The organism is Pseudomonas extremaustralis (assembly GCF_900102035.1).
GTDB lineage: Bacteria > Pseudomonadota > Gammaproteobacteria > Pseudomonadales > Pseudomonadaceae > Aquipseudomonas > Aquipseudomonas extremaustralis.
In genome coordinates, this window is record NZ_LT629689.1 from 5,892,274 (window position 1) to 5,949,570 (window position 57,297).

The following is a 57,297-nucleotide window of genomic DNA, read 5'->3' on the forward strand; positions in this document are numbered from 1 at the left end:
GGCGGCAAGGTGATTTCCCTGTCCGACTCCGAAGGCACCCTATACGCCGAAAGCGGTTTGACCGAAGCACAATGGTCGGCGCTGCTGGAGCTGAAAAACGTGCAACGCGGGCGCATCAGCGAACTGGCGCAGCGTTTCGGCCTGGAATTCCGCAAAGGTAAAACGCCTTGGGAACTGGCCTGCGACATTGCCCTGCCTTGCGCGACCCAGAACGAACTCGATGCGCAAGCGGCCCGCACCCTGCTGCACAACGGCTGTATCTGTGTGGCCGAAGGCGCGAACATGCCGACCACGTTGGAGGCTGTGGATATCTTTATCGAGGCCGGCATTCTGTTCGCGCCGGGCAAGGCCTCCAATGCCGGTGGCGTGGCCGTGAGCGGTCTGGAAATGTCGCAGAACGCCATGCGCCTGCTGTGGACCGCCGGTGAAGTGGACAGCAAGCTGCACAACATCATGCAGTCGATCCACCACGCCTGCGTGCATTACGGCGAGGAAAACGGTCGGGTCAACTATGTGAAGGGCGCGAATATCGCTGGCTTCGTAAAAGTTGCCGACGCGATGCTGGCCCAGGGCATCGTCTAAACCTCGGGTTCGATGCGCAGCACTTCGATCAATTGATCGCCGGCGGGGCGCTTCCACAGCACCTCGTCACCCACCTGGGCGCCCAGCAAGGCGCGGCCCAGGGGCGACCCCCAGTTGATCAGGTCCGCGCCGGCATCGGCCTGGTCTTCGCCGACCAGTTGTATGCGCTGCTGCTCGTCCTGTGCATTGGCGAAGGTCACCCAGCTGCCGATCTGTACCTTGTCGGTGGACGTGGCCGGTGCGACCACTTGGGCACTCTGCACCCGCTGGTTGAAATAGCGCAAGTCCCGCTCAAGGTCGGCCTGACGTTGTTTGTCGGCCTGTTCGCCCTTGGCGGACTCGAGGCTGTATTCATGCTGCAACTGCGCGACCTTGGCGTGTAACTGCGCCAACCCTTGCGCAGTGAGGCGATTGGGTTGCTCGCTGACTTGACGCTCTACAGGTGTGTCGGCCTGGGCGGCGGCGTTGTCTTCATTCACAAAAGCTCGGCTCATGACATTCTCCCTCTCTGGCGTTTGGGCCATGTTCGCCGCGCGTTAGTTTCACTGGATGCCTGAAAGCGACCTATTGCGAGCGATAGACTCTGCCCGCGTCGCGGTCTTTCTCCTGCTGCCAGGCGCGTTCGCGGTCGTTCCAGTGATTGTTCTTGTAGTCGCGTAACTCTTCGCTCTCGCGCATCGCCTTGCACTGGCGAAAGCCGTCTTCCCAGCCTTCGGCATACTGCCGATCCTGCAGATAGCGCGGCACGTTTTTGCGAAATTCCCCGTTGATCACCCCGGCGGCCTGGCGACCGCTGCTGCAGCCGTCGTCAAAACCATCGGCAAAGGCCGGCGGATAGCCCTTGTCCAGTAACTCCTGATGGGTCGACTGGCAACCCGACAGCCCCACCACCGCCCACAGCATTACCGCATACCGCCACATTGCTTGCTCCCTGGCCGTTTCACGGCTGATACGGACAAGTCTAGAAGGCGATTCGTTGGAGGGATGTGAAAGCGGTGTAAGAACAGTGTAGGCCTTGTGGCGAGCGGGCTTGCCACAAGGGTTTGGTTTTCCAGAGGAGGTTATGTAGTGGGGTTGATAGCCAGCCCGGCATGCTCATCCAATTCCTGGCGGATAAACGCTGCAATCATTGCGCGGTAGACCTGTTCAGTGACGTCTGGATTCGCATCGGCCAACGTTGCCAAATGACGCACCTTGGCGATCACTTGCTCAACCCGTTGTGGCGCCTTGACGTCATCCGTGTCTTTCTTGAAGCGCGCTGCCTGGGAGACATAGCGGCCGCGCTCTGCCAGCAGGGTGACGATTTGCTGGTCGAGGCGGTCGATGTTGTTGCGAACTTCTTCAAGCGATGTGCAGTTAACGGCCATGTTATTGGGACTCCTGGAGGTTGAGGTCAGTAGTGATACCACTTCACCTCAAGCATCACTTCATTGACCGGCGTCGACAAGTGGCTGTACTCGCGCTGGGCACTCAGGCGCAGGCCGAGGTTACGTGACAGTTCCCACTGTTGGTTCAGGCTGAGGCTGCGGCGCACTTCTCCATTGGTGAAGAAATCGCCCTTGGCTTCCAGGCTCAGGTTGCCCAGCGGGTTTTTCCACAGCAGGCCAGTGTTGAAGCCGGCGGCGGGGGAGATGGCTTCGTTGAAGTCGTTGTTGTGTTCCACGCGCACGGTGCCGAGGGCGAAGCCGAGCATGTCGTCGCGCAGTTGCCAGGTGCCGCCGGCGCCGCCGTTGACGTGGGTGACCAGGGTTTCGTCGTCATGTTTGCCCGGTACGCGCTCCAGGCCGCCAGTGACTTGCCATGACCAGGGTTGCAGCAGGGCGTTGCGCGGGGTCAGGGAGCGGATGGTGGCCAGGTCCAGTTGCTGCAATTGCCAGTGGTTGCCTTCGTACTGGCGCAGTTTCATCTGCAGGATTTCGATCTGTGCGCCGAGGGGGAAGCCTTCGGCGTTGTCGTTGAGGTCGTGGTAGGCCATGCGCAGGCCGTACTCGCCGAAGGCCTTGTCGCCACGGGTGCCGATGCCGGCTTGCCAGGTGCGCGATTCATGGCCGTTTTCCGGCAGGCCGGGGGGCGTGATCTTCAGGTCGGGCGCAGGGTTCTGGTTGATCGCGCGCAGCAGTTCATAGCTGCGCTGGGAGCGTGCGGTGTCGCGTTCCAGGCCATTGGCGCGGTAGCGGCCCAAGCGGTAGGCGGCGTCGATGATCAAGGCCTGGCGCTCGCGGGGCAGGGCTTTGAAGGCGGGCTCCTGCAATTGCTTCTGGTCGTCGCTGACCTTCAATACCCATTGCTGTTCGTCGCTGTCCAATGGCTTGGCGCGTTCGAGCAATTCGCGTTCACGGGAAGGGCGATAGTCGATTTTCTCCACCAGGCCGGCCTCTTTCACGGCCTTGACCGTATCGGTGGGGATGGCGGTCAGCGGGAATTGTTCGGTCAGGCGCAGGCCTGGGCGGGCCACTTGCAGCAACTCCAGCAGGCGGTAGGAGCAATTTTCGTCGAAGAAAAAGTAGTCGAACTGGATCTGCTTGAGCTCCCACACGTGCTCGACCATGCGCTCGGTCTCGACCTGGGTGAGGTTGAGGCGGTATTCCCACAGGTCGCGGTTTTCGAGGCTGCGGTACTCCGAGAGTTTTTCCTGATAAGGCACCAGGGCGAACAGGCCGGGGTAGCCGCCCATCAGGCCTTTCCAGGCATAGAGGATGCTGTTGTCCGAGCCTTCGATATAGGCGCCGAAGTTGATCGCATAGCTGAGCAGTGCAGTGTTGTTGCTTTGCACGTCGGCCTGATCGATACGCAGCAAGGTGTGGCCGAACATCGACGACGGGCTGTTGAGGTAGGCCGCCGGGAAGATCATAACCGCACTATGGGGGGCGACGTCCTTGAACCATTGCTTGAATTCGCTGCAGTCCACGGCCGGCAAGTCAGTGAGGTGCAACTGATCCTTGAGCCAGCGGGTACGTGCGGGGTAAACGCATTGGGCGTGTTTTTCACCCAGGCTGGCCGGCGCGTACAACGCGTCTACGGTGGCCTTGAGTTCGGCATCCGGGTGGTGGGCGCCATCGGCTGCGAGGAAGAATTTCTTGTCGCTGACATAACTGCGCCAGCCACTGATCTTGCCGGTTTCGTAATGGCCCAGGGATAACCAGAACGGATCGTTGGCCAATCGCTGCAAACGTTGATCATCAAGATGCGGGGCTGCGAACAGCGGGGCGCAAGCGAAGAGTGCCAGCCAGGCAAAGCGTTTGAGCATAGGGGCAACTTAATTCGGAAAAAGTGAGACCCGAAGGGGAGGGGGTCCAAAAACGAAAACCCGCGCCTCGAAAGGCGCGGGCGGGTCGAGCTTAAGCCTGGGTAGCGTATTTCGCCAGGCGGGCATCACTTTTCAGTACGGCCAGGGTGTTGTTGTGCACATCGTCAGCCGTTACGTCGGCCTTGCTGAAGATTTGCTGGAAGTGTTCGTGAGTCACGGCCGCGAAGTGCTCGCGATCTTCCGGTGCAACGCCCAGTACCACCGCGTAAGTGGTCAGTGCTTCGCCGTTGCCCTTGGCCATGTCTTCGGACAGTTCGTTCATCATGCCGTTCATGGCAATCCAGGACTTGCCGCCGTAAGTCAGTGCGCTGTTGGTGCTGCAGCCGTTGGTGCCCGAGGTCATGCCGAAGGTGGCGTTACCCGAAGTACCGTTGGTGGTGGAGGCCAGGAAGTGAGCCGGAGTACCGCGCTGGCCTTGGAACAGCATGTTGCCCCAGCCGCAGTTCGGGCCACCGGGTGCTTCAGCCATTGCATTGAGGGAGACGACGGTGAAGAGAGTACCGAGAAGGATCCGTTTCATAGCTTTTTTCTCTTTGTGTGCAAACCAATGGACAAGGGGTCAGGCACTTCATAGCGCCCTTGGGATCGGTTATTAGTCCAACCCGCGCAGTTTGGAGTTTAGGCACGTTCAAGGGGTTCCGTGATTTTTTATAAAACAATCAGAGTTTTCGCGATTTTTATGTAGGACGCATTCCACGCCCGTGCTTTCCCAAAAAGCGTGCCTTGCCATAGCGCGCAACGGGGAGCCAGAATGCCGTCATCTGCCCCGCCTGATGTAAGGAAGCCCGATGCCTGATCCTGTTGCTGCCAGCTTGCGTCTAGCGCCCGAAGCGCTGACTCGCCCTTTCTCCGCTGAACAGTTCAGCTTCTCGACCACCAATGATTTGGAGCCCTTTCGCGGTGTGCTTGGCCAGGAACGTGCGGTTGAAGCCTTGCAGTTCGGTGTGGCCATGCCACGCCCCGGTTACAACGTGTTTGTCATGGGCGAGCCGGGTACCGGCCGGTTTTCGTTCGTCAAACGCTACCTCAGAGCCGAAGGCAAACGCCTGCAGACCCCGTCGGACTGGGTCTATGTGAATAATTTCGATGAGCCCCGCGAACCCCGCGCCCTGGAATTGCCAGGCGGCGCGGCGGCGGCGTTCATCGCCGACATCAACGCCCTGGTCGACAACCTGGTCGCGACCTTTCCGGCGGTGTTCGAACACCCGACCTACCAACAGCGCAAAAGCGCCATCGACCGTGCCTTCAACCAGCGCTACGACAAGGCCCTGGACGTGATCGAACGCCTGGCCCTGGAAAAAGACGTCGCGCTGTACCGTGACAGCTCCAACATCGCCTTCACCCCGATGCTCGACGGCAAGGCGCTGGATGAGGCCGAGTTTTCGCAGTTGCCGGAAGTCGACCGCGAACGCTTCCACACCGATATCTCCGAGCTAGAAGAACGCCTCAACGAAGAACTCGCCAGCCTGCCGCAGTGGAAGCGCGAGTCCAACAATCAGTTGCGTCAGTTCAACGAAGAAACCATCACCCTGGCCCTGCAGCCTTTGCTGGCGCCGCTGTCGGAAAAGTACGCAGAGAACGCTGGCGTCTGCGGCTACCTGCAAGCCATGCAGGTCTATCTGCTCAAGACCGTCGTCGAGCAATTGGTGGACGACGCCAAGACCGATGCCCAAGCCCGCAAGCTGCTCGAAGAGCAGTACTGCCCCAGCCTGGTGGTGGGCCATCCGGTCAACGGTGGCGCACCGGTGGTGTTCGAGCCGCACCCGACCTACGACAACCTGTTCGGCCGTATCGAATACAGCACCGACCAGGGCGCGCTCTACACCACCTATCGCCAGTTGCGTCCGGGTGCCCTGCACCGCGCCAACGGCGGGTTCCTGATTCTTGAAGCGGAAAAAATGCTCAGCGAGCCATTCGTGTGGGACGCCCTCAAGCGTTCCCTGCAGTCGCGCAAGCTGAAAATGGAATCGCCCCTGGGTGAGCTGGGCCGCCTGGCCACCGTGACCCTCAACCCGCAGATGATTCCGCTGCAGGTCAAGGTGATCATCATCGGTTCCCGCCAGTTGTACTACGCGTTGCAGGACGCCGATCCGGATTTCCAGGAGATGTTCCGGGTGCTGGTGGATTTCGACGAAGACATCCCGATGGTGGACGAAAGCCTGGAGCAGTTCGCCCAGTTGCTCAAAACCCGTACCTCCGAAGAGGGCATGGCGCCTTTGACCTCGGATGCGGTGGCGCGCCTGGCTACCTACAGCGCACGGCTGGCGGAACACCAGGGGCGCTTGTCGGCACGCATCGGCGATCTGTTCCAGCTGGTGAGCGAGGCTGACTTCATTCGTCACCTGGCCGGCGACGAGATGACCGACGCCGGCCACATCGAGCGGGCGCTCAAGGCCAAGGCCACGCGCACCGGGCGTGTGTCGGCGCGGATTCTCGACGACATGCTCGCCGGGGTGATCCTGATCGACACTGCCGGCGCGGCGGTGGGCAAGTGCAACGGGCTGACGGTGCTGGAAGTCGGTGACTCGGCGTTCGGCGTGCCGGCGCGGATTTCCGCCACGGTGTACCCAGGCGGCAGCGGCATCGTCGACATCGAGCGTGAAGTCAACCTGGGCCAGCCGATTCACTCCAAGGGCGTGATGATCCTCACCGGTTACCTGGGCAGCCGCTATGCCCAGGAATTCCCGCTGGCGATTTCGGCGAGTATCGCGCTGGAACAATCCTACGGTTATGTGGATGGCGACAGTGCGTCCCTGGGCGAAGCGTGCACCCTGATCTCGGCCTTGTCGAAGACGCCGCTCAAGCAATGCTTTGCCATCACCGGCTCGATCAACCAGTTCGGTGAAGTGCAGGCAGTGGGCGGGGTCAACGAGAAAATCGAGGGCTTCTTCCGCCTCTGCGAAGCCCGGGGTTTGACCGGCGAGCAAGGCGCGATCATTCCCCAGGCGAACGTCGCCACGCTGATGCTGGATGAAAAAGTGTTGCAGGCCGTGCGGGCCGGGCAGTTCCACATCTATGCGGTGCGCCAGGCGGACGAAGCGTTGAGCCTGTTGGTGGGCGAGCCTGCCGGTGAGCCGGATGAGCAGGGGCAATTTCCCGAAGGCTCGGTGAATGCGCGGGTGGTCGAGCGTTTGCGTGTGATTGCGGAAATGATCAGCGAGGAGGACTTGAAGGAAGCTGAAAAAGAGTCGGCGCAGCAGGCGTTGGCTGAAACCAAGCCGACTTGATCCTTCAAGGAGACTGTGCGGTCACTTCGTCACAAAATTGACTCCAGGCTGGGGACTGACGCCCGTTGGTCCCTACAGCCTTGGTTTATCGTGTTTTTCTTCTATTCTGAGCCCTAGGGATATCCACCGGAATCGCCGGACAGAGACAGCCTCGCCGTAAATTCGAGGCTGAACACCGATCTACCGAGGGTCGCCGCCATGTCGCGCAACCTCTGCCTCACCCGCCAGTGCCTCGGCCTGGTCACTCGAATCGAATGCTGCGTACGCCCTCTCGCCCGCGAGAATGGCATGTGGACCTTGCTGTTTGCCGCTGGAATGACCGGTGAGCAACCTTCCACCATCAAGTCCCAGGGGCCGTTCCAGGGTGCCGTCGTGGCGGAAACCATGTTGCAGGCCATCGTGGAAAGCCTGACCCAGCAGGGTTACCAGTTGGCGGATGACCCGCAGATCTGGTGCCTGCATATGCAGGCCCATCTGCGACAGCTCAATGGCGCGCAGGAACGCCTGGCGCTTTAATCCTCGCTCATTTGCTTTCGGGCTTGTCCAGCTTGACCTCGAAGCCGTATTGCACGGTGCTCAGGTTGGTGCGCTGGTAGCTTTCCAGGGCTGTCGGGCGGCCATAGAAGTAATGCACGTCAAACAGCGCCGTGCCGTACTCCTCGGCATGGTGGCTCACGCCGAGAATCTCCTTGAGGTAGTTGCCGCTGGCATCCTTGGCATAGAAGCGCCAGCTGTCGGCGGGAAATGCCTTCTGATCGACGATCAGCGCGTTGTCCTTGAGGGACAGCCCTTTGGGGAGCTTGGCCGCGTCGATCTGGCCTTTTTCGACGGTGGCCAGGAACAGTGGAATCGAGCCCACCACATAGGCCGGGGTTTCCGGGAACAGGTTGAGGTCGTAGGTGAGCGTGCCGCGCGCCGGGTTCAGTTCATAGGCTTCGGCCGGCAGCTCGATGGGCTCCCCGCGCTCGCCCTTGTCGTCGGCGGTAAAGAAGGTCACCGGCGATTCACTGCTGTTGCGCTCGCTGCCTGCCAGGTCGTCATTAAATGTGAACGGGTGATCGAACACGATATGCGCGGCGCTGGCGTCTTCGACCGACTGGCTGATGGTGACGCTGTTCTTGAGCTGGTCTTCGGTCAGGTTGGCATCTTTGAGCCAGTCGGCGGCGCCGTCGTCATACACGGTGACAGGCATCGGCAATGGTTGGACGGCTTTTTCCAGGCTGTTCTTGTCGAAGCGCAGGACCGGCAGGTCGAGGTCCTTGCGGGTGACGGTGGCCGTGGAGAAATCCAGCACGTTGATCTGCAGGGTGTCGATCAGGCCGTTGAAATACACCTTGGCGTAATGGCTGCTCTGCTGGTGCTCGAAGGCCTTCTGCGCATCGGTCAGTTGCTTTTCGAATGCCGGCGACCAGGCCTTTTGCTTTTGCATTTCGGCCAGTTGTTTCTCGTAGAACGCCACTTGTGCAGCGCTTTCGTTAATCGAACCTGAGCGTGTGAGGAATTGCCCGGTGCTGTCCCGCGCCTGCACAAGCAGAGGGTTGGGCGTTACGTCCCCGACTTCCGGGGCTAGCGGCTTGCTGTTGGTCAGCTCGATCTCGGCGTAGTTTTTCTCAAGCAACAGCAGGTTGACGGTGATATTGCCATCGGTGCGCTTGTGGCCCACGTCCTGTTTGGACAGATCGAAGCTCAGCACTTTGCCCGGCACGACCACTTCCACCTTGCCCTTGAGACTGACGGGCTGCGGCTGGCGCTTGTTTTCCGTCTCGATGCCGTCAATGAACGGGTAGGTCACCGTCAGGTCATCCGGGTTGGTCAGGTTGGAGCTGCTGGGGCTCAACTGAATGCCGGGATCGGTTTCCGACCATTCGGGTTGGAACGGCACCACCTTGTTGTTGCTCAAGGTCACGGATTGCCATTCCAGGCCGTGGGGGAAAGGGAACTGGTCCGGCATATTGAAGTTGAACGGGAAGACCGGCTGCAGATCGGTCAAGTAGTCGGAATGCGAGGTCTTGCGTAGCACGAACAGGCCATTGATGTAGGTGTCGACCAGCGCCTGGGGTGTGGGGTAATGCTTGAGCAGCGCCAGGCTGTCTTCGCCGTATTCGGCCTCGATGGGCTTACTGGCGAGCTTGGCCTGTGCGCGCTCGAGCAACAGCAGCGAGCCACCGAGATCGGCGACGGCGTCGCGCAATTTGGGGTCCTGGATGCTGTCGAGGGAGTGTTCGAATTTTGCGGTTTTCTCTTCGAGGGTGGTTTGCTTCTGTTCATCGCTTGGGGAACAGCCGCCCGCCAGCAGCAATGCCGCGCACAGGCCTAGATTGGCCAAAGGGGATCGCACATCCATCATCTGAGTTTTTCCTGTCCGACGTCATCGTGCCGAGTTAATGGGCTCGACACTAGCAGAAAAATCCTCTTACAGATGCCGCCCAGGTCAGTTTTCTCGCGGTTACAGGGGGTAGGTGGCGGCTGATATACTCGCCGCCATTTTTAGCCATGCTGTGTGAGAACCAATGGAACGCTTTATCGAAAATGCGATGTACGCCTCGCGCTGGCTGCTGGCGCCGATCTATTTCGGCTTGTCCCTCGGGTTGCTGGCGCTTTCGCTGAAATTCTTCCAGGAAGTGATTCACCTGCTGCCGAGCGTGTTCTCGATGGCCGAGTCCGAGCTGATCCTGGTGCTGCTGTCGTTGATCGACATGGCTCTGGTCGGCGGCTTGCTGGTGATGGTGATGATTTCCGGCTACGAGAACTTCGTCTCGCAGCTGGATATCGATGAGAACAAGGAAAAGCTCAACTGGCTGGGCACCATGGACTCTTCGTCACTGAAGATGAAAGTGGCCGCCTCCATCGTGGCGATTTCCTCGATCCACCTGCTGCGCATCTTCATGGACGCCAAGAATGTCGATCCGCAGCATTTGATGTGGTACGTGATCATCCACATGACCTTCGTGGTCTCGGCGTTCGCCATGGGTTACCTGGACAAGCTCACCAAGCACTGAGCCCCCGCGCCGGCCTTACTGCGTGATGAAGTAGTAAGGCTGGCGGCTGATCGACATCTGCTTGACGATCGTGATCGGGGCGGTCAATTCGTTGGTATGGTCCAGCAGCGCAACGTTGCCGGGCTTGGCGGCCAGGTAGCTGCGCAGTTCCGGTTCGGTTTGCAGGATCGGCAAGTAAGCCTGCAGATAGAACATGCTGGCCCCGTCGATTCGCTCGTTGGGCTGGAACAACGCCACTTCCTTACCTTCGGCTTGCAGTGCCTGGATCTGGCGGATCACCGGTACGAACGACTCGCGCACGTCGGCTTTAGGGGCGAACCAGAAGGCCGCGCTCAGGTAGCAGGCGATGATCACGGCGAACACGCCGCCGATCACGATCTTATGCGACTGATACAGCGCCGGTTTGTGATCTTTGAGCCAGTACAACAGCACTCGCGCATATTCGGCGGCCAATACGGCGGCGGCCGGTGTGAGGGCCATCAGGTACACCGTGCGCTTGCTGGAGGCCAGGGTCAGCAGGGTGAATTGCGCCACCAGCCATACGCAGAAAAACAGACGGTAGCGGTTGCGCACCAGGCTTTTACGGAAGTGCCACAGCCCCAGGTACACCAGGATATTCCACGGCAAAAAGGCTTCGGGCAGTTTGGCGATGTAGTAGTAGAAGGGTTCGTAATGCCCGGCTTCGACAAACGAGCCGCTGAACCGCCCGACGCTGTTGGTCCACAGCACTTCGCCCACCGCCTGCAGCCCGCCGCGCTGGAACAGAAACCCCAGCCAGATCAGCAATGGCACCAGCGCCAGCAAGGTGAACAGCGCCGGCCGGAGCCAGTCGCCGATGCGCAGGCGTTTGTCCATCAGGCTGGTGCTGGCAAGGTACACAAAAATCACAATGCCCGGCATCGCCAGGCCCAGTACGCCTTTGCTCAGGGTGGCAATCACCATCCCAACGGTAAACATTGCCCATGCGCCCGTGGCCGGACCTTGGCGTTCGGGGCGCATCGCCTGGTAGAACGCCAGCAGCGCAGTGGTTACGCCCAGGCTGAGCAATGCATCTTCACCCACGCCCCGCACGTTGCCCCAGTAACTGGCCATGGTCGCCAGGATCAGTGCCGCGCTGAACGCCAGTGTCTTGGGGCGGCCGAACGTGCGCAGCATCCCATAGAGCAGCATCACGCTGAACAACCCGGCAAACGCCGAGGCCAGGCGCACGGCCCAGGTGGTCGCGCCAAACAGGCGGATCGCGCCGGCGTCCAACCATAGGCTCAGGGGCGGTTTTTCGAGAAAGGGTTCACGAAACAGGCGGGGCACCACCCAGTCGTTGTCCAGGTGCATGGCCGTGGCGATCCCGGCGACGCGGGCTTCGGTGGAACCTTGCAGCTCATGGCCACCAAGGGCGAAGAAGAACAATAGACCAGCAAGCAGGAGTAGTAGGGGAACAGGACGCGTCATGGAATCGGGCTACCGGAGCAGGGGACCATTCGAGGGAACGGCTCGCAATCGGTGAGTATAGGGAGGCGATTCTTAATATTTCATGAAAAGGCGTGGCTTTTTTGCGGAGGGACCGGGGCGGTGGCTTATTTCCTCCCCGGTTTCGCTACCGATGGGTGTTATGTCGCCTTGACTTTAAACCGGCTCAACCCTTGCTGCATGGAGCTGGCTCGTTCCGAGAGATTGCGAGCCGCCACCGCACATTGTTGGGAGTTGGCCTGGTTCTGCTGGGTGACTTCATCGATCTGCTCCAGGCCGATACTGGCCTGCTGCAAGCCCGAAGCCTGTTCGCTGGACGCCTGATAGATCAACGAAACCAGGCTGGACACAGTGCTGGTGCCGGTGACGATGTTACGCAACGAGTCGGCTGTGCGCCCTGCGATGATCATGCCGCGCTGGGTCTTGGTCGATGAGTCGGCGATCAGCGCAGCGGTCTGCTGGGCCGCTTCGGCGCTGCGGGCGGCGAGGCTGCGCACCTCATCGGCGACGACGGCAAAGCCGCGGCCCAATTCTCCGGCGCGGGCCGCTTCGATCGCAGCGTTCAAGGCCAGCAGGTTGGTCTGGGCGGCGATGTTGTCGATGGTGGTGATGATCGCAGTGATGTCTTTGCCGGAATTGTCGATTTCGGCCATGGCAGCGATCAGCTCGCTCATCAGCTTGTCACTTTCCCCGGCGTCGGCGCGGGAAGCCTGGGATTGTTCGTCGGCCTTTTTCGCATTGGCGGCGTTGTCGCGGGTCTGCGCGGCCATTTGTGTCATGACGGCACTGATTTCAGTGATGGACGACGCCGAATTGGATGCGCCGTCGGACAACGACTGGCTCAAGTCGGTGACCTGTGCGGAGCTGCCGGTGATTTGCGTGGCACTGGCCTGGACCTGGGAGATCAAGGTGTTCAAGTTGCCGACCATTTTTTCCAGGGACTTGCCCAACGTATCGTTGGGCGAAGACAGGCGCACCTCCAGGTCCAGATCGCCTTCGGAGATACGTTCGGCCACACGGACCTGGCGTTGCAGGCTTTCGGACATCTCATTCAAAGCCAGGGACAACTGGCCGACTTCATCGTCGGATTTCTGCACCAGGCGACGAGAGAAATCCCCCAGGCTGATCGTGGCAGCCAAGGCCGCGGCTTCACGAATCGGCCCGACGATTTTGGCGGTGGCAAACCACAGCGCCAGCAAGGCCAGCAATGAGATACCCAGGCCGACCGCGACCTGCCAGATACTGCTGCTGACGCCACGGGATTGCAGCTCTTTCTCCAGGACAATAGCCTGGCTCATGACCACCGCCTTGGGCAGGTGGATCAAGATGGCCCAGGGTTTTTCGGTGCGGCCCAGGACGATCGGCATCTGCACTTCGATTTCCTGGGAATCCTGGTTGAGTCGGCTGTCGCCCTGGCCTTTCTGTACATTGGCCAGCACCTTTTCCCAGGTGTCAGGGAGCAAGCCTTTGAGCGGCTGGCCGATCAGCTCTGGGTGTTTACTGTCAGCCACCACCAACCCCTGATTGCTCAGGATCGATACGGAGCCTTTGCCGCCATAGAGGTCGGCGGACATTTGCTCGCTGAGTTTCTGGATAAACGAAATGTCGTAGTCCGCACCGACCACGCCGTAAAACTTGCCATCGGCGGTGATCGGCACCGAAAGCGTGGTCAGCCACACATTTTTGCCTTGCACCACGTAGGGAATGGGGTCGAGCACGCTTTCTTTGCGGGTGTCCCGGGGGCCGCTGTACCAGCCACCCTTGAGCACGCCATTGGGGTGGCGGGCATCGGAGTCGTATTCGACCAGTGGTTGCACGGCAACATGGCCGTCCGAGCTGCGCGTCCAATAGGGCGTGAAACGGCCGGTCAGCGGGTTGTTACCGCCTTCGTTGTTACGAAACGCCTGGTCCTGGCCATCCACCGCATCCGGTTCCCAGCATGAATACGTGCCGTTGAAGTCGGGGTTGTCCTTGAGCACGCTGAGCAGCATCGTATTGATTTGGTCGCGGCCGAGGGCCAGCGGGCTCTGCGCACTTTTGCTCGCGCCCAGCGCATTGGCCAGCGTGCGTGCCGAGTCCAGGGCATTTTGCAGTTTTGCCTTGATCGCATTGGCACGGGACTCCGCAAGGTTTTGCACTTCGCGAATGGTGCTGCTTTCAATCAATGCTGAAACTTGTGTGCCCACATAGGCTTGGTTGGCATTGGACGAATAAAGCCCATATGACACCAGACTCGCGCAAGAAATTAACAGGCAGAGTCCGGCTGTGAAGCAAATCCGAGTCTGTAATGAGTTGAATTTCATGGTGTTTCCCGCCCGTGTTCGTAGTTGCCGACATGACTGTATGTTGGCATTTCAGTTTGTTTTTGTTCGCAAGGCTTATTGCTCGATCAAGGGCTGCTTACGCATATAAGTGCGGTACAGCTGGGTGCTGCCTTAATGCTATTCGGGGACTTCATCGTTGAGCCAAAAACGCTCGGTATTCTTAAAATCGTAACGTTGTGGCGGCACGCGCGCGATGATGCGATCGGTTTGTTCGGGGTCACTCAGGTCGACTATTCTCGGCGTTATATAGATATTTAATACCGGTAAGAAGAACAACTTGACCTTTGGCGTCAGTAACGAGGCGGGATGTTGTTCGATCACCACGCCGATACTGCCACTTTTCAATTGAACGATAGACCCCACCGGATAAATGCCCACGGACTTCAAGAACGCGCGGAACACCTCGTCGTCGAAATGCCCGTCCCATGTGGACATTTGCTGGATCGCGACCGCCGGGTCCCAGGCCTGGTTGTAGGCGCGGTCCGAGGTGATGGCATCGTAGACATCGCAAACGGCGGCCATGCGTGCAAACAGACTGATCTGGTCGCCCGCCAACTGATGGGGATAGCCGTTGCCGTCGACCCGCTCATGGTGATGCAGGCACACATCCACGACCATGTCGCACATTTGCGCGGTGGCCAGCAGGGTTTTCTCACCCTCCTGGGGGTGGGTGCGCATCAGTTGCACTTCGTCATCGTTCAAGCGCCCAGGCTTGTTGAGGATCGCACCCGGAATGGCCATTTTGCCGATGTCATGCAGCAGGCCGGCCATCCCTGCTCGACGGGTCAGTTCGGCGGGGAAGTTCAGCTGGTTGCCCAGGGCAATCATCAGCGCACACACGGACACTGAGTGCATATAGGTGTAATCGTCGAGGCTTTTCAGGCGCGCCAGGCTGATGAATGCATTGGGATGGCGTGCGATCGATGAGGCAATGTCGTCGACCAGTGCGCCGATATTTTCCAGCTCCAGGGCGCGGCCCATGCGGACATGGCTGAACATCTCGACCACGGCGGCCTTGGCGCGGGTACAGATTTCCTGGGCAGCGACCAGCTCGTCTTTCATGCAGGTGGGGGGGATCGCAGTTGCCGCAGGTGCTTGCGCGGTGGCCGGGTCCGATGAGACGGCCGTCTCGGCAGGCGATGGGGCACAGCCCATGGCGCACGGGGCATTCGAGGGGGCGTTACCGGTGAGGTCACTCCAGTACGGCCGTGTCTCGCTGTCTGGCGCCAGATAATAGAACTCGTTGCACTTCAACATAATCTGCCCTCAATGGGTTTTATTCTTATGTGTTTCCTTACAGCCTCCTTGGCTTGAGTGTCGTTGGGTCGACGCGTCAGTTCGGGTTAACAGCTTTGATACGTGAGACGACACGACCGGCCAGGTCATCGGGGCGGAACTTGGCGAGGAAGTCATCGGCCCCGACTTTCTTGACCATGGCCTGGTTGAACCCACCGGAAAGCGAGGTGTGCAGCACAATGTGCAGCTTGGCCATGCGCGGGTCGTTGCGGATCTCGGCGGTCAAGGTGTAGCCGTCCATCTCCGGCATCTCGATGTCGGAAATCATCATCAGAAACTCTTCATCCGGCTTGCGCCCTTCGTCGAGCATGGCGCGCAGGTAATCAAGCGCCTGGCGGCCATCGTTCAAGGCCACCACCTCGACGCCCACGGTCTCCAGGCAGCGGGTGACCTGCTTGCGCGCAACCATCGAATCATCCACGGTCAGCACGCGCAGGTGGCGGGCCAGTTGGGTGACGTCGTGTTCCACCACGCCGCTGGATATTTCCTCGGACGATGGCGAAATTTCTGTCAGCACCTTTTCAACATCGATGATCTCGACCAGGCGGTCGTCGGTGCGGGTGACGGCCGTCAGGTAATTGTTCTCACCACTGCCCTTGGGCGGCGGATGAATGTCTTCCCAGTTCAGATTGACGATGTGTTCGACCGCGTAGACGAGGAAGCCCTGAACGCGATTGTTGTACTCCGTCAGAATGATAAAAGCGCTCTCCTGATCCTCGACGCCGGGCAGTCCCGTTGCCATGGCCAGGTCAAGGATAGGGATACACACACCCCGGATATTGGCAACGCCACAAATATTGCTATTAGACTTTGGTATCGAAGATAGCTTCGGGCAGCGTATAACTTCGCGAACTTTAAATACGTTGATCCCGTACAGTTGCTGATTGTTGAAACGGAATAACAACAGTTCGAGCCTGTTCTGCCCGACCAGTTGTGTGCGGCTGTTAACGGATGCCAATACACCGGTCATACACACTCCTGGAACCTGGTTGGACAGCGTTGATGTCGTAATGACATTAGCATATGTAAGGGAATGTAAAATATATGTGAAATGAAATAATGCGCGCAGTTGTTGTTAACGCGATCTGAAGACAGGTGCGCATCTATTCGCACGAGTGTTTTAAATTAGTTAGTTTGCTAACTTGCTGTTTCTTATTGTTGAGAATGACTTAGATCGCGCGTTTTTAAGCGGTTTGCATATTCCGATAATTTATAGATTGCGGGGCGTCGGAGCGGCATAACCGTCGCGCAGGCGCTTTACAGGGGCGTGCCGATCATTTCGGGCAATGGGCCGCGCTTAAATAGAAGAGAAGTGTCTGAAAGTCGACATATAGAGTGCCGCTCAGCCCCGATGACGATCGAGAAGTGTCTGGTCTGGGCCTTGGCGCCTGTTCCATTGATTTATCTGTACGGGCAAACAACGTGGACGGAGGCTGTGGTTTTGCTTAGGGTGTGGCCATTCGATATTACTGACACGGTGGTCCGCATGCGGCGCGAACAGTTCCTGGCACAACCTGAAATTGAGTCCTTCATCGCATGGCTCGCGACGAACTTGCCGAGGCTGACGTTCAAGCTGCGCTTCAAGTCGAGCCCATTGGTACCTGGCGGTTTAACGGCTGATGTCCAGGGCATCGAGCAGGTACTGGGGCACTATCGCTGGAAGGCAAGCTGGCAGGATAGCCACCAACGCCCGGTGGATTCACAGACCTGGGCGGAAACTCAGCGCTCTCTCGGGCAACTTCGCCAATGGCTGACGAGTGCGGTCAAGCGCGGGGACGAGCAGCAAGCGCTGCAGGCCTGTCTGCAGATTCTGCGGTGGGGCGGTGTCCGGGGCGCCATTGCGTTTTTGCACCGGCTGGCCGCAAGGGGCGAGTTGTCGCGCTACCTGCAAAAGATGGCCGGATTGATGTCGCTCGACGGCGACCATGATCTGGATGATCTCGACGCGAGCAGCGTCGAGCGTTTCGATGCGGGCCTGACTAAGATTCACGCGTTGTTTGATTCGTCGGGCTCACCCATCTATGACAGCCGCGTCGGTGCTGCGATAGGCATGCTGTATTCATTGTTTCGCCAGCAATGGACGGGAGGCGGCAAACCCTTGCTGGCGTTCCCGTCCGGCGCTGCGCGTGGCAACCAGATCCGCAACCCCGGAGCGTTTTTGAACGGGTTGGCCGCGCCGCAGTTTTCTTCGATCAGCTACGAGGCATGGGCCCGCTGGCAAGTGCGCTTGGGCTGGATTATCCGCGCCCTGCTCGAGCGTACCGGCTGGTTCGCCGAGCAAGGCGCGCTGCCTGCGCGGTGCCATGCATTCGAGGCCAGCCTGTTTGTGCTTGGCTATGACCTGCGCTGCTTTGGCTGCACGCCGAAGGCTGTCGTCCCCGACCTGTCGGAACGCGAACGCGACAGCACGGGCTGGGTGCCGACGGGAAACCCCTTCAGCCAGGTCATCAACGACTATCTGTTCTTCCGGCGCCAGGGCGGAAAAGGTGATAAAGCCTCGTTCGTGGACTGGCTGTCGACGCGTGCGCACACCGAGCGCCCGGTCTCGCGGGCGACCGCGCAGGACTACTGTTTTGCGTTTTCCATGCAGGAGTTCGACCTCTTCGACCGGTCACTCGACGAACTCGAGCGGATTGTCGCAGGGGGCGAGGACGGCTTGCGTGCCGCCTTGGCGAGCGAGGCGCTGGAGCCTTTCGTCTTGGGCGATGAACGCGTCAGCGTGTGTCTGGTAGACGTCTTGATCACGGGCCGGGCGTATCAGCGCGATACGACGGGGGACGCATGTGTCGAGTCGATCCTGAGCGCCGGATACGCCGGCACGAAAAACAGCGCAAACACGCTGATGGCGCTCGGGCGCAACGTGGGCAAGCACTTCGGCCTGCTTGACGCCAAGCATTTGCCTACGCCGCTCTTCGAACGGTTCTTCGGCGAATGCTCGCTCGAGGCGTGACGGTCACGCCCTTGAGCCTGGTCACCGGCCTGCATGCGCTGCGCCTCAATCATGCATCAGCCATGGCCTCAACTCTTTGAGGTTGGTGACCACGATCTGCTGGGCCTCAGGGTTGGTCGCCTGGTTTCTCGGGTCGACCTGATAGCGGCGCAAGACGTACTTCACCAGGGCCTTGCGACTGGCGACCACCAGTTGCCCGTCCGTCATGCCGAAGTCGGTTTCGATGATGGCTTGCTGCGCTGCGTTCAAGCGGCCATCGGGGGCAAAGATGATCGGCACTTCAGTGTTCCAGTCTTCGTCCAGTTCCCGTGTGTTCTGCGACGCGTCGAGCAGGCCCGGCTCACCGCGCAGGCGGCTCAGCACGAAATCACGGTACTGGCGATTTTTTTCGCAGTAGGCGCGTACGTGCCAGCGCATCCCGGTGTAGACCAGGGTGTGAGGGGCAATCAGGCGGATCTCCACGTCCGGGGTGTTGAGTGAAACGTACTCGGTTTCCAGGCGTAAACCGTCGCGACAGGCTGCGAGCAATCCGCACCAGGCCTACCCAGGAGAATGCATTCATGGCGATAGCCAAGGGCGCCAACGGTGCGCCTGCCTTTCTCGGCGTCGCCATCGAAGCCTGGGGCAGCTGGGAGCAATACAAGCGCGAAGAGGCGTTCCGTAAGTCCATCGCGAAGATGGTCGAAGACTTTGAGAAGCGGCGCAAAGAACTGATCGGCCTGATCAACGCCGAGCAATTCAGGGAGCAATTCTTCGGCAAGTACCTGCAACTCAAGGACAGCGTCGCCCAGCTTCAGGACAGCTTGAAAGACTGCAACGAACGCCAGCAGCGCTTCCAGGCTTGGCGGGTCGAGGCACAAACCATCCAGGCGCAGTTCAAGGCGTTGAGTTGAGTGCCGTGAGGCATCAGAGGTGATCGTCGGGCTCAGGCTGGTGTTGCTTGAGCCCGCCATGGTTCCGATACCACGCCACGGTGTCGGAACGGGTCTGTTCCAGTACGCGTAGACCTCCTGCGCCGCCGCCAATAGATACAGCGCGGGCGGAGGATTTCCCACGACGCGGTATGACGCCCATGTACGCACGAATCTGTGTTCGACAGTTCTAAGTTGGTGAATCCATAGAATTTATTTATGAGAGAGTCAATACCTACCCTGGCCTGTTTGCATCTTTTTCGAGTGTCTTCAGCTGATGTTCAGAACTTGTGTGCTAGTTGATAAGTTGAGCTGAAAGGTCGCATGGTTTTAACAGTTTTTCCCTGTTTTTGTCTGGATGGCCCAAAAAGAAAAATGCTAGCCTGCGAGTTTTTTGGGATAGCGGGGCCACATGAAAGTGCTGAAAGAAATGGCTTTAAAAAAGCCATGCTCATTTATTTTTATATTGACATTTCTCGTGTTCGCGGTTTTGCAATACAAGCTGGCTGTGCTCAATTACACAACGCGCTTTGTCGATTTTGCTCAAAATATGCTCGAGCATGGGGTGACGCTGTTTCCCATCGCGGATAATCTGCAGCCATATCCCGATTACACGGTAATCAATACGCTTCTTGTTTATCTGGTTTCTTTGCCGTTTGGCCGTGTATCCGTTCTTTCAATGGGGCTTCCCTTCTGCGTTGCCGCTGCTTTGATGCTGGTGTTTGTTTACAAGCTCGGTGTATTGCATGAGAAAAAATGGGGCGCATATGGTGTTGTGTTTACCCTGTTCACCTGGTCATTTCTGGACGGCGTGAACTCCTTGGCACTGGATATATACCCCGCGCTTGTTACGGTGGTGTGTTTTTATCTGGCCTATTCGGGAGAGGTATACAAACAACGTTTTCGATTGCCGCTTGTGCTCGCAGGCCTTGCGCTGGGCTTTGCGTTTCGTGGCCCTATTGGTCTGATCGGCCCCGCCTGTGTGGTCGCCTCTTATTATTTTTTGAGCAAGCAATGGCGCATGCTGGTTGTGTTTTGTTTGCTGGCAGGCTTGGTCTTGGCCATGGGCGTCGCAGTGCTGGCATGGGCTGCCTATGTACAAGGTGGAGAGGCTTTTCTACACGAGGTATTGACCATGCAAGGGCTGGGGCGGTTTAGCAGTGATCACTCGCCCCGTTATTACTTCTATTTCTCAACAGGTTTACTGACCTATGGCGTAACAGTTCTTATTGCTTTGAACGTTATCGTCAAGAAGGGGAAGTGCTTTTTCGAACGCTCCCCCCATCCGTCCACGAACATGCTGTTGTATCTATCGGGCTGGCTGCTTGTGGTGATCGCGCTGTTCACGATCCCAAGCTCCAAGAAAGCGCGTTACATACTTTCAATCACACCGGCTATTTCCTTATTGGCTGCCTACATCTTCGTGGATCGCAGCCATCTCTTTGCAAGTACCAGAGACAAACTACTGAGGTTTTGCTTAAACCTGCCAGTGGTTGGCCTGGGAATGTTACTGCTCGTGTTTATTCATGGCCTGTATGCGGCGACACCACTTCGACCGAACTATCTCGGTGCGTCCGTGGGTTTGATTGCCCTTGTTGCCGTCAGGCCCTGGATGGTGAGACGTTTCAGCGTGCATCCCCATCGTGAATTTGTGATTGTGTCTTTTGGTGCAGCCGCCTTCCTCATAATGGACATGTTTTTCTTTAACTCTATTACCTACCACTTGGAGTTGGCCAATGAGCCGACACCCAAGTTCCTGCCGTATTGGTTTTGGTAAGGTCTACGGTGCCGGGGGCGGTCCAGTGTGGTGACTCCGGCTATTCGTGGATGTTTGTCCTGCGGGAATAACCAGAGCGTCCGGCTTTTTTTACTTATACCAACTTCTTAATAGTGGCGTTTTTTGAGGGTTATACGACCTTTACGCCACTAATGCCTGTTTCCATAATTTGCCCAGGAAATCGACCGGAGCCATGCACATGGCCTACGGCTTGATCAATCACGAAGCAGAGAAAGGGGCAGAAGATGAGGCTTAAGAACAAGTCAGCGTTGATCACGGGCGGTACCAGTGGCATCGGCCTCGCGACCGCGAAGCTCTTCATTGCAGAAGGTGCCCGAGTAGCGGTTACGGGGCGCGATGATGCCGTATTCGAGCAAGTGAAGGCCGAGCTGGGTGAGAATGCGCTCGTTCTCAAGGGCGATGTACGTTCGATCGAGGATATGCGCAGGATTGCCGCTGAGGTTAAAGAAAAGTTCGGTGGCCTGGATGTCGTGTTTGCCAACGCTGGTCGAGCGTTTCCATCAGCAATCAACGATATCGAAGAAGAGCTCTACAACGAGATCATGGACATTAACGTCAAGGGCGTGGTGTTCACACTTCAGGCGGTGCTGCCAGATTTGCGCGAGGGCGCCTCGTTTATTCTGAATACATCGTTTGTTGCGCAGACGGGCAAGCACAACATTTCCCTGACTGCCGCCGCCAAGGCCGCCGTGCGGTCTCTTGCACGCAGTTGGTCGTTCGAATTCCTGGACCGGAAGATCCGGTTCAACGCAATTGCACCGGGTGGGATAAACACACCGCTGCTCGGCAAATGGGGAATGTCTGACCACGATCTCCAGCACTTCAAGAATGAGTTCGCAAAGTTTGTCCCGGTGGGCCACATGGGCGAGCCCCAGGACATTGCTTACGCAGCGCTTTATCTCGCCAGCGACGAATCCTCCTACGTCGTCGGTACTGAACTGGTCGTCGACGGCGGCGCTTCGCAACTTTGAGGCTTCGGCTCTCTGTTAGAAGGACCTCGACCTACACCTGCCCATTCACTCTCAATCACATGTCCGCCACGCATTTTGTCGTGGTGATTCTTCAGTCCGGTCCACCTTGCCTGCGCTCGCAGGGGGCCAAGCACAAGGAGAAAATATCTTGACCGACAATAACGAAAACAACGCAACTGACGAGCAGCCTATGGGGGCCGGCAGTTCCCGGCGTGATGTTCTCAAATTCGGCAGCATCGTCACGCTCGGCTCGATCCTGGGAGGCGGTGCCTTGCTTGGCAAGGCCACGCCTGTGCTTGCCCAGGCGGACAGCAAAGGGGCGCTTGCTCCAGATGAGCCGTTCAATATTCTGATCGTAAATTACGACGGCGGTACGCTTCTCGATTTCGCCGGTCCCAGCGAGATTTTTCATCGGCTACCGAATACGAACGTTCGCTATGCGAGTCTGAAGGGGGGCAACGTGACCCTCGAATTCGGGGTCGTGTATGGCAACACGGAACGACTGGCTGATATTGAGAAGACCGACTTAATCCTGGTCCCCGGCGGCTCAGATTTGTCGGCGCCGATGCACCCTGAGTATCTGGCGCAGATCCGACGCCTGGCTGAAGGCGCCAAACACATTACGTCGGTGTGCAATGGATCGCTCGTACTCGCCGCAGCCGGCGTTCTCAACGGTAAGCGAAGCGCCTGTCACTGGGCCTTCGTCAACAAACTGGCCGAATATGGCGCCATTGGCGTTCCGGATCGTTTCGTCGAAGACGACAACGGCCGGTTCATGAGCGGCGGTGGCGTAACTGCGGGCATCGACTTCGCCATTCGCGTCGCTGCGAAAATGCGCGGGAACCTGGATGCCGAGTTCACGCAACTCGCGATTGAATATGACCCCGATCCGCCTTTCCGCTCCGGTCACCCCAGGGACGCTCGGCCAGAAGTCATCGCGATGGTCGACAAAATCTTGCCTAACGCATCCAAGGGGCTCGCGCGTATTCCAGGCGTTCGCTGAAACAAACGCAGGCATCATTGCGGTCATATCCCTGATCCCGTGATGCCTGACTGAAACCTGTTCGATCTGTCCATCCGGCGCAGCGCTCACCCACTCAAGTCAAAATGGGAAATCATCAGATGAAGTTTCATGTTCTTGCTACTGGCTTTACAGCCTGCTTCTCGCTTTTCGCCTTTTCCGTGCCGGCAACTGCCGGTAGCGAGAATCGCCCGCCCGAGGCGGCCATCAAAGCCGAGAATGCGCGATTTGCGCAAGCATATGGGCGAGGTGACTATGGGGCGGTCGCCCGCCTCTATACCAAGGATGGCGCGCTCTTGCCACCCGGAGGCGGCAAGATCATTGGCGCCACGGCAATCACGGAATACTTCAGCAAGCAACATGTTGGACCCAGGCCCGACACGGTGTCTTTCGCCAATTACGAGTTTTACGGTGACGATCAGGCTGTTACCGAAGTATCGGATGCCGAGATCCGTGATGCCGATGGCAAGCTCAAGTACAGCGGCAAACAGATCCTGATCTTTCTGAAACAGGACGGCGTTTGGAAGTTGCATCGCGACATGTGGAACGATCACGCTCTTTGAATGGAGCCGCAATCAGCGTTCATGTCAGGGCACAGTGTTGCCGGTGAGTCTGCGCTCGCGTCGAATGGATTGAGGCGGATGCCCGTAGATTTTGACGAAGGCCCTGCGCATTCTTTCTGGATCGGTGAATCCGATCGCGAGAGCAATCTGCTCGATCGGTTCGCTGCCGTTTTGCAGGCGCAAACATGCAGCTTCAACTCGCAGCCGCTCGACTGCCTTGGCTGGCGTCTCACCCGTTTCTCGGCGGAATGCTCGTCCGAACTGTCGCAAGCTCAGTCTTGCGGCATCGGCGAGCCGTTCGACAGGCAACGGCTCAGCCAGATGTTCTCGGGCAAAATTCAGAGCGATGCGGATGCGATCCGACTCCGGTTCCATTTGCGACATCGCGGAGAACTGGGACTGGCCTCCTGGCCGGCGATACGGAACGACCAGGAGCCTGGAAACATCGCGCGCAATTTCCGCGCCCATATCCCTTTCAATCATGGCCAGCGCCAAGTCGATTCCGGAGGCGATGCCCGCCGATGTCCAGATGCGTCCGTCCGCTATGTAGATGCTATCGCCCTCGACCTTGATAGTCGGGAAGCGCAACTGCAATTGCGCCGTGTAGCTCCAGTGCGTCGTTGCTCTCAGACCGTCCAATAGGCCGGTTTCCGCCAGCAGAAACGCGCCAGTACACACGCTGGCCACCCGCGAGGCTTTGGAAGCCAACTGCTTGGCAATGGCGATGTTCTCCGCTGTCTGCATCGGCTCGATATCACCACCGACAAACACCACGGTATCAAACCTGCGGTTGCCGACCGGCCTCGTCTCGATCGGAAGGCCTGTATTGCCAACAACCGGCCCTCCCGACTTTGAGATGACGCGAAGATCATAGGGGGTATGACCGGCAGCTGTGGCCACCTGATTAAACGCAGAAAGTGGCCCAGCAAGATCCAATGCATCGTGACCAGGGCAAACGAAGAATCCAATTCGACGCATGGTGAACTACCTCAATATTGGGAAGGCTTTTTTTACAAATAACCCTCGATTTACGTCATGGCAATCTTTTTTTGAGTCTCGCCGATGGTGACGCATTACTTGGCCTGAAATGAGGGAAATACGTCGTTTGCGCATCGGCGAGGTGGACGTACAGTCGATGCTCTGGACGGCGCAGTCGACTCGTTTTCATCGAGGAGGAGGGCACCCATCTCCGTTCGGAGCCATTTAATTCAAGGACATGGGAAATGACCAAGAAAGTGCTTGAGATCCCGCCGGATCATCCGATGTTTGCTGCGCACCATAGCGGCTATGAGCGTTATGGTTACTCGCCCGCGGTTCGCGCCGGCGACTTTCTCTTCATCGCTGGCGAGATCGGTTTCCGACCCGACGGCTCTGTCCCCGATAGCGTCGCTGAGCAGACCGCTGTTGCGCTTGAGCGGACAAAGGAAATCTTGCGGCTACAAGGACTCACGATGGCCGATCTCGTAGAAGTGGTGAGCTATCACGTCAACCTGAAAGAGACGATCGACGAGTTCTTGCCCGTGAAGGCTCAGTACACGGAACGCCCGTTTCCTGCCTGGTCGATCATTGGCGTCGAGGCCCTCGCCCGTCCCGAGCTCAAGATCGAAATTCGAAGCATCGCAGTTTTCCCAACAGGCAAGTAGGGCATATCCAGGCCAGTGATTGCGTGCGTCTTTGTGGTGGTTTTTTAGATTCTGTTCAGTCTCCAAGCCGTCTTGACGGCCCGCCACCAGCGCATCAGCAATCGTGAGATTTTTGATCCGCGTCGCTTATCGACAAAAGCAAAACGTTCTAGCAGGGTAAATTTGTTTATGAGCGAGAAGACACTGCTGCTGAGCGGAGCCAGTCGTGGTATCGGTCACCTAATCCCAGAATTTGTCCCCATCTATTTATGGGCAAAATCGAGACCGCAGCATACAGCCCTTGTCCGCTGACCCTGAGAAGCACTAATAAGTGAAAGGTCGAGTGCGGGCTATGGGGGCATTGGCCAGTGTTGACACGCCCTGGTTTGGCCGGTCTGCGGGCTTGTAGATCCATGGAAGGCTCGGCATTATTAGCTGCGTTTGATTGGGGCGACGGAGCCAAGAATGAGCGATATCACGGGAGAGGCGACTGTCATCAGGAATGCTAGCGTGCTAGCTGCCGAAATCGGTGGAGAACTGGTGCTAATGAGCGTGTCCCAGTGGCACTACTTCGGCCTCAACTCCGTGGCCAGCGATATTTGGGAGCGACTCGCATCGCCTGTGCGTGTAGAGACCTTGTGTGAGACGCTGTCAGCCGAGTATGACGGAGACATCAAGGTGATTCGTCAGGATGTCATGGAGTTGCTGAGCAAGCTGGCGAGTCGTGAGCTCATCGAGGTTCAGGTTTGATCAGCGCTCACCGTCTTCGTGTTATCGAAGCCGCCCTCTTTTTTTCTCTCACGCCTATCTTCTGTCGTCTGTTTTCGTGGCGCCTTTTGCTGAGTTTGAGTGGAGCTCGCATTGAACCGGCATCGTCTGATTTGAATCCTGCCTTGTCGCCGATGGCTCGTGCGGTGGGAGACGCCGTGGCCGTTGCGGCCAGGCGCCTTCCCTGGAAACCTCTTTGTTTGCGCCAAGCGTTGGTGGCTGCCTGCATGTTGCGCCTGCGCGGGAAACGCTCCGTACTATGCCTGGGCGTACGCAGAGAAGGTGAATCTATAGGCGCGCATGCATGGCTGGTATTGCTTGGGCAAGACGGTGGGATCGTTTGCGGGGCGGAGAATATTGGCAATGTTCGCGCTTTGCGGCAGCAAGATTAGGTGTCACTCCATGTATGACGATTACTATCTATGTGGCTGGCGCGTGCGCAGTGACTTGCCGTTGCCGGAGCTATTGCCCTGGACAGGGGATCTACAGGCTCCGATAGACCTACATATCGAGCTCGGAGCGGTTGAGGCACGACTGCCGGACCCTTCATACGAAGGTCCCGTTCTGCAAATGGGCGCTGATGGAACCTGTCGTTTCGCTATCGAGTCAGTTGCGACCTACCGTATAGCACACGATGGCCGTACGATTCGGGTACAACCCAGCCTCTCAGCGGATCTCCCCGCAGTAAGGACATTTTTGTTCGGTACCGTGTTTGCAATTGTTTGCCAGCGCCGTACGGTCTTACCTTTGCATGCCTGTTGCGTGAAACTGCCTTCTCCCCAGGGCGATGTTGCGGTCGCCTTCACGGCGCCTTCGGGAACGGGTAAATCGACCCTGGCATCTGCCTTCATGCGGCGTGGTTATCCGATTCTGGCGGACGATGTCACGGTGATAAGCCTCGACCAGGAGCGAGGCGCAATTGCGTTGCCTACTTTCCCCAGGGTTAAGCTCTGGCAGGATGCAATGAGCCAGTTTGGCCATGGCATGGATGACGCAGAGCGTGTACGTCATGGTATGGACAAATTCTCCGTCGGCTTAGGGGCAGAGCACTTCGCCGGCGGCACGCCTTTGAGGCTGGCAGCGCTGTACCATCTTGAGCGGGTCGAAGATGCCAAGCATGCGGGGCAGGAAGAAGTTGCCGGGTTGCTGGCCTCGGTTCGATTCTCCAAGGCCCTGTATCAGGAGCGCATTCTCATGACCGTTGCCTCGGGTAAGGGCGCCCACTTCTCTCTGGTAACGCGATTGGCTGCTGGCATTGCGCGACATGTTCTGGTTCGACAGCTTTCTGGTTTTGAACATTTAGATGAACTTGTCCAGCGCACTGTGGCGTTCCACGCCGGGATGAGCAGTCAGGCATGAGTGGCTTTTACTGGCTGGCGTCCTATCCTAAGTCTGGTAACACATGGTTGCGCTTGGTGCTCAACAGTTATCGTCTGGGCGGATCGAAGCCCGACTTCTCGCAGAAACAGAACTTCGCTCCTATTGCCAGCAGTCGGCGCCGCTTCGACGAGCTTGTGGGCGTCGCATCTTCTGATTTGCTGCCGGATGAGTTGCTGAAGTTGCGTCCGCGCATGTATGAGCTGCAAGTAACGGGGGCGCGCGAACCTTTGTTCAATAAGGTGCATGACGCGTGGCAATTGACTCCAGGGGGGGAGCCACTGTTCCCAGCCGCCAATACCCTTGGAGTGGTCTATATCGTACGCGATCCTCGAGATGTGGTTTTGTCGCTGGCCGGGCACATCGGTTTTAGTGTGGATAGGGCGATCGATCTTCTCCTCGACGAAGCAGCTATCCTGTGTGACCAAACGCTCGGACTCAGGGATCAGCTACCTCAACGACTGCGGAGCTGGAGTCGGCATGTGCTGAGCTGGATTGATCTGCCCGCGCCTTGGAGTCCTTTGCTGATTCGCTATGAAGACATGTTGATGAAGCCCCAGGAAAGCTTTGCCTGTGTCATCAAATATTGTGGCTGGCCGTTAGATGACGAACGTCTAGAGCAAGCCTTGGATGCCACTCGTTTCGACCGGCTGCAGGCTGCGGAGGCCAGACATGGCTTCAGTGAACGGCCGCAACGCGCCGCTCGCTTCTTCCGAGAGGGGCGTGCTGGAGGATGGCGTGAGCGATTGAATGAAGCACAGCTACGACGCATTGAAGATGCCACCGAGCCGGTAAGAGCGCGTCTTGCTTATTTCTAGGCAAGGGCCTGGGCACTTGAGTCCATGAAGGTTAACCCTGGAGCCGGCAGCCAGTTTCGATCCAGCGCAGGAACGCACCAAAGTGTAGACCTCGGTGTAGAAGGATCAGGTGCTCCGGACTCTCTGGTCGGCTTGGCCAGTGCGAAAGGAGGGCCCTCATTCGTTTCAGGTCGAGCAAGCGCTGGGCCAGGGGGGAAGCCTCCAGCTCTTCGAGTCGTTCGCCTAGAAAAGGGCGCAGCATATTCATCCGCTGAAGGTATTCGGGGCATTGCATGCCGCGTTTACGGTTGTTGACCACCTCGCTCGGCAGGCGATCCGCTGTGACTCGACGGGCGAGGAGGCGAGTTACGCCACCTTGCAGGTAGAGGCTATCGGGAAGTGAAAAGCAGAATTCAAGCAAGCGCCGATCAGCCATCGGGTCGCGAACCTCGAAGCCATGTAGGGCGCGTACAAGTCCCGTTGCCTGTAGCGCTGACTGGCGCTCCCGGAACCACGCCTGGCGTAGCTGCCAGCTTGCCATGGAGGCCATTTGCTTGCGGCGCTTGACCCCATCTTCGGTTCGAAGACGTGCCTTTATCATTGGCTCAATTGGATATAGATGTCCCCACTCGGAAGTGCTCGACCTGGCTTGCAGTTTTGCTATCCACTGCTGAATGATGTCCGGGGCAAACGGGGCCAGGGTGGAGCGCCATATCTGGCGCGCCATGGATGCAGTCTGTCCGTTCGTGCGGGCCAGGGCGAGTGACTCCTGAAAGGCCTTCAACCAGCGGCCATCCCTCATCAGGCCCGTAAGGGTGCCATGTCCGTCCCAGGACAAAGTCACATTACCGAGCGCTCCGGACAGCAGTACACGCCCTCCTTGCTGCCTTATGTGATCCCGTGCGGAGCCCATCCAGGCCAGGTTCATCACGTTTCGCCAAGGGACGCCTGTCATTTGGAACATCTGTAGCCAGTCGGTATCCCATCGATGCTGCATTGGCCCATTGAAAAAAAGAGGCTGCAATCCGGGTGTCTGTTCGCAGATGCTTGCTACATAGCGCCGCTCACTCATGTAGTGGTGATCTGAATCCAGCAGTTCGGTATTGGCGGCGGGCAGGCAGGTGATGGTGGTCAATGAGTTGCCTGGCAGGTGTTTCACGGCCGTCACCGACACGGCGGAGGAGTCCAATCCTCCTGTGAGAGAGGAAAATGCAGGGCCTTCGATCCTCAGGCAGTCTTTGACCGCTCGCTCGAACAATTCGCGTGCTGCCTCGACGTATTCCTCTTCTCTGGGCAAGCGCAGTTCGGTTCGTTGTTCAGGCGTCCAGTAGAAACGTTGCTTGAGTTGACCCGAGCGCAATATTGCCACTGAGCCCGCCGGTAGAAGGCGCAGATGCTTGTAAGGTGTGCCGTTGTCGGCCACCGGTAAGTCCGATAGCAGGGCGACGAGGTGGTCTTCGTCTAGCTCGTGATCGATGCCGGGAACTGCCAGTAGGGCGGCAGGGTTCGTGGCGAAAGCAAAGAGCCCATCTCCCTCGTGATAATACAGGGGGCGCTGACCAACTGCGTCGCGTGCGAGCAACAGACTACGATCAGCAAAATCCCATACTGCTAGAGCAAAATCTCCGAGCATGCGCTCGGGACCGCTCGCTCCCCAGCGCGCCATTGCTTCAAAGGCAATGGCACTGTCGGCCCAGCCGCGTGCTTCCCTGGGGAGTGCCAGCGCGTCTATCAGCTCGATGCGATTAATCAGGTAACCGTCAAATACCAACACCAGAGGTGCATCATTCCGAATTGCGGGCTGATGATCCTGACGATCCTCCGGGGCTGTTATACGTAGACGATGGGTAAAGTGAAGGCCCAGGTCAGACCAGTGACGTGGTTGTTCTAGTCCTGGAGCATCGAGTGCAACTGCAAAATGCTCAGCGAGTTCCGCAGGTATGGCCCGAGCGGAAAGCAGTCCGGCAAATGCGCTCATTTATTAGCCAGTGATTTACATTGACTGAGCATACTGGTTAAGAGACGTTCGAAAAGCCAAACGTACCGTCATTGCCGCTTGTTGCGTAAATAGATGAAGTCACATCCGATATGGAGACTTCAATGATTTCCGGTTTCTCCCAAGTTTTACGTTGGGGGTTGATCTCGTTGGATTCATTAGTGTCTTGTTCGGCCATCTTTTTACTCCTGTAAGTCTGGGGGTCAAGCTACATCAACTGCTCGCATGTTGGCAATTGGGGGATTGGCTAAGGTGCCGCAGGGTAAGAGACAGGCTCAGGATACAGAGATCTGCCTTGGGTGAATTGTTTGTAGCTTTCGTCACCCAACTGATAGGCAATCTGCATCCAAGTCATCATCGTTAACGCATGCTGCCTCGCCTTTGGCGGAGCGGGCTGACGCAGTCGTTTCAGCAACTCCAACTCGGCTGTGGCGAGATCATCGCTGAAGGTGAATTCGTTTGAAGGGCCACAGTGGACCTCATATTCGGTGCAGCCACGCTTTATGCTAACCGAGACGCTGGCGCCAAGTTCAGGTGTGTCCAGTACTCGTTCAAGGACCCGCTGGTAAGCCTCGCGGGCATTTTGCAGCCCATCCAGATAGAACAGGGCTCGGTATGGGCCGGCCTGGTAGCGTGCATTCAGGCTGGCGCCGGCCTTGTAGGCATAGGGTAGGTCATGCGCGATCTTCTGGGTCGCAATCAGCTGTTCCAAGTTGGCTGGGCGTATCTGTACCTTGAAGCAGTGGCGGCAGCCTACCGGGACGGCCGCTTGACCGTAGGCCTGACGGAACAGGAAGCCCAGGAGCTTACCGCAGGGGAATGGTGTGCGGATGGGACCAACCACCCAGTTTTCAGTCAATCGGACAGGACGCGACAGTTCCCAGGTGTCATCTTCATGCAGAATTACATCGCCTCTTTCGCGTGCGATCAGGAGATTTTTCCCAATGGTGGACTTGCCCAGTTTGAGGTTCAGAAAGTTCGTGCTTGTTAAGGTCAAGGTAACCCGCTCCGAATCGTTTGTTGGTGGACAGTTTCCTTGTCATAGAAATTACGGTAAAGCGAAATGAGGCGTCTTTGGTTGTTCCGCGAATGGGTGCGTTTCATGGTGCAAGTTTTGCGTGGCGGCGAGCGGCGGAGCTCTGCGCTCCTGATGCGGCGGCGTCCGCAAGGCTTGTTTCAGCCCTATGGTACGACGCAGGAAGATCGCTACCCCGAGCTGTTCCAGTCGATTCGCCAGGTACTGGCAGACACTCCGCAAGCGCGCCTCCTGTCGTTCGGCTGCTCTACGGGCGAGGAAGTGTTCAGCCTGGCCCGCTATTTCCGACATGCCCATATCCGTGGCGTGGATATCGATGCTGGCCGTATTGGCCGGTGCCGGGCGCGATGGCAGCGTGAGGGACGAGAGCCCCGCCTGAGCTTCGCGTGCGCGGGTGATGTTGCGCTGGAGGCGACCGCCAGCTATGACCTGGTGATGGCAATGGCCGTCTTCCGCCATGGCGCGTTGGGGGAGGGGCCCACTGACTGTTCTGCCTGGATTCGCTTCGCCGACTTTGATCGCGTGCTTGGCGACCTCGCCAGGGTGCTCAAGCCGGGTGGTTTGCTGGTGATCCGCCACGCCAACTTCCGTTTTGGCGACACGGGCGCGGCGAGCCTGTTCGAGTGCCTGCGCGGCGAAGCGGCGCTGGCTTCGCCTATCTACGGACGGGACGACCGCTTGCTGCCCGGCGTACCGGGGGACGACGGCATCTACCGCAAGCGGCCAGCGTCCCTTGCCTCATCGAACATGGCGCGGTAGCGCTTATCCGCAGCCACGACCTGTGGGGTTCGTTGCGGGCGTCCTCTGGGCTATGCCCGGCCGGTGCCGAAGTCATCCAGCAATACCTGCAAATCCGTTGCCAGGTCAGCAGCAAGTAGCCTTCGGCTTGCGCCCCCAGGCTCTCCAGGATCCCCAAGCCAAACGCTAGATCCATGGGTGGGAGCGCTCTGCAAAGTCGATAGCCGGATCGGGCTCGGGTGAACAAATGAAGTCCGTGAGCGCGCCGTCGGCCATCAGCACGTTACGGTCGGTATGGTGCAAGGCGGTGAGGCGATGGGTGATCAGTACCACGGCAAGCTCGGGCCTGGCAGCGCGCAGGGCTTGCAGAAAGCGGCTCTCGCTCAATTGGTCCAGTGCTGCCGTGGCCTCATCCAGAACCAGCAGCACCTGGGCATGGGCTACCGCGCGAGCAAGCCCGATGCGTTGCCGCTCGCCGCTCGATAGCTGTTGCTCGAACGCCTCCACAGGCGTGTCCAGGCCTTGAGGAAGGCGGTTCAGCAGGGCGTCGACACCGGCAATGGCCAGTGCGTCGCTGAGCGTCTGCTCTGCACTGCAGCCCAGAAAGGCTAGGTTGTCGCGCAGCGTGCCAGGAATCAGCGTCGTGCCAGAGGCGGCATAACCGATGGTGCGACGCTCAACTGGTAGGTCGAGCCATTGCAGCGTGCCATGGTTTGGCTGCAGTTCACCGATCAGTACATCCACCAATGTCGATTTGCCCACGCCCGATTCGCCGACCAAGCCCAGCCACTCCCCTTGGGCGATGCTCAGGTTCAGGTTGTGGATAACTGCCTGACTGGCCTGGGGGTAACGGTACTGCAGCGCCTCGCACAGCAGCACCGGCTGGAGCGGGGCGCGAGCAGGTGCTGCGTGCTGTTGGGGGCCCGCTGGGGGTGTTCGGTAGGGCGAGTCGGGCGAGGTCAATTCCTCAAAATACGGGCGTGAGAAGCGCAGCGTCTGCAGGCTGAGCAGTACACGCCGAAAACCTGGCAGCAACCGCAAGCCCACGGCTGAAAACAGGGCCATTGCATGCAGGTCCGTTTGTCCGCTTCCCTTACTGGCCACTAGTACGCACAGCACCAGCATCATCAGGAAAAACAGCTCCATGACGGGTGACTGGACCTCCATCAGCGTGCGTTCGCGGGCCGTGGCGCGGGCGAAGCGTTTGGCTACCGGGTAATAGCGCTCCAGTACCGCCTGCACACGGCCATACAGGTGTATTTCGCGCAGGCAGGCAATGCTGTCGGTGACCCAGCGCTGCATCAGCACCTGACTTTCTCCTCTGCGGGTTTCCCTGATGTCGTTGAGCACCAAGGACAGGGCGCCGCCAACGCCGGCGGCCAGCAGCAATGCACCGAGCAGCATCGCCGTCGCCAGAGGCTCCAGAGCCAGCAACACGCAGAGCAGGAGAGTGACCACCAACACTTCAGTGAGCAGCTCCAGGCTTGGCAAGAGGGTGCCTATGACGATTCTGGGCGCCATGTAGTTGACGGCCACATTGCTGCCCTGGGCCGTTGTGTTTGAGAGCTGCGCAACGGGGCGGGTCAATTCGTGCTGGAAAATACTCAACGAGATCATCAGCGTCCAGGCGTCGATCAGCCGGCTACGTGCGGCAGACAGCAACGGCGCCAGCACGCCCTTGCCCAGCACCAGGGCCACCACCAGCAGCGGCAGTGGGGATACGCCGCTACCGGCAAACGCTGCCCATTGCGTTTCGAGTTGTGCATACCAGCCGGAGGGCGTTCGCCCCGTCGGTAGCAGCGTGCCCAGCAGGATCGCCACCAGCAACGCACAGAACGTATCGATGGCGGCCTTGGCCAGCAGCAGCGTCAGCATCGACACAATGCTGGACGTGCTGGCGCCACAGCGTCTGACGAAGGCCAGTGCCCGTGGTGGAAGGTCGAACAGTGCAAAGGGTTTCACAAGTTTCATGGGCTTACGGCGATCAAGGATTTGGGCAAGCCCAGGATTCGTTCGCGGATGATACGGGCAGCAGGAAACAAAATCTGCATCTGTCGACGGGTCAGGAGGCGGACGCTATCGACCATGAATTCGGCCTGTTGGTGGTTCGTTGCCCGCCGCCAATGCCCCAGCGTGGCGTGGCGTACCAGCCAGATCTTGAGGCGACGAGGCAGCCAGTGGAAAAACGGCGTCATGCAGTGCGGTTCGAGCGGACACCAGAAATCCGGCGTCTGGATAAAGTAGCGCTCGGCGACGCGTACCAACTCACGGGCAAAGCGTTCGACGCGCTCCGGGCTGCCCACATGCTCGATCACCGAGTTGGAATGCACGATATGAAAGGCGCGATTTTCGAACTGGCTCAGGTCGCAGCCATCGGCGCGCACCGAGCTGAAAGGGGGCTGCAGCAGCTGGCTGGCGGGCCCGGTGTTGAGCAGGGTGATCGACACCCGACGCGAGGCCAGGTAGGTCGCCGGCAGGATTTTCCAATAGCGCTGGGTGCCGCCTACATCCAGCACCTTGACGTGGCCATGGCGTGCATAGGTCTGCTCGATCATGTCCCGTAATGGCCCGGCACGTCGTGTCCGCAGCCGCGTTCCGAGGGATCGCGGGTTGTCATAGTCGGTCAGATAGAGCGCCAACCTGTTCATCCAACTGGTCGGTCGTTGCTGCGGCACGGCCTGGTTGTAGAAGGCCACCAGCTCGGCGGACTTGCGCTGCCAGGTAAAGCCGTGACGAACCGCCTCGATCACCGTGGCTGGCACGGTGCGTTGTGCGCTCTGAGCGGCACACGCGCCCAGGGCCGGGATGTCGCCCAGGGCGAACACGCCGTTCCAGCCTACGGCATCGGTGATGGCGCGGCACCCCTCGATATCCGAGCAGACGATGGGCACACCGGCCAGCAATGCCTCAAGGATGACAGTCGGCATGCCTTCGCGCTCGGAGGCCAGCACCATCGCCTTGCAACCGGCCATCATCTGTTGGGTAACGGCATCGTCCTGCCAGCCATGAAAGCGCACACGCGAGGACAGGCCCCATTGTGCCGTCAAGGTTTCCAGGCGCGAGCGGTCACTGCCTTGACCGACGATGTGCAGAACGGCCTGGGTCAGGGGGGGCGTTTTCAGCGCAGCAATCACATCATCGAGGCGTTTGACCGGATCTAGACGCCCTATGGACAGCAAGGCCGGCGCCCCCTCCAGCGGCTCCGGGTTGGCGACGGCGGGCTGGCGGTGATCATCAATACAGTTGGGAATGATCAGGGTCCGCGTGGGTTGCAAGCCGCGGCGGGCAAGGTCGGCTTCCCAGCCCTTGTGCAGCAGCACCACGGCGCTGGCAGCGCGCACCATCAGGCGCTCGACGGTGCTGTCCCACAGGCGCTTGAACAGACGCCGCCACCTGGAGCCGGTGTCGTAGTAACAATGCGGGGTGTACACCAGCCGCCGGCCACGGACGACGGCCAGGAGGGCGGCGAATGCGGCAATTGGGGTACGGGCGCCATGCACATGCACGAGGTCATGGTCAGCCACGGCGGACCAGAGACTTCGATAACCACCCTGGCGTACGTCGAGCCCGCCGCCGGCCACATCGACCCGCGGGGCAAGGATGGCGATGCGGACGGTGTCATCGGCCTGTATCGCCCTGGCCAGTCCCTGGATATGACGGGCCACGCCGCTGGATAGGGGTTCGAACTCTTTGCTGACATGCAGCACCCGTATCGTCATGCCACAGGCTCCAGCGTCGCCGGCTGCTCGAGCCGTTGCAGCAAACCGGCGAACCCGCTGGTTTGCGTGGCAAAGTGGCTGCGCAACCATTGGGTCTGGGCCTGTCCCGTGGCCTGGCGAAAGGCCGGGTCATCGCGCAGACGCTGATAGAGGCTGACCACTTGCTTGGCTGTCTCGGCCTGCAAAGGCGCCGCCATTGCCTGGCGTAGCGCCCGGTTCCCCGGTAATGCCAACTGCAACGCCACCACCCAATGCCCGGCCAGCGCGGCCTCCAGCATGGCGGTGGAGCAGTAGCCCACCACCAACTGTGGTATGGCGGCCCGGGGTTGCAGCTCTGGGTGCGGTGGGCGGCGAGTGGCGCGTGCGGCCGCACCGCTATAGGGCTGGTCTTCCTGGGGGTGCAGCAGAATGCGGGCATCCGGGGCGATTTGCAGCAGTGCATGGGCAAAGGTCGCCAGGGCTTCGCCTATGCCCTCGCCCAGTATCTGGGCATGGGTTTGCGAGAGCAGGGCAATGCCTTCTGGGGGGCGCGCAGCCTGCTCCGGCCGTTCCCCCCGGCGCAATGCGTCCTCTACCAGTTGCGCGCTCGGGGTGCCGTTGGTCTCGAACACTTGGCGGCTGGCGTCTCCCCATACCAAGTAGCAGTCGGCCCGGGTCGGGAAGAACTCATCCGTGGCAATGCCGTGTTGCACGCAGATGCTGGTCAGCCCCTGGCCAATCGCGGCGCGGCTCATCAGATCGAAATCGTTGTGCAGCAGCACGACACCACGGCTGCCTGCCAGGGTACGCCGCAGGCTGGCGGACCAGAGCGCGCGGCGGGCCAGGCAACTGGCGAGCAGCAGTGGCCGCGCTTGCCTCAGCGTGACGATGAACACGTGCAAGGCCGAGCGCCACGCCTGCAGGTCGGGGCGCGCGGGCCGGATGCAGGGCAGGGCTGGGGAGATATCATCGATGGCCAGGCGTGGGTGCAACAGCACCAGCGGCGCATAGCCCGCCGCTGCCAGGGCGGGCAGTGCCCGTTGCAGGGTACTCCAGCCACTCACGCCAGCCAGGGTGGTCAACAGGATGGCTTGCTTGTGCCCCTGCGCGTTGAGGCCAGGGCTCGTGCGCCTGAGCAATAGCCAGGAGTCACGCAGCAGGGCTGCCAGGGCGCGGATCCCAGCCGCAACCTGGCTTCTTCCGGCGTGCAGGTAGAACAGCTCATGGCGAACATCTGCGGCATCCGGGCCGAACTGCTGGCGCATATATTCAACGTGCTCAGAGAAAGATTCTCGTAGCCAGTCGGATGATTTCATAGGATAAAATCCGATTTCTCTTATGCCCGCAACGCTACAGCTAGGCAGCTGAGTTGCCAACTACCATCAGACACTTGTGTAGTGCACAGGATATGCGCCCCGTTATGGACACCCCCCATGCTCATTGCACCGCCAGCGCCGCCGGGCAGAACGCCGATGACATCCATGTCGACCGTGCTGAACTGCTGCAGGCAACCTTGTGCTTGATGGGGTTCGAGCAGCCGTTCACCGCTCCCGCCGTGCCCGCCCTTTGCCAGTTCATCCGCCACCACGGGGTGGCGGGCCTGTTGCAGCCCGACAGGGTACAAAGCCAGGCCCCCGTTTATGTGGCAGCGCTGAATGCCGAGCGCCAGCGCATTGTCATACGGGCCCTGGCGCTGGGGGCCGGGCTCAAGCGTCTGGTTGCGGGATTTACCGCGCGAGGCCTCCAGCCGCTGGCGCTCAAAGGGCCGGCGCTGGCCGTACAGGCCTACGGCAATCTCGGCGCACGGGGGGGCGTGGACCTGGATGTACTGCTGCCGGCCGAGCAGTGGCCCGAGGGCCTGGCCGTATTGCAGGACATGGGCTATCACATGGCCCCAGGCCAACAGTGGCCCCTGCCCGATGCCGCCCATGAACTGGTGCTGACACATGAGCAGCAGCCGCGCATCGAATTGCACCGCCGTCTTTTGCGTCACCAGCATTTGCTCCACGCTCCGCAGCGAATAACCCAGGTGCTTGACCTGCAAGGCACCGAAGTGACCTGCCTGGCGCCGACCTACGCGCTGCCGTATTTAATTGCCCACGCCAGCCAGCACTGTTTCCGCCGCTTGATCTGGCTGATGGATATACACGCGCTGTTGCAGCGCGCCGACCTGGACCTTGAGCTGCTCGCCAGCCAGGTAAAACGCAGCGGCACCTGCGCGATGCTGGACACCTGCCTCAGCCTGCTGACCGTGCTGTTCGGCCTGCAGGCTCCGGCGCCTCTGCAGCAGGTGCGCCGACCTTGCCGGGCAAGCCGGGAGATGGTGGAGCTGGCACTGGATGCGCTGCGCAGGTCACTGAGCGATGACCAAGTGGCGACGGGCCAAGGCCTGTTCAAACGCGTGAGCCTGGACATCGCCTTGCAGGACACGCTGCCGGCCCGTTGGCAGGCGCTGGCGGGCTGGTTGAGCCCGACGGCAAAGGACCACCAGTGGCTGGCACTGCCACGCGGGCTGAGCTTTCTCTATCCGTTCGTGCGCCTTTTCCGGCTGGCGTTGCGCCGGCGGGGGGACGAAATTTGATTCCTGCCGTCCCGCTCTCTCGTTTACTGGCTCGCGGCCTGAGCGTTGCAGCCAGCGCCTTGTTGGCAGGCTGGGTCGTCGAGTCCGGAAGTCTCTGGCCTGGCACCTGGGGCCTGGCATTGGGGGTCGCGTTGCAGTTCATGGTGCTGGACTGGGCGCTGATACGTCCCCGCCATCGCGTGGCCGAACGCCTGGCCACGGGCATCGGGCAGCTGCTTCTGGGGCTGGGTGTGCTGGCCTGTCTGGCGGGGCTGTTCGGCTATTCATTATTGGTGTCGTGGTCGCTGGGCTGGCTGCTGTTGGCCAGTGTCATGCTTGCCCTGCTCGAGCTGGGCAATGATCGGGTCGCAGCCTGGCGTCCCGGCGTGCCCAGGGTCGTGCTGGCTGGCGCTTGCCCACATGTCAGCCCGTTCACGGAACAGCTTGGGCAGGCCGCCGTTCGCTTGTCGCGTGAAGACGCCCTTGGCTTGCTGACGCAGCAGCCAACCCTACAGCTGTCAGAGCGTGTGGTGATTTTCGATACATGCCTGCACGCAACGCCGCCCCAGTGCGTGCAAGACGGGTGCCCCACGCTGCCCGTGCGGGAGGTGCATGCGTTTTCGTCAGGAGCAGCGGCGGCCAAGCGCTTGTTCGATCTACTCGGCGCGACTGTGTTGCTCAGCGCCTGTGCGCCGCTGCTGGTGGTCATCGCGCTGATCGTTCGCCTGCAAGACGGCGGGCCGGCGCTCTTTCGCCAGCAGCGCCTCGGCTTGCAGGGTTCGATCATTACCGTGCTGAAGTTCCGCAGCATGGGGGTGGCCGCCGGTAGTGACCTGCTGGCGCCCCAGGCGTGCCTCGATGACCCGCGTGTCACGCCGCTTGGCAAGTGGATGCGTCACTGGGGCATTGATGAGCTACCACAGCTGATCAACGTATTGCGCGGTGATATGTCCCTGGTCGGCCCACGGCCCCACGCGGTCGCTCATGACCTGCATTACGGCGCCAAGGTTTATGGTTACACCGCGCGGCAGGCCGCCAGACCCGGTATCACCGGGCTTGCCCAGATCCGTGGTCGGCGTGGGGAAACCCGCGCCGTATCCGACATGGCTTCACGGGTGCGCGATGACCTCGAATACATTGCGCGCCAGTCGCTGTGGCTGGACCTGTTTATCCTGCTAGCCACACCGATAGCGCTACTGCGCAGCGGCCATGGGCGCTGTGACCCGGAGCGTATAACCGTCCCGGCCCCCTCTAGAGACGAGCAAGCCGCCACGCCATCCGAAGATAGCCGTTACGCAGACTCAAAGGCCGAATCTGTTTGAGGATGTGGGCTCGGATGTCGTCCGCTGACGGTGGTAGTGGCGCGACGGTAGGTGTCGCCGATGCGCTGAGCCGTGCATACACGCGCAGATTGCCCTCGTAGATTCCGTGGGCTTCCTGGCGCCAGGACTGGGCATAAAACCCATTGGCGCTCAACAATGCCTCAAGGGTTTGCTGACAGAAATAGCTGCGGTGCGAAACATGCACCTGCGACAAGCCAAGCTCGGGCCAGTCGGCCCCGATATTCGGGACCTCGATCACCAGCCAGCCCTGCGGATCCATCAGCTTGGCTATCCGAGCCAGTGCTTTGCCCGGCTCCTGAAGATGTTCCAAAACATGGAACAATGTCACCAGCCGAGGCGCGAAAGGCAGTTGCGTCTGTTCGTCGAGCTCCTCTGGCCGAACGTGTTCGCCCAAGCCCAGCACCTGTACCGCATGATCGCGCTGAGGGCCGCCTGGCTCCAGGCCCATATAGTGTTCATAGCTGTGGGCGCGACAGACATCCAGGAAAAACCCCAGGCCGGCACCGATATCCAGCACCGATTTGCATTGACCAACAACGGCGCTGATCTCGCTAAAGCGGTAGCCAGCGATCAGCCGATAGTTCCACATTGCTTTGCTGGTTGGTGGTTGTCGCATAAGACGGGGGTACAACTGGCCGTAGAAGCGCGTTTGGGTGTCGCCCTTCATGCCACGCGCGAGATAAACCAGGCCGCAATGGCGGCAGGTCGACAGATTGACTCGCAGAAAATAACGGTCATATCGCCAGATAAGCTGGGGATCGTATTGCCCGCAGCCAGGGCAGGGAAGTTCGACTAGATGTCGATTGATCTGGCGAAGCTGATTGAACAGAGAAAATGCCATCTGTGCCTGTTTCCGAATTGAATCGAAGACGTCCTTAAAAGTTGCAGCACTCTAGCAGTCTGTAAGACGATGGTAACGATCTGTCTCTATTCATTGGTCGCCCCAAACGCTGTCAGCGCATTGCAGCGGCCTGATGGCTGTGGCAAATTCTGGCACTTTGCCCCGTGACTAGCAGACCTCCCGCACGTTTTTGCAGGCAGGCCCACCAGGTTGGAATGATGCATACAACGCCCACAGCAAGACCCATCGGGCCTGACGATGAAATTTCGCTGGCGGAGCTGGCGCTGCGAGCTCTGCAGTTCTATCAGCGGTTTGGCCGCTTGCTGCTGCTCTTGGCGCTGCTAGGGGCGGTTACTGTGGCTGCCTGGGTAGCCAATCGCCCGCTGTATAGCGTGTCCGCACTGCTCGAGGTGCCGAAGGTAACGCTTGAAGAATGGCGGCAGGCGCAGTCGTTTCTCTGGGACAAACGCTGGGTCGATCACGCCTTCGGTGACAACCAGCAAGCAGCCGACCCTAAGCGCCTGCAGTTGCGCAACCGTGCGTTCAACCCCGAGTACTGGGTCCAGACCGTACGCTATCGCTCCTCTCTCAATCGAGACGACGCTCGGGATATTCCTGTTGCGCAAATCCAGAGCAGCACGGGGCTTGGCTTGGAGTTCGCGCTGCGGGTGCCTGACGAGGAACAGGCCAGCCTGACCATCAATACCCTCGCTCGACAAGTACGCGAAGCCTTTCTGGCCAATAGCCTGATCGACTTGGTGAGGACCAGCCAGGCCGCCCTCGATCATCGTCCGCAACTCAAGCTGGATGTGCTCAAGGCCGAGTTCGACATTGAACAGAGCCGCCAGCGCATCGCGGACATGCGCCAGTTGCTGGAGAGCTACCCGGATCTGCGCCATCTGGAAACCAGCACCCTGTTTTCGGTCAGCGACGGCGGTGGCAAATATCTGTCGCCCTTGGCGCAGATCGTGGCCCTGGAAAGCACGGTTTCCGAACTGCAGGCCAAGGCGCGAGCGGCCCAGCGTGAACTGGACAAGCTCGACTGGACCGAGCGACTGCTGGCTGGCATGGACGAAACGATCCGCAACGCGACCTCGGGGCAGGTCATTCTCGATAAGCTCAAGAGCAACCGCGAAATCTTGCTTGCCAACGCGGCCCAATTGAACGCCAGCGCTCAGGAAGCAGCCGAAGATATCGCCCTCAAACTCACCCAGGCCGAGTCCCGGCAGCAAGCCATCGGCATCAAGACACGCTCGGCGATTTCCACGGCGCCGGTGCCGCTGCGCAACCCGCTGATTATGGGCGCCGCGGCATTCGTGCTGGTGTTCGTGGCGCTGTCCATCATGCTCGCGCTGTACGTAGCGCTGCATAAAGAACGCGATGTGTTGTTGTGGCTGCCACGCGCGATCCGCAGCAGGCTGATTGTGGAGCCAAGGGCATGATGCGCCTGTTGGTGACCGGCGGCGCCGGTATGTTGGGACGCCGTGTCGTTCGGCAATGGCGCGCTGCCGGCGGTGAAGTGGCGGTGCTGGACAATCTCTCCAGCGGCCTTTCGATGCCGCCCGAGGCCAGTTGGTCGGTCCAGGCCGACCTTCGCGATGCCCAGGTGCTGGCCGACCTGCTGGCGTCCTGGCGCCCCGATGCCATCCTGCATCTGGCGGCGGTGCATCACATTCCCACCTGCGAGACTCAGCGCGCACATTGCCTCGACGTTAACGTGGTGGGCACCGAAAAGCTGCTGGCCGCGGCTGAAACGGCGCAGGTGGACCGCGTGGTGATTGCCTCGAGTGGCGCGGTCTACGCTTGGCAGGAAGGGCCGCTGTCGGAACTGTCCAGCCCCTTGGCAGCCTGTGACAACTATGCCTTGTCCAAGCACTGCAACGAGCAGCAACTGCAGTTCTGGAGCGGGCGCGGCGGGCATATCGGGCGGGTGGCGCGGATTTTCAACGCAGTGGGCCATGATGACCCTAACGCCCATCTGATCCCCGATGTGCTCAAGCAATTACGCCGATCGAGCGATGGCTGCATACGCCTGGGCAACCTGACGCCCCGGCGCGACTACCTGCATGCCGATGACATCGCCCGTGGTCTGATCGCCATGCTGCACGACCCGCGTACAGATGTGCCATTCGACGTGTTCAATCTGTGTTCGGGTGTGGAGCATTCCGTCGAACAACTGGTGCAGCAGCTCGGTGACATCGTGGGCGTGCAGGTCAAGGTAGAAGTTGACCCGGCACGGCAACGGCGTGTCGACCGCCCCAGTCAGTTGGGCGACCCTAGCCGCACCCTGCAGTTGTTGGGCTGGCAGCCCCGTCTGGCGTTTGCCGAAGCCCTGCGCCTGGTTGTGTTTCCGGACCGTGAGCCGTGAGCGTGAGGCCGACGCGACTGCCGCCGTCCTTTTCTACAGTACGACAGGGGGCCACAGGTAACGGCGGGTCGCTCACGCAATCGTTTGTGCTGGCGGCAGTGACCTTTGCCATCGGACAACTGGCCAATCTGGCGTTCCAGATCGTTCTGTTGAAGACGCTGGGGGCGACCACCTACGCAGTGGTCGGCCTGGCGCACCTGCTGCTGCTGACCCTGATCTTTTTGGCCGACCTGGGCTATGCCTCGTTGTTCCTACGTGAAGACCGCAACGCCAGCCACTGGCTGGCTACCTGGCGTTGCGCGCTAGGGCAGCGGTTGCTCGCGACCCTGGTCTTGATGAGCCTTGCCTTGACGGGCTGGGTGTTTTACAGCGATGACCAGGCCGGGCGGCAATACCTGTTCAGCGCTGCCCCCGCCAGCCTGTTTGCGCTGTTCAATTTTTCCGCGCCGCTGATCGCGGCCGGCCAGCGTCTGCGCGGGCTGATGGCGGCGCAGATCGCCTGGCCGGCCGGGTTGCTGTTGTGGTGGCCGGTCAGCGTCGGACTGCCCCTGTCACCGGCTGCCAGCGCAGGGCTGGCGGTCAGCCTGGGGTATCTGACCCAGGCCGCCGTCAATTTCGCCATGAGCGGTCAGCGGCTGCTGTGGTTGCCGTTGTTTGGCAAAGGCCAGGTGAGGTCGGCGTTGCACCTGTGTGCATTAAGCGTGTCCGGCACCTTGCATGACCGGCTCACGCCTTTTCTGCTGGCGCCCCTGGCACCAGGGTTCATGCCGGTCTTTCTGCTGCTGAACCATGTTCTCAGCGGCCTTTCTGGAGTACAGGGCCAGTTATCCCGCCTGTTGCTGGGCGAGGCCAGCCGCGCGGGTGGCCGCCAGCGGATCGTGGCGGTGGCTTCTTTGTTGGGTTGGGCAACCGTCAACGTGCTGTTGCTGGGGGCTCTGGCGCAAAGTCTGGATCTACCGATCGAGCAGCGTCAGTGGCTGGCGTTGGCGGGGCTGCTGGTGTTGGCTTGGGGCCTGTCTGCCTCCAGCGGTTTTCTCCTGTTGCTGCTGATCGGCGAGCGTCGCGAAGGGCAGTTTGTGCGGCCGTTCTTTCTGGGGCTCGGCGCCAGCGCGGCACTGCAGCTCATGGCCGCCTGGAGCGACGCGACTGCCTTTGTGTTGTGGGCCAGGGTTGTGGGGATGTTGTTGGTGATGAGCGTATTGCTGGTTCTGCTCAGGCTGCGCCCTGGGCGCTGGGGCCTGCTCGCCTTGTCGGGCGCGTTGGCAACCTGCGCGGCGGCGCAAACGAGCTGGGCCACCGGCCTGGCCATCATGCTGGCGGCTCCGGCCTTGATCGGTTTGCTGGGCCGGCGCCCTTGCTACCTCGGGCCGCGTCGCACAGGGGGGATGGATGAATAGGCAGGAGTACCGGTCATGTGCGGGCTGATCGTCGTACGCGCGCTGAGCGCGGCAGCGGACCTGCATCAACGGGCGAGCCGGGCATTGGCCAGCCTGGCCCGTCGCGGCCCCGATGCCGAGGGACTGCTGATGGTCGAGACAGCGCCACCGACGCTGCTCGGGCACCGCCGCCTGGCCATCCTCGATACCAGCAGCGCCGCCGAGCAGCCCATGCGTTGCCCGGTCAGTGGCACGGTGCTGGTGTTCAACGGTGCCATCTACAACTTTGTCGAACTGCGCGATGAGCTGCGTGCGCTTGGCTGTGTCTTCGTGACCGATGGTGATACCGAGGTGCTGCTGCACGGCTGGCGTGTCTGGGGCGAGGGGCTTTTCTCCCGCTGCAACGGCATGTGGGCAGTGGTGGTCTGGGATGCACCCAGCGGCGACCTGGTGTATTGCCGTGACCGGCTGGGGGTAAAACCCCTTTACCTGCATCACGACGGTCAGCAGATGGTGTTGGCCAGTGAAATCAGCGCCATTGCCCAGATGCTTGGCGGTTATCCGGCCCCTAATCCTGAAAAGTTGTTCGACTTCCTGCTCACGGGCTTTTCTGAGCAGGGTACGGCCACCTTTTTCCAGGGGGTGCGGGCCGTTCCACCTGGCGTGGTTGGACGCATGAGCCGAGCCGGCCGATTCAGTCAGGCGCCCTATCATCAGTGGCCCGAACCCGGCGGTGCCAAGCCGCTGTCCAGCCTGGAGCTGCAGGGGCTGGTGGAGGACGCGGTGCATCTGCGTCTACAGGCGGATGTGCCGGTGGCCAGCCTGTTGTCCGGCGGGCTGGACAGCTCCATCATCACCCAGGTGGCGCTCAACGCCAGCCAGCAGCCCCGGCAGCGGCTCGACGCGGCGTTCACCTACGGCTACCGCGATGCCGAACAGGTCGGGTTCGATGAGTCGGCGCGAGCCGCGCTGTTCATGGCCGAAGCTGGCCATGGCGACCGGCATCACGTGCTGCGCTTTGTCCCCATCCCAGCGGCGGATGAGCTGATGAACCTGGTCACGGTACAAGGCGAGCCCTTCAGTACGCCCTCGGCGCTGGCCAGTTTCAGAACCTATCGGGCCATCGCCGAACAGGGAGTCAAAGTGGTGCTCTCCGGCGAAGGGGCCGATGAGCTATTCGGCGGCTACTCGGCCCGTTATCACTCCGTGGCTGCCCGGGATGAACTCTGGTCCGGGCAACTGGTGCAGGTGGCGCATCGTTTGAGACAGCGCACGTTTCCTGTCAGTTTGCTGTTCAATCGCCTGGTCTGGGACCTGCCATTAGCGCTGATAGGGCCGCTGTTGCGTCGACATCGTCCCAGTGTCGGGGTGATGAGCGCCGGGTTGTGGGAGTCTCAGCAGCAGCGCCTGGCGATGGTACGCCAGCGGATGTCCAGCCCCCTGGAACAACGCATGCGTGAGGACCAACTGGATAACCTGTTGCCCATGGCACTGCGTATGGCCGATCGCAACAGCATGAGTGCCGGCATCGAACTGCGCAGCCCCTTTATGGACCATCGCCTGGTCGAGCGGGCGTTCCGTACGCCGGCCCTGGAGCGGATAGGAGCCGGTCTCTCCAAGGCCCTGCTGCGCGATGCGTTCAAGGGGCGCTTGCCGGATCGGCTGGTGACCACGCCGAAAAGTACCGGATTCGGCCATGCCGAACAGTTCCTGGTGACGCAGTTGCCCTGGCGTGAGCTGCTGGAGGGTCTGCCCCCGGAATTGAATGACTTTATCGACCTGAACGCGCTGCGCCGGCACCTGGCCAGGCCGCAATGCCACAGCACGCTGTGGCTGGCACTGTCAGTAGCGCTCTGGTACCGGAGCATCTATGCCTGAACGGTTCCACGACTGGGGCCTGGCTGCGGATACCGGCCAGTGCCGTGTGTGTGGCAGCAGCGTCGCACAGCGCTACTTCTGGCCGGAGGTCTATGCCCATTCCGGGCAGGCCCTCATGCGTTGTGGCTATTGCGCCACGGTGTATCTGGCCCCCGGTTTCAGTGCAGCCGGGCTGATGCGTTTTTATACCGGCCCGTATCGCCGCCTGTTTCCTGCCGAAGTACCTTGGCGCAGCGCGGGGCGTTTTTTTGCCTGGCGTGGCGATGCCGACACGGCGCGCAAACGGTTTGCCCTGATTGACGCGAAACTGCCGCCGCAAGGGCAACTGTTCGAAATGGGCGCAGGTTTCGGTGCCTTTCTCGGGCAGGCCGCGCAGCAGCGGGCCGATCTGCAACTGAGCGCCAGCGAGCCGGACATCGCGCAACGCCAGGCCCTGCTCGGGCAGGCATCGGTGCACTTTGTCGAGAGCCTGGCAACCCTGCCGGAACAGAGCCTGGATGCGGTGGTGGCCTTCCATGTACTCGAACACCTTATCGACCCCCGCGGCTTTCTTGAGCAGGCCGCGCAAAGACTGCGGGACGGGGGGCGCCTGTGGCTGGAGGTGCCAGACCTGATGAGCGACTGGCAGACCCGGCTGTTCGTCCATCCGGCACATTTGAGTTACTTCTGTGCCGACAGCCTACGGCGCCTTGCCGAAGCGGCCGGTCTGCATGTGTTGTACTGCGGCGCTCATCCCGTCTCCGCGCTGGCGGGGACGCTGTGGCTGGAGGCGCTGCGCCCGACGACGCCGGTCTGCCAGCCTGTGGCGCCGGCAGCGCAACAGCAGGTGGAGGCTGTCGATCAGTGGATTTCACGGGTCGGCTCGGGTTACAGGGAGCGGATCAAGGCGCTGCTCAAAGCCGTGGCCATGCGTGTGCTGGGGCCGGCCTTGATAGGCGAGTGGCAGCGCTGGCGGCAGCATCGCCGTCACTGTGTAGAGCAGGCGCGGCGATGAGGTTCAGGATTGTGTTGCTGATCATCCTGTGGGTGCACCTGGGCGACCTGGGCAGTGCCTGGCTATACGGCGACGGTGCCTGGCCGGGCGTTGGTTTGCTGCGCAACCTGCGTGACGGACTGGTAGTGGGGCTCGCCGCTTGCTGTCTACTCAGCACCCGTTTGCCGAGCCGTCTGTTACTGCCGCTGGTGGCCTACAGCGGCTTGGCGCTGTGCTACCTGCTGGTCAACAGGGCGAACATGACGCCAGGCATCCTGCTGGGCTCCTACGGCACGCTGATGATTCCCGTGCTGTTTTTTCTGCTGGGTTTCTACTGCGTGCGCAACCCTGAACAGGTGCGTGGCTGTGTCGCCTTGCTGGTGCTGCTGGGCATTGCCAGTACTTTGTTTGGCGCCTGGGAGCAGCAGAACACGGCGTTTTGGACCGAGACCATTGGCTATCCGCGTTATATGCGCGATATCAAGGGCATGATGTTGGGCGCCGAGTGGGAAAGCGGCTTGCCATGGAACTTCTACGGCGGCGTCGACCTGGAACGGCGGGCTGCAGGCCTGCTCGCGGCCCCGCTGGCGCAGGGAATGTTCCTGGCAGTCGTGGCTGTGGCTGCCATCGCCTGGTCGGAGCGACGTGCTGGCTACTTCAGCCTGCTGCTCAGTGGTCTGCTGTTCGTGGGCGTCTGGATGTCGGGAACGCGCGGTGCCATGCTCGCCGGTAGTCTGGCCCTGATCGGTTACCTGGCCAGCGGTGCGTCGCTGTTCCGTTACCGCGCCATGCGCTGGTTGGTGGCCGCTAGCGTCTGCGGGGCCATCGCGATTGCCTCCTATAGCGTGGTGCAGATGAGCATCAATTTTCTGGATGGCTCAACGATCGGCCACTGGAGGGCGTTGCAGAAAAACCTGCTGGATCTGCCCAAGGTGCTTTTGCTGGGGGCCGGCCTCGGCGCCCAGGGCGCGCAGGCGGCCCAGCAGCAACAGACGCTGATCGGCGGTGGCGAAGGGGCAATCTTCAGCATTGCATTCCAAATGGGCCTGCCCGCTGCCCTGCTGTTTCTCTGGTTTTACCTGAACATGTCCCTGGCCTTGTGGAACCGTTATCGTAGGCAGCCTGACCCCATGCTGCTGGCGATGTTCTGGTTGGCGCTGGGTCTGGCCACCACCTTGATCAGTTCCGAGCACCTGCTCACCGTCTCCGGCACGGGCGCCTTCTGGCTGCTTTGCGGAGCCACGCTAAGCAGTACCTCGCCCACTCGCTACCACACAGACCCCATCATTGATGAACAGCACTCTGGATAGCCGCCGCATTGAGTTTCTGGGCTGTCCTCTGGACCTGCTCAGCCCGGAGGAAGTGATTGAACAGGCCCGGCACGCCGTCACGGATGGCCCTCGCTTGCGCCTGGAAGGGCTCAACGTCGCCAAGCTGGTCGACGCGCGCGCCACCCCGTTCCTGATGAAGGCGCTGCGCGAGGCGGAGCGTGTCCATATCGATGGCGCGGGCATTTCCCTGGGACTCAAGGCGCTGGGGATCAAGGCGCCACCGCGCTGCGCGGGTATCGACCTGATGGGCCTGCTGTGCGAAATGGCTGCCGCGACCGGTGCTTCGGTATATCTGCTCGGAGCACGCCAGGAGGTGGTTGAGTTGACAGCAGAGCGCTTGCTGGCCCGCTATTCCGGCCTGCGCATTGCCGGCTTGCGCAATGGTTACTTCGCGGCCAGCGAAGAGGCGAAAGTGATTCAGGACGTCCGCGCCAGCCGTGCGGATATTCTGTTTATCGGCATGAGCTCACCCAAAAAGGAATTGCTGCTGAAAACCCATTGGTCGAACCTGGGCGTCCGGGTGGGCATGGGGGTGGGCGGCTCGTTCGACGTGCTCTCCGGCCAACTGCCTCGGGCGCCGCGTTGGGTTCAGTTGATTGCCATGGAGTGGTTGTTCCGCTTGTTGCTGGAACCTCGTCGTCTGCTCTGGCGCTACGTGCGTACCAACAGCATCTACTTACTGTTGCTTGCCGTTACCCGTATAAGGCTTGCGACGCGGGCCAAGGTCAGAGCCCAATGTTGAAAGCAGGAGCCGTCATGCCTTGTGAATCCTTGCGTACTCTACTGTCCCGACCTGGTCAGGCCTTATTGGCCCTGGGTCTGTTCGTGCAACTGAGCGGTTTTCTGTTCAATAACGATGGCAGTCGTCAGGCCACACAGGTTTACCTGTTGTTGTTCTTACCGGCGCTGATTCTGCTGATTGCCGAACGTTTTGCGCTCTCCTTGTGGCGCCAACCCAGCGCTCAATTATTGCTGGCACTGCTGGGCTGGGTGGTGCTACGGGGCTGCTTTGATGACTCCTGGAAGGCGCCGGCCTACTTGCTGAAGGTGGCGCTGCTGATCTTGCTCTATGTGTTTGTGGTCGGTCATCTGCAAAGCAAAGGCGTGATCAAAATCCCCCTGGCTCTCGCGGTGTTGTTCGGCTGCTGTTTTGCCTGGTTGACACTGATCGTGCAGTTCGTTGTTCTGGATAAGCCGCTGGTATACGAGGTACTCAGAAGTACTGGTCGGCTGCAAGAGTTGGGCTGGCATGGTTTCGCGAATTTCTCATACCCAATCCCGGCTGGCCTTTACTATGGGATCTTTGCCGTTCTGCTGCTCAGCGTCCTGGTGGAACGTGAGCTCAAGGCGTGGACCTGGCTGCCTGTGCTTGTCGGTCTGGCAGGCTTGTTGGTGTATGTGCTACTGACCTTCTCGCGTGGTGCCTGGTTCTCAACCCTGGCAGGCAGCCTGACCCTGCTGGTGCTCAGCCCGCAACGGCGTGCTCGTGTCCTGCTGCTGATCGGTGCACTGGTGATACTGCTGATGATGACGGTGTTCTGGTCGCGGGTTGAGCACGAATGGTTTCTGGGCACCAGCCAGCGCGGTCCGATCTGGCTGAACTGGTTGGCCCGTTTGCCCGAGTTCTGGGCTCTAGGCAAGGGTGCCGGAGTCGCCTTGGTCTACCGCTATCCCTGGGGCGATACGGTGCAGCACGCCCACAGTCTGTACTTGCAACTGTGGTTCGAGTACGGGATCGTCGGCTTTGTCTTGTTTACGCTGTTGCTCGGCACTGCGCTGCTCAAGGCGTGGCGGTTGCGCGCAGATCCCGCTGCCCGTGTGGCCCTGGCGACCTTGGTGTTCGCCCTGGTGGCTATGGTGTCGGATATCTCGAACGTGTTCACTCGGCCCAATTCCTATTGGGTTGTGCTGTGGTTGCCGATCGGGTTGATCATGGGATTGCGGCCACCGGTAGAGCAGCCCACGACCACGTAGCGATCAAAACTGAGGCCGCCGGTCGCGGACATCCCCATCTACCAGTTCATCGATGACCCCTAGTTCGAGCATGACTTTAACAAGCCCTATAACGTCCTCGACTTCGACGAAGCACTCGGCGTAGCTGACCGGCGCCGAGTGTGCGGACAAAACCCTCATAAGCGCTGAAGCTCTTGTATTCAGTGGATTTCAGGCACAAAAAAAGACGTCCTTGGACGTCTTTAGAGCCGGGGTAATCTGAACTGCTTATGTAAGATACTGATTTAATGAAATAATATCGGTTGTGTTTTTATTGTGGAATACCATTTGGAATACCGTTTTTCCTGGCATGGCCCGGTCGGTGGCCAATGACTAAACGGGTCTGATTATGGCCCTTACCTTGATAGTGTAGGATTCGAACCTGCGACCCGTAGCGGATGCACGCCCTGAGGGGCACGGCTACTAAATTGATGCTGGGGCATCGTCGCCATGAGTTCAATTGGACATTTGTATCGAAGCGCTTTGCGTGAGGGCATGTTCAGTTGCATGCTATCGCATCGAGCTGATTTGGCTGTGTACTTGTACTGACGCGTCAGTCAGGGCAAGCACTGGTGGATCAGTTCGTTGCTATTTCTCGTGACTGTCGCACTGTCATGGGCTGTGCGGCTCACAAAGAGAGATCGCCACACCGGTCTCCAGTTTGACCATATCGGCATGCTGGGTGCGCCTAACCAATGTGCCTGAGCGTGGCCTACGGGCCATTTTGCCTAGGCGCAAGCAGATAACAGCTCCTTTATGAAGCGAGAGAGTAGATCGCAGTGCAAATCGTCTCGTGGCTGCCAATGAGCTTTTGCTTGATTAGCTTGGCTTTTCAAGCGTGGGAAAACTTTTGGCGTGGTTTGATGTTGGTCTCGGAGCACTGCGCAGTAAGTTGAACTGATTTAATTTTTTCTGACGAATATCAGGCGCTAAAAGCGTTTTTGCCAGTTGATATTACTTTGTCATTACTCACTCGCTTTAAATTCTAAAGGAGAACGGGGGTATGAAGAATAGAGCATTGGCAAGAATGCGTTATTCTCGTTGTGACGGTGGCGCTGAGTTAAAATTCGTCTTTTAGTCGTTTCAGCATTTCTGGGATGTAGAGATTTTTCTCGGCTTCCATTTTTAACAGTATGTCTAAAATTCTGGCGCGGCTTAAATCATGATCGTCGGCAAATTTGTCTAGGCGTTGTATTGCTTTGTCTGAAAGGATGAAGTTGTATTGCGCTTTGCCAGTTAAGCTTTGGCGATATTTCTGCTGGCTCCAGGATTTTTTTATTTTGTCTATATACAGGGTTTTTTGATCTTTCGTGCAACGGTCGAAAAAAATCAAGAGATCTTCGTACGTTTCAAGAGAGCTATTTGTTGTTGCTGGCATGGCCAGTATAAGAAGCCCGTCAATATTGTTATTTAACCACTTTCCAGCTAGCGAGCATTTTTCTTCGTCTTCTTTTTGTTCGTTGTTTTTGAACCATTGAAACGGTTTGTCTCCTTTTTTGTGTGCGGTCCAGGAGTGCATTAGATGATTTAGAAGTAATTCTTTTTGTATGAGTTCGGCATTCCATAGGTCAATGCTTGCGATTAGCCAGTCTTTGCCGGATAGAGTTGATAGCTGTATGAGGAAATTAGTGTCTATGCGCTCTACTATTTTTGAGATTAGCCATTCAATTTGTCGTTTCCCTTCGTCTATCCAATCAAAGTATTTTGCTGGAAGGAGCTGTTCGCTTTTCTTGTTATTGATGACTTTGGCAAGGTCGGGATCCCTGTGGGTGATGTTTCTCATTATGGCTCGCATTCCCGGGTTATTAAATTCGCCGAGTGATTGAGCGTGATTATTTTTTAGTTGATACCAAAGCCAAATGTCATCTCTGCGATTGTCGCTCGTGTCATCGAGTATGCGAGCTAAATAATCGTTGGGATTTACTGTCATACTGCCTCCATTCTCTAGAGGTGTTCTATAGCATTTTATGAGTGATTTTAGAAGTGTTCAATGATGTTTTTAATATGTTCTGTAGTATTTCTCTAGTAGGTGATCTTTATGATAGTCCTCGTTTGTTGCGGATTTTCTATAGATTTCACGATCGGTATGGCGCGAAGGGGCGTTGATCTTGAGGGAAAGCAGGCGAGCGGATGCTCAGATCGAGACCGCGCTATGTACGTTTCGATTGCCGGCTTGCCCGCCAAAACGGCCGCTGATTAATCCGTGGAGTCTCATGTGCGTAGACGGGTCGAAGCGCATCCGAATTAAGTGCAAAGGCTAGAGGAGAGTAGATGAGGCAGGTTAAATTTTACCGCGCTGACCATGCTTAGAATGAAGAATGAAGAATGAATAAGAAAAGCCTGATGCATTAGAGCTGTCCACCGCCAGCGCAGTCATTGACTTGACTGGGCTATCTCAATCAGCCAGTTGCTAATCCATATCGAAGGATGTAATTCAATTCGATACCGTTGGCCGGCGGGCGTGCAGGAGAGTGGGGCGTCAGAGTCAGAAATAGGTATGGGTGTTAATGGTTTTTTGCCAGAGCATTAATTCTCTTAACCCCGATGTATTGCAGGTGATTCCATTGGGTGTTTCAGAGTTGTAAAGGTTGGCAGGCTTTTCGGTATTGGTAATATGCTTTATGTGTATACAGTTTGTGAAAGGCTCAAATATCTATTGCTAATGTGTCTATAGGTAATGCATTCATTTGAGTGGCTGCTTCTTGTTGTATTGACTGAATTTCAGTATTGACTGGTATCCGTGTATGGCGAGGTGGAAAGGAAGAAGGGCGAAGAGTTGGTGTCGTGTAGCTATAGGGCTATGTCTAAGCAGGGTAATAAAAGTGTACTGGGTGCTCCAATGGTATGAACCGAAATGCCTGGAGCACCAACATGAGCAGACATCCAAAGAATACTAATCTAACCCTTCATGCAGAAAGTACTTATCAAGGCTTGGCTGTGCAGGTGGATAAAGGTCCTTTTATCAGTGAGTATCTATGCCGCCTTCATCAGACGATGGGGCTAGCACTTACCCAATACCCTCGTGTATTTGCATTCAGATTTGATCTGCGACTTCCCGCGGATACGCAGTTGCCCGATTACGTTGTTACGAACGCGGTGATTGATCGTTTTATCGAATCGTTCAAAGCTAAGATTAAGCATAACCGTAGTCAGGCCCGGCAGTTGAATAAACACGCTCATGATAGCAGGGTCCGCTACGTGTGGGCACGGGAGCTGGGGCAGTATGGTAAGCCCCACTATCACCTAGCAATTATGCTTAATCGGGATGCCTTCACGGCTTTGGGTAAGTTCGAGGCTGGCAGGGACAATATGTTCAATCGCCTCGTAGAGGCTTGGGCCAGTGCCTTAGGGCTGCCTGTGGAGACGGTCAGCGGCTTGGTTGAGATTCCCGCCAACTCGTTCTATTACCTGAATAGCGGGGAGCGGGAGGGGCAGGCTGCGTTCTTTTACAGAGCGAGCTATCTCTGTAAATCTGCGACCAAGGTTTTTGGCGATGGTGCCCACGGTTTTGGTTGCAGCCGGAGCTGAGTACTACAGAGGGTCATTGCTAAACACGTGAAAGCTCACCGTGCCGATAGGCTGCCCTGGTTCACGCCGGGGCGGTCTATTGAGCAGTGAAAGCCTGGGAGCTATACGGCCAATTGCACGCTGCTTTTATGGCCCTGGATCAAATGATCCTCATTAGTGTGCCGAACATGTTGAGGGGGCTTTTGAGTGGATGTATCCAGCACGCGATTTGCTTGGCTGGGCTCTCTGATTCGTCAGATGGCTGGCGTAGCTGTTATGTCATTGAGCAATTCACAGGGGAGGGGAGGTACCTCCACCGTACTTTTCCGCGAGGTAGGTATCTCCTGAGGATCGATACCGCGTTGGCTTGCTGATCCGCCAAGCAGCAAGGTGACGGTCAGGTAGGTACTTCTTTACCAGCAAGCCAATCCTCTGAACGGATAAGAGGAGCCAGTTCATGAGGATCATTCGCTTGAAAGATGTCAAACACTCCACCGGCCTCGGTCGGTCTACGATCTACAAGTACATCAGCGAGGGGAGCTTTCCGAAGCCAGTGTCATTGGGCGACAGGGCTGTCGGTTGGGTTGAAAGCGAAGTTAAGGGCTGGGTCATGGCGAGGATCGAGGCGCGTGATGTTCACGAGTCTCTTACTGCGTGATCAGCCGATTGGCTGAGGTTATTTAAGTCATGCGGTCGGCAGCTGCTGCTGACCGTGTGGCCCCAATCTGCGATCTACTTCCAGGGCATCAAATCTGGAAGCGTAAATGTCTCCGTCAGAAACCCCCTACGAGCACCCGAGCAGAACGACGTAGGCATGCCCCCGGTGTCAGGATAGTTGTGCCCCGGGAAAAGTTTGACTAGCAAGGTGCTATCATCGATCGCCATCGGGATTGGCGATTGACGCGTCAATGTGGGGGTTGCGGGTGCGGCCATGCCGAATGTCATGAATGGGTTAATTGAAGGCGGAAAGTATGGATTTTTCGACGCTGTTGCATCTATGGGGTGCAGCAAGCTCCGAGCAGCTGATCGCACCAAAAATGGTAGTCGGCTTCGTTTTCGTTTTATGCGCCTGGTACTTTGTCCGATATTTTTTTAGGTCTTTTAGGCTTAGCCGCCAGCTGAAACGCCTGACTAAAAGCTTGCAGAGCGTGAAAGTTCTCGCTCCACCTCTCCGGCGCTCTGAACTGGAGCGTCTGTTCAATGGCAGCAAACTGGAACATTCCTGGCACGAGTACGCTGAAACGCTGCACGACCAGTTTGAGTTTCAGGAAGGCGAGCAGATTCTTGTCCGGTCGCGAGCCACCGCCGGAGCCGCGCATTTTTTCTCACCTCAAAGCGTGGTTGATACCCCGCTGGGCACCGAGTTTTACAAACACCTGCCTGGGATTTTGACCGGTATCGGTATTGTCGGAACCTTCTTTGGCTTAATGCTTGGCCTGCAGCATTTTGATCCAAGCACACCTGAGCAGGTTAACGCCAGCGTCGATAAGCTGCTGAAAGATGTGTTGTTTGCTTTCATCGGCTCTTTTATTTCAATCATGGCATCTATAGCCGTCACGATTACAGAGAAGTGGCGTCTGGGGCAGTGCTATAGGCTCCTTGAGGCGTTCAACGAAACAATCGACGGACTTTTCGACAGCGGCGTCGGAGAGGAGTATCTGGCAGAACTTGTTCGCTCAAGCGCTGAAAGCTCCGTGCAAACCCGTCAGCTCAAGGACAGCCTGGTAACCGATCTGCGGGAAATGCTGCAGAACCTCGTTGATACCCAAGTCCGCGAAAGCCTCAAATTAGCGGATACCTTGTCAACGACTTACCGTGACTCTGGGCAGTTGTTGGCCGATCAGGTAAGCAGTGCGATTGAGAACAGTCTCAAATCACCGCTTGAAGCTATCGCGGGTGCGGTTCAGGCCGCCAGTGGCGATCAGTCAGGGCAAGTACAGAACCTTCTTCAGGATGTTCTAGTTGCCTTCATGAACAAGTTGGAAGGTACGTTCGGCCAACAGTTCAACGGTCTACACGAACTGATGGGGCAGTCCGTCGCCGCCATGCAGTCGATGCAGCAGGGCTTTTCGACGCTGATCCAGGATATGCGTTCGGCTAGCGAGTCCTCGACCCAAAACAGCTCGACCATGATCGCTCAGTTACTCTCCGATATGCAGGCCGGACAGAACGCCATGCAAGCGGGGATGAACGAGATGCTCGTCAATCTCCAGGCTTCAGTTGCCCGTATCGGTAACGAAGGGGAGGGGGCAGGTGCTCGAATGGCCGAGCAATTGGAGAAGTTGTTTGCTCAGAGCGAGGCTCGCCAACAGGCAATGGCTGAGAATCTCCAGGCGTTTGTTGAATCGATCAAACAGAATATCGGCCAGGGTCAACAGGAAACCATGGCGAAAATTGCGGGCTCCGTTGAGGTGCTGGGTGAGCAGCTCTCGGCAGTCTTCAAGCAGCTGGAAAATGGTCAGCAACAGATGGATCAAGCCACCCGTGCCGCGCAGGCTGACCTGCATCAAGGTACCCGCGACCTGGTGGGCGGCCTTGACGAACAGGTCAAGGCGTTGCTGCAAACGGTATCTGAGCAACAGAAGTCTGCCCAGGACACCGTCAAGGCATTGAGTGCTCAAACAGAGCAGCATTTGCAGAGTATGCAGCTAGGCGCAGACAAGATGCGGGCTGCTGCGGAGCGGTTTGAAATGGCCGGACAAAGCGTTGCGCGAGCCAGTGAGTCGACTTCGGGGCTGATGGGCACTGTCCAGGGCGCAGGTACTGAGCTTGCACAGGCGTCACGTGAGCTGAATACCGTTGTTGCGGACTACCGAAACAATCGTGAAGCGCTAGCGAAAACGCTCGCTGTCATCGAAGGGGTAGTTGCGAGTGCACAAGGGGAGGCCAGCGGCCGTAGCCAGTACCTTCAGGATCTGAGGGTGCAAAGCGAGCGGATGCAGGCGCTTAACCGTGAAGTGTATGAATACCTGGAAAACATCAGTGGTGTACTGGGGAATGGCTTCAAAGAGTTCGGTGATGGAATGGATCGAACGTTGAGACAAACCCTGGGTAGCCTGGATGCCGAGCTCGATAAAGCAGTCAAGAGCCTCGCTGGCGGTGTTGAAGGGGTCAAGGAAAGTCTCGAAGACTTCGGCGACATCATGGAACGAATCAGGCAGTAACGGAGGCTAGTCGATGTTTGGTAAGCAAATGCCTTCGGCTGCCCGTTCAAAGGACGAGGGAGAAAAGCCTTTCTGGATCTCCTTCGCTGATTTGATGACCGCCATGATGATTCTGTTTCTCGTGGTCATGGTGGCGGCCTTGAGTTCTGTGACGCAGCGTATTAACCAGGCGGAGCAGGGGGAGAAGCAGCGCAACAAGGACATCAGTCAGATCTGCGAGCACTTGAGTCTTAAGGCGAAGACTGCCAGTAAGACCATCTTGGTGGATTGCAAAGACAACCGGATTAGCTTTGGCGACGCTGGCCGCTTTGGGCATAACCAGTACGCGCTGAGCAACGATGGTCAGTCGGCACTTCAAGAGGTTGTGCCGATGATTCTGGAGGCGGCCAACAGTGAAGTAGGTCGTAAATGGTTCAAACAGGTGGTGATCGAGGGATCGACAGACACCGACGGTTCCTATCTTTATAACCTGCACCTTTCATTGCAGCGTTCAGAGTGGGTGATGTGCAGCCTGCT

Annotated in this window: 49 protein-coding genes and 1 pseudogene (2 of these 50 cut by a window edge); 30 read left to right on the forward strand and 20 right to left on the reverse strand. The window is 58.9% G+C overall.

The features are described from left to right. Positions 1–582: the 3' portion of an NADP-specific glutamate dehydrogenase gene (gene gdhA, locus BLR63_RS27190; protein ID WP_010562566.1), read on the forward strand. 756 nt of this gene lie to the left of the window's left edge; only the last 582 of its 1,338 coding nucleotides appear in the window; the start codon falls outside the window, past its left edge; it ends in the stop codon at positions 580–582. Here the strand turns inward: gdhA and BLR63_RS27195 are convergent. The 5 genes from BLR63_RS27195 to BLR63_RS27215 form a co-directional block, all read right to left on the reverse strand. Further along, positions 579–1,076, reverse strand: a complete 498-nt coding sequence (locus BLR63_RS27195) for a GreA/GreB family elongation factor (protein ID WP_010562567.1) — start codon at positions 1,074–1,076, stop codon at positions 579–581. The two genes, gdhA and BLR63_RS27195, sit on opposite strands and share 4 nt — an antisense overlap. A gap of 70 nt (positions 1,077–1,146) precedes the next feature. Beyond that, positions 1,147–1,503, reverse strand: coding sequence for a hypothetical protein (locus tag BLR63_RS27200; RefSeq protein WP_010562568.1), 357 nt, complete (start codon positions 1,501–1,503; stop codon positions 1,147–1,149). A 140-nt stretch (positions 1,504–1,643) separates the two neighbouring features. Continuing rightward, on the reverse strand, positions 1,644–1,949 hold the full coding sequence (locus BLR63_RS27205; RefSeq protein ID WP_010562569.1) for a chorismate mutase: 306 nt from the start codon (positions 1,947–1,949) through the stop codon (positions 1,644–1,646). A gap of 26 nt (positions 1,950–1,975) precedes the next feature. Next, positions 1,976–3,829 (reverse strand): Lnb N-terminal periplasmic domain-containing protein, encoded by a 1,854-nt coding sequence (locus BLR63_RS27210; RefSeq protein ID WP_010562570.1) that lies wholly within the window; start codon positions 3,827–3,829, stop codon positions 1,976–1,978. 91 nt (positions 3,830–3,920) lie between these two features. After that, entirely contained in the window at positions 3,921–4,409 is a 489-nt protein-coding gene (locus BLR63_RS27215) for a DUF3015 domain-containing protein (protein ID WP_010562571.1), read from the reverse strand. 268 nt (positions 4,410–4,677) lie between these two features. Between BLR63_RS27215 and BLR63_RS27220 the strand changes: the two genes are divergently transcribed. Then, positions 4,678–7,116 carry a Lon protease family protein gene (locus BLR63_RS27220; protein WP_010562572.1) on the forward strand — a complete coding sequence of 813 codons (2,439 nt, stop codon included), beginning with the start codon at positions 4,678–4,680 and terminating at the stop codon, positions 7,114–7,116. Positions 7,117–7,314: 198 nt separating this feature from the next. Further along, positions 7,315–7,632 carry a PA4575 family protein gene (locus tag BLR63_RS27225; protein ID WP_010562573.1) on the forward strand — a complete coding sequence of 106 codons (318 nt, stop codon included), beginning with the start codon at positions 7,315–7,317 and terminating at the stop codon, positions 7,630–7,632. A gap of 7 nt (positions 7,633–7,639) precedes the next feature. Here the strand turns inward: BLR63_RS27225 and BLR63_RS27230 are convergent, their stop codons facing one another. Further along, entirely contained in the window at positions 7,640–9,463 is a 1,824-nt protein-coding gene (locus tag BLR63_RS27230) for a hypothetical protein (RefSeq protein WP_010562574.1), read from the reverse strand. A gap of 163 nt (positions 9,464–9,626) precedes the next feature. On the opposite strand from BLR63_RS27230, the gene BLR63_RS27235 reads away from it, so the two are divergent. After that, positions 9,627–10,115: a TIGR00645 family protein gene (locus tag BLR63_RS27235; RefSeq protein ID WP_010562575.1), complete on the forward strand. Its 489-nt coding sequence runs from the start codon at positions 9,627–9,629 to the stop codon at positions 10,113–10,115. 15 nt (positions 10,116–10,130) lie between these two features. On the opposite strand, the gene BLR63_RS27240 is transcribed toward BLR63_RS27235, so the two are convergent. The 4 genes from BLR63_RS27240 to BLR63_RS27255 all read right to left on the reverse strand — a co-directional run bounded on the left by BLR63_RS27240 (position 10,131) and on the right by BLR63_RS27255 (position 16,172). After that, positions 10,131–11,564: an ArnT family glycosyltransferase gene (locus BLR63_RS27240; RefSeq protein ID WP_042946311.1), complete on the reverse strand. Its 1,434-nt coding sequence runs from the start codon at positions 11,562–11,564 to the stop codon at positions 10,131–10,133. Between the two features lie 158 nt (positions 11,565–11,722). Continuing rightward, positions 11,723–13,885: a methyl-accepting chemotaxis protein gene (locus BLR63_RS27245; RefSeq protein WP_042946313.1), complete on the reverse strand. Its 2,163-nt coding sequence runs from the start codon at positions 13,883–13,885 to the stop codon at positions 11,723–11,725. Between the two features lie 138 nt (positions 13,886–14,023). After that, a complete protein-coding gene (locus BLR63_RS27250) occupies positions 14,024–15,163 on the reverse strand; it encodes an HD-GYP domain-containing protein (protein ID WP_010562578.1) in 1,140 nt (379 codons plus the stop codon). Positions 15,164–15,239: 76 nt separating this feature from the next. Beyond that, positions 15,240–16,172, reverse strand: coding sequence for a chemotaxis protein CheV (locus tag BLR63_RS27255; RefSeq protein ID WP_010562579.1), 933 nt, complete (start codon positions 16,170–16,172; stop codon positions 15,240–15,242). A gap of 516 nt (positions 16,173–16,688) precedes the next feature. Between BLR63_RS27255 and BLR63_RS27260 the strand changes: the two genes are divergently transcribed. Continuing rightward, the gene (locus BLR63_RS27260) at positions 16,689–18,152 is read left to right on the forward strand and encodes a hypothetical protein (RefSeq protein WP_010562580.1); all 1,464 of its coding nucleotides are present in this window, start codon (positions 16,689–16,691) and stop codon (positions 18,150–18,152) included. A gap of 45 nt (positions 18,153–18,197) precedes the next feature. Here the strand turns inward: BLR63_RS27260 and BLR63_RS27265 are convergent. Beyond that, a pseudogene (locus tag BLR63_RS27265) lies at positions 18,198–18,680 on the reverse strand (WYL domain-containing protein); the annotation flags it as partial. A gap of 32 nt (positions 18,681–18,712) precedes the next feature. On the opposite strand from BLR63_RS27265, the gene BLR63_RS27270 reads away from it, so the two are divergent. From BLR63_RS27270 to BLR63_RS27290, 5 genes are all read left to right on the forward strand, one after another. Continuing rightward, complete coding sequence (locus tag BLR63_RS27270) at positions 18,713–19,045, forward strand: LeoA/HP0731 family dynamin-like GTPase (protein ID WP_010562582.1); 333 nt, start codon at positions 18,713–18,715, stop codon at positions 19,043–19,045. 430 nt (positions 19,046–19,475) lie between these two features. Then, entirely contained in the window at positions 19,476–20,840 is a 1,365-nt protein-coding gene (locus BLR63_RS27275) for a glycosyltransferase family protein (RefSeq protein WP_010562583.1), read from the forward strand. Between the two features lie 245 nt (positions 20,841–21,085). Beyond that, positions 21,086–21,832, forward strand: a complete 747-nt coding sequence (locus BLR63_RS27280; RefSeq protein WP_010562584.1) for an SDR family oxidoreductase — start codon at positions 21,086–21,088, stop codon at positions 21,830–21,832. A 148-nt stretch (positions 21,833–21,980) separates the two neighbouring features. Further along, positions 21,981–22,835 (forward strand): DJ-1/PfpI family protein, encoded by an 855-nt coding sequence (locus BLR63_RS27285; RefSeq protein ID WP_010562585.1) that lies wholly within the window; start codon positions 21,981–21,983, stop codon positions 22,833–22,835. 119 nt (positions 22,836–22,954) lie between these two features. Beyond that, positions 22,955–23,416 carry a YybH family protein gene (locus BLR63_RS27290; RefSeq protein ID WP_010562586.1) on the forward strand — a complete coding sequence of 154 codons (462 nt, stop codon included), beginning with the start codon at positions 22,955–22,957 and terminating at the stop codon, positions 23,414–23,416. A gap of 24 nt (positions 23,417–23,440) precedes the next feature. Here the strand turns inward: BLR63_RS27290 and BLR63_RS27295 are convergent, their stop codons facing one another. Then, complete coding sequence (locus tag BLR63_RS27295) at positions 23,441–24,394, reverse strand: GlxA family transcriptional regulator (RefSeq protein WP_010562587.1); 954 nt, start codon at positions 24,392–24,394, stop codon at positions 23,441–23,443. A gap of 245 nt (positions 24,395–24,639) precedes the next feature. Between BLR63_RS27295 and BLR63_RS27300 the strand changes: the two genes are divergently transcribed. The 5 genes from BLR63_RS27300 to BLR63_RS27320 all read left to right on the forward strand — a co-directional run bounded on the left by BLR63_RS27300 (position 24,640) and on the right by BLR63_RS27320 (position 28,001). After that, positions 24,640–25,059 carry a RidA family protein gene (locus BLR63_RS27300; RefSeq protein WP_010562588.1) on the forward strand — a complete coding sequence of 140 codons (420 nt, stop codon included), beginning with the start codon at positions 24,640–24,642 and terminating at the stop codon, positions 25,057–25,059. A 444-nt stretch (positions 25,060–25,503) separates the two neighbouring features. Continuing rightward, positions 25,504–25,788, forward strand: coding sequence for a PqqD family protein (locus tag BLR63_RS27305; protein WP_010562589.1), 285 nt, complete (start codon positions 25,504–25,506; stop codon positions 25,786–25,788). Next, entirely contained in the window at positions 25,785–26,198 is a 414-nt protein-coding gene (locus BLR63_RS32500) for a lasso peptide biosynthesis B2 protein (RefSeq protein ID WP_081480318.1), read from the forward strand. The genes BLR63_RS27305 and BLR63_RS32500 overlap by 4 nt, the downstream gene beginning before the upstream one ends. A 10-nt stretch (positions 26,199–26,208) precedes the next feature. After that, positions 26,209–27,165: a phosphoenolpyruvate carboxykinase (ATP) gene (locus BLR63_RS31395; RefSeq protein WP_130926022.1), complete on the forward strand. Its 957-nt coding sequence runs from the start codon at positions 26,209–26,211 to the stop codon at positions 27,163–27,165. Beyond that, positions 27,162–28,001: a sulfotransferase domain-containing protein gene (locus tag BLR63_RS27320; RefSeq protein WP_010562591.1), complete on the forward strand. Its 840-nt coding sequence runs from the start codon at positions 27,162–27,164 to the stop codon at positions 27,999–28,001. Before BLR63_RS31395 ends, BLR63_RS27320 begins: the two co-directional genes overlap by 4 nt. A gap of 31 nt (positions 28,002–28,032) precedes the next feature. Here the strand turns inward: BLR63_RS27320 and BLR63_RS27325 are convergent, their stop codons facing one another. The 3 genes from BLR63_RS27325 to BLR63_RS27330 all read right to left on the reverse strand — a co-directional run bounded on the left by BLR63_RS27325 (position 28,033) and on the right by BLR63_RS27330 (position 30,973). Beyond that, positions 28,033–29,958 carry an asparagine synthetase B family protein gene (locus BLR63_RS27325; RefSeq protein WP_081480320.1) on the reverse strand — a complete coding sequence of 642 codons (1,926 nt, stop codon included), beginning with the start codon at positions 29,956–29,958 and terminating at the stop codon, positions 28,033–28,035. 37 nt (positions 29,959–29,995) lie between these two features. Continuing rightward, the gene (locus BLR63_RS31400) at positions 29,996–30,154 is read right to left on the reverse strand and encodes a hypothetical protein (protein WP_156791912.1); all 159 of its coding nucleotides are present in this window, start codon (positions 30,152–30,154) and stop codon (positions 29,996–29,998) included. 69 nt (positions 30,155–30,223) lie between these two features. Next, on the reverse strand, positions 30,224–30,973 hold the full coding sequence (locus BLR63_RS27330; protein WP_010562593.1) for a hypothetical protein: 750 nt from the start codon (positions 30,971–30,973) through the stop codon (positions 30,224–30,226). Positions 30,974–31,147: 174 nt separating this feature from the next. On the opposite strand from BLR63_RS27330, the gene BLR63_RS27335 reads away from it, so the two are divergent. Then, entirely contained in the window at positions 31,148–31,771 is a 624-nt protein-coding gene (locus BLR63_RS27335) for a class I SAM-dependent methyltransferase (RefSeq protein WP_158000180.1), read from the forward strand. Positions 31,772–31,936: 165 nt separating this feature from the next. Here the strand turns inward: BLR63_RS27335 and BLR63_RS27340 are convergent, their stop codons facing one another. Genes BLR63_RS27340 through BLR63_RS27350 form a run of 3 tightly spaced genes read right to left on the reverse strand, consistent with a single transcriptional unit; the run spans position 31,937 to position 36,713 of the window. After that, on the reverse strand, positions 31,937–33,721 hold the full coding sequence (locus tag BLR63_RS27340) for an ATP-binding cassette domain-containing protein (protein WP_010562595.1): 1,785 nt from the start codon (positions 33,719–33,721) through the stop codon (positions 31,937–31,939). Next, on the reverse strand, positions 33,718–35,469 hold the full coding sequence (locus BLR63_RS27345) for a glycosyltransferase (protein WP_010562596.1): 1,752 nt from the start codon (positions 35,467–35,469) through the stop codon (positions 33,718–33,720). Before BLR63_RS27345 ends, BLR63_RS27340 begins: the two co-directional genes overlap by 4 nt. Continuing rightward, positions 35,466–36,713 (reverse strand): hypothetical protein, encoded by a 1,248-nt coding sequence (locus tag BLR63_RS27350; protein WP_010562597.1) that lies wholly within the window; start codon positions 36,711–36,713, stop codon positions 35,466–35,468. Before BLR63_RS27350 ends, BLR63_RS27345 begins: the two co-directional genes overlap by 4 nt. Positions 36,714–36,868: 155 nt before the next feature. Between BLR63_RS27350 and BLR63_RS27355 the strand changes: the two genes are divergently transcribed. Both BLR63_RS27355 and BLR63_RS27360 read left to right on the forward strand, forming a co-directional pair. Beyond that, positions 36,869–38,029: a nucleotidyltransferase family protein gene (locus tag BLR63_RS27355; protein ID WP_010562598.1), complete on the forward strand. Its 1,161-nt coding sequence runs from the start codon at positions 36,869–36,871 to the stop codon at positions 38,027–38,029. Continuing rightward, on the forward strand, positions 38,026–39,330 hold the full coding sequence (locus BLR63_RS27360) for a sugar transferase (RefSeq protein ID WP_130926021.1): 1,305 nt from the start codon (positions 38,026–38,028) through the stop codon (positions 39,328–39,330). The genes BLR63_RS27355 and BLR63_RS27360 overlap by 4 nt, the downstream gene beginning before the upstream one ends. Here BLR63_RS27360 and BLR63_RS27365 read toward each other — a convergent pair. Further along, positions 39,260–40,192: a class I SAM-dependent methyltransferase gene (locus BLR63_RS27365; RefSeq protein WP_081480323.1), complete on the reverse strand. Its 933-nt coding sequence runs from the start codon at positions 40,190–40,192 to the stop codon at positions 39,260–39,262. The two genes, BLR63_RS27360 and BLR63_RS27365, sit on opposite strands and share 71 nt — an antisense overlap. Positions 40,193–40,548: 356 nt before the next feature. Between BLR63_RS27365 and BLR63_RS27370 the strand changes: the two genes are divergently transcribed. The 8 genes from BLR63_RS27370 to BLR63_RS27405 all read left to right on the forward strand — a co-directional run bounded on the left by BLR63_RS27370 (position 40,549) and on the right by BLR63_RS27405 (position 50,092). Next, on the forward strand, positions 40,549–41,634 hold the full coding sequence (locus BLR63_RS27370) for a hypothetical protein (protein ID WP_130926020.1): 1,086 nt from the start codon (positions 40,549–40,551) through the stop codon (positions 41,632–41,634). Continuing rightward, on the forward strand, positions 41,631–42,560 hold the full coding sequence (locus BLR63_RS27375) for an NAD-dependent epimerase/dehydratase family protein (RefSeq protein ID WP_010562602.1): 930 nt from the start codon (positions 41,631–41,633) through the stop codon (positions 42,558–42,560). Before BLR63_RS27370 ends, BLR63_RS27375 begins: the two co-directional genes overlap by 4 nt. 98 nt (positions 42,561–42,658) lie before the next feature. Further along, a complete protein-coding gene (locus tag BLR63_RS27380) occupies positions 42,659–43,957 on the forward strand; it encodes a hypothetical protein (RefSeq protein WP_130926019.1) in 1,299 nt (432 codons plus the stop codon). Between the two features lie 15 nt (positions 43,958–43,972). After that, complete coding sequence (asnB, locus tag BLR63_RS27385) at positions 43,973–45,814, forward strand: asparagine synthase (glutamine-hydrolyzing) (protein ID WP_010562604.1); 1,842 nt, start codon at positions 43,973–43,975, stop codon at positions 45,812–45,814. After that, entirely contained in the window at positions 45,807–46,808 is a 1,002-nt protein-coding gene (locus BLR63_RS27390; protein WP_010562605.1) for a class I SAM-dependent methyltransferase, read from the forward strand. Before asnB ends, BLR63_RS27390 begins: the two co-directional genes overlap by 8 nt. Next, positions 46,805–48,097: a hypothetical protein gene (locus BLR63_RS27395; RefSeq protein ID WP_010562606.1), complete on the forward strand. Its 1,293-nt coding sequence runs from the start codon at positions 46,805–46,807 to the stop codon at positions 48,095–48,097. The genes BLR63_RS27390 and BLR63_RS27395 overlap by 4 nt, the downstream gene beginning before the upstream one ends. Next, the gene (locus BLR63_RS27400; RefSeq protein WP_010562607.1) at positions 48,078–48,860 is read left to right on the forward strand and encodes a WecB/TagA/CpsF family glycosyltransferase; all 783 of its coding nucleotides are present in this window, start codon (positions 48,078–48,080) and stop codon (positions 48,858–48,860) included. The genes BLR63_RS27395 and BLR63_RS27400 overlap by 20 nt, the downstream gene beginning before the upstream one ends. Positions 48,861–48,874: 14 nt before the next feature. Further along, positions 48,875–50,092, forward strand: a complete 1,218-nt coding sequence (locus BLR63_RS27405; protein WP_042946318.1) for an O-antigen ligase family protein — start codon at positions 48,875–48,877, stop codon at positions 50,090–50,092. 1,078 nt (positions 50,093–51,170) lie between these two features. Here the strand turns inward: BLR63_RS27405 and BLR63_RS27410 are convergent. Further along, a complete protein-coding gene (locus BLR63_RS27410; RefSeq protein WP_010562609.1) occupies positions 51,171–52,040 on the reverse strand; it encodes a hypothetical protein in 870 nt (289 codons plus the stop codon). A gap of 941 nt (positions 52,041–52,981) precedes the next feature. Between BLR63_RS27410 and BLR63_RS27415 the strand changes: the two genes are divergently transcribed. The 4 genes from BLR63_RS27415 to zorB1 all read left to right on the forward strand — a co-directional run. Beyond that, positions 52,982–53,638: an inovirus Gp2 family protein gene (locus tag BLR63_RS27415; RefSeq protein WP_010562610.1), complete on the forward strand. Its 657-nt coding sequence runs from the start codon at positions 52,982–52,984 to the stop codon at positions 53,636–53,638. A 436-nt stretch (positions 53,639–54,074) separates the two neighbouring features. Beyond that, the gene (locus BLR63_RS27425; protein ID WP_010562612.1) at positions 54,075–54,275 is read left to right on the forward strand and encodes an AlpA family transcriptional regulator; all 201 of its coding nucleotides are present in this window, start codon (positions 54,075–54,077) and stop codon (positions 54,273–54,275) included. Positions 54,276–54,588: 313 nt separating this feature from the next. Next, the gene (gene zorA1, locus BLR63_RS27430) at positions 54,589–56,781 is read left to right on the forward strand and encodes a type I Zorya anti-phage system protein ZorA1 (protein ID WP_010562613.1); all 2,193 of its coding nucleotides are present in this window, start codon (positions 54,589–54,591) and stop codon (positions 56,779–56,781) included. A 13-nt stretch (positions 56,782–56,794) separates the two neighbouring features. Continuing rightward, on the forward strand, positions 56,795–57,297 hold the 5' portion of the coding sequence (gene zorB1, locus BLR63_RS27435; RefSeq protein WP_010562614.1) for a type I Zorya anti-phage system protein ZorB1. The gene runs 241 nt beyond the window's last position; 503 of the gene's 744 nt are visible here — the first part of the coding sequence; it begins with the start codon at positions 56,795–56,797; its stop codon lies beyond the right edge, outside the window.

Excerpts from the sequence above, each read along its gene's own strand:
- BLR63_RS27305 (WP_010562589.1), top strand. The coding sequence starts at position 25,504 with ATGAGCGATATCACGGGAGAGGCGACTGTCATCAGGAATGCTAGCGTG.
- asnB (WP_010562604.1), top strand. The coding sequence starts at position 43,973 with ATGTGCGGGCTGATCGTCGTACGCGCGCTGAGCGCGGCAGCGGACCTG.
- BLR63_RS27400 (WP_010562607.1), top strand. The coding sequence starts at position 48,078 with ATGAACAGCACTCTGGATAGCCGCCGCATTGAGTTTCTGGGCTGTCCT.
- BLR63_RS27300 (WP_010562588.1), top strand. The coding sequence starts at position 24,640 with ATGACCAAGAAAGTGCTTGAGATCCCGCCGGATCATCCGATGTTTGCT.
- BLR63_RS27275 (WP_010562583.1), top strand. The coding sequence starts at position 19,476 with ATGAAAGTGCTGAAAGAAATGGCTTTAAAAAAGCCATGCTCATTTATT.
- BLR63_RS27395 (WP_010562606.1), top strand. The coding sequence starts at position 46,805 with ATGAGGTTCAGGATTGTGTTGCTGATCATCCTGTGGGTGCACCTGGGC.
- BLR63_RS27410 (WP_010562609.1), bottom strand. The coding sequence starts at position 52,040 with ATGACAGTAAATCCCAACGATTATTTAGCTCGCATACTCGATGACACG.
- BLR63_RS27215 (WP_010562571.1), bottom strand. The coding sequence starts at position 4,409 with ATGAAACGGATCCTTCTCGGTACTCTCTTCACCGTCGTCTCCCTCAAT.
- BLR63_RS27280 (WP_010562584.1), top strand. The coding sequence starts at position 21,086 with ATGAGGCTTAAGAACAAGTCAGCGTTGATCACGGGCGGTACCAGTGGC.
- BLR63_RS27210 (WP_010562570.1), bottom strand. The coding sequence starts at position 3,829 with ATGCTCAAACGCTTTGCCTGGCTGGCACTCTTCGCTTGCGCCCCGCTG.
- BLR63_RS27375 (WP_010562602.1), top strand. The coding sequence starts at position 41,631 with ATGATGCGCCTGTTGGTGACCGGCGGCGCCGGTATGTTGGGACGCCGT.
- BLR63_RS27225 (WP_010562573.1), top strand. The coding sequence starts at position 7,315 with ATGTCGCGCAACCTCTGCCTCACCCGCCAGTGCCTCGGCCTGGTCACT.
- BLR63_RS27365 (WP_081480323.1), bottom strand. The coding sequence starts at position 40,192 with ATGGCATTTTCTCTGTTCAATCAGCTTCGCCAGATCAATCGACATCTA.
- BLR63_RS27195 (WP_010562567.1), bottom strand. The coding sequence starts at position 1,076 with ATGAGCCGAGCTTTTGTGAATGAAGACAACGCCGCCGCCCAGGCCGAC.
- BLR63_RS27205 (WP_010562569.1), bottom strand. The coding sequence starts at position 1,949 with ATGGCCGTTAACTGCACATCGCTTGAAGAAGTTCGCAACAACATCGAC.
- BLR63_RS27355 (WP_010562598.1), top strand. The coding sequence starts at position 36,869 with ATGGACACCCCCCATGCTCATTGCACCGCCAGCGCCGCCGGGCAGAAC.
- BLR63_RS27235 (WP_010562575.1), top strand. The coding sequence starts at position 9,627 with ATGGAACGCTTTATCGAAAATGCGATGTACGCCTCGCGCTGGCTGCTG.
- BLR63_RS27245 (WP_042946313.1), bottom strand. The coding sequence starts at position 13,885 with ATGAAATTCAACTCATTACAGACTCGGATTTGCTTCACAGCCGGACTC.
- BLR63_RS27405 (WP_042946318.1), top strand. The coding sequence starts at position 48,875 with ATGCCTTGTGAATCCTTGCGTACTCTACTGTCCCGACCTGGTCAGGCC.
- BLR63_RS27290 (WP_010562586.1), top strand. The coding sequence starts at position 22,955 with ATGAAGTTTCATGTTCTTGCTACTGGCTTTACAGCCTGCTTCTCGCTT.
- BLR63_RS27415 (WP_010562610.1), top strand. The coding sequence starts at position 52,982 with ATGAGCAGACATCCAAAGAATACTAATCTAACCCTTCATGCAGAAAGT.
- BLR63_RS27260 (WP_010562580.1), top strand. The coding sequence starts at position 16,689 with ATGCGGCGCGAACAGTTCCTGGCACAACCTGAAATTGAGTCCTTCATC.
- BLR63_RS27230 (WP_010562574.1), bottom strand. The coding sequence starts at position 9,463 with ATGATGGATGTGCGATCCCCTTTGGCCAATCTAGGCCTGTGCGCGGCA.
- BLR63_RS27250 (WP_010562578.1), bottom strand. The coding sequence starts at position 15,163 with ATGTTGAAGTGCAACGAGTTCTATTATCTGGCGCCAGACAGCGAGACA.
- BLR63_RS27345 (WP_010562596.1), bottom strand. The coding sequence starts at position 35,469 with ATGACGATACGGGTGCTGCATGTCAGCAAAGAGTTCGAACCCCTATCC.
- BLR63_RS27425 (WP_010562612.1), top strand. The coding sequence starts at position 54,075 with ATGAGGATCATTCGCTTGAAAGATGTCAAACACTCCACCGGCCTCGGT.
- BLR63_RS27320 (WP_010562591.1), top strand. The coding sequence starts at position 27,162 with ATGAGTGGCTTTTACTGGCTGGCGTCCTATCCTAAGTCTGGTAACACA.
- BLR63_RS27240 (WP_042946311.1), bottom strand. The coding sequence starts at position 11,564 with ATGACGCGTCCTGTTCCCCTACTACTCCTGCTTGCTGGTCTATTGTTC.
- BLR63_RS27255 (WP_010562579.1), bottom strand. The coding sequence starts at position 16,172 with ATGACCGGTGTATTGGCATCCGTTAACAGCCGCACACAACTGGTCGGG.
- zorA1 (WP_010562613.1), top strand. The coding sequence starts at position 54,589 with ATGGATTTTTCGACGCTGTTGCATCTATGGGGTGCAGCAAGCTCCGAG.
- BLR63_RS27270 (WP_010562582.1), top strand. The coding sequence starts at position 18,713 with ATGGCGATAGCCAAGGGCGCCAACGGTGCGCCTGCCTTTCTCGGCGTC.
- BLR63_RS27200 (WP_010562568.1), bottom strand. The coding sequence starts at position 1,503 with ATGTGGCGGTATGCGGTAATGCTGTGGGCGGTGGTGGGGCTGTCGGGT.
- BLR63_RS31400 (WP_156791912.1), bottom strand. The coding sequence starts at position 30,154 with ATGGCCGAACAAGACACTAATGAATCCAACGAGATCAACCCCCAACGT.
- BLR63_RS27220 (WP_010562572.1), top strand. The coding sequence starts at position 4,678 with ATGCCTGATCCTGTTGCTGCCAGCTTGCGTCTAGCGCCCGAAGCGCTG.
- BLR63_RS27390 (WP_010562605.1), top strand. The coding sequence starts at position 45,807 with ATGCCTGAACGGTTCCACGACTGGGGCCTGGCTGCGGATACCGGCCAG.
- BLR63_RS31395 (WP_130926022.1), top strand. The coding sequence starts at position 26,209 with ATGTATGACGATTACTATCTATGTGGCTGGCGCGTGCGCAGTGACTTG.
- BLR63_RS27295 (WP_010562587.1), bottom strand. The coding sequence starts at position 24,394 with ATGCGTCGAATTGGATTCTTCGTTTGCCCTGGTCACGATGCATTGGAT.
- BLR63_RS27350 (WP_010562597.1), bottom strand. The coding sequence starts at position 36,713 with ATGCGCCAGCAGTTCGGCCCGGATGCCGCAGATGTTCGCCATGAGCTG.
- BLR63_RS27325 (WP_081480320.1), bottom strand. The coding sequence starts at position 29,958 with ATGAGCGCATTTGCCGGACTGCTTTCCGCTCGGGCCATACCTGCGGAA.
- BLR63_RS27340 (WP_010562595.1), bottom strand. The coding sequence starts at position 33,721 with ATGAAACTTGTGAAACCCTTTGCACTGTTCGACCTTCCACCACGGGCA.